At 37.2% G+C, this 57,671-nt stretch carries 54 protein-coding genes and 1 pseudogene (1 of these 55 running past the window's edge); 24 read left to right on the plus strand and 31 right to left on the minus strand.

Annotated elements, in window-relative coordinates:
* Positions 1-154: 154 nt before the first annotated feature.
* From xerC to HMPREF2731_RS01140, 29 genes and pseudogenes are all read right to left on the minus strand, one after another.
* Positions 155-1,606, minus strand: coding sequence for a site-specific integrase (xerC, locus tag HMPREF2731_RS01010; protein ID WP_070872081.1), 1,452 nt, complete (start codon positions 1,604-1,606; stop codon positions 155-157).
* A gap of 26 nt (positions 1,607-1,632) precedes the next feature.
* Entirely contained in the window at positions 1,633-1,821 is a 189-nt protein-coding gene (locus HMPREF2731_RS01015; protein ID WP_070872083.1) for a helix-turn-helix domain-containing protein, read from the minus strand.
* A gap of 131 nt (positions 1,822-1,952) precedes the next feature.
* Positions 1,953-2,105: a DUF3789 domain-containing protein gene (locus HMPREF2731_RS13950; RefSeq protein WP_083325451.1), complete on the minus strand. Its 153-nt coding sequence runs from the start codon at positions 2,103-2,105 to the stop codon at positions 1,953-1,955.
* Positions 2,106-2,479: 374 nt separating this feature from the next.
* Positions 2,480-2,716 carry a helix-turn-helix domain-containing protein gene (locus HMPREF2731_RS01020; RefSeq protein WP_176747847.1) on the minus strand — a complete coding sequence of 79 codons (237 nt, stop codon included), beginning with the start codon at positions 2,714-2,716 and terminating at the stop codon, positions 2,480-2,482.
* A complete protein-coding gene (locus HMPREF2731_RS01025) occupies positions 2,703-3,134 on the minus strand; it encodes a sigma-70 family RNA polymerase sigma factor (RefSeq protein ID WP_070872085.1) in 432 nt (143 codons plus the stop codon). The genes HMPREF2731_RS01020 and HMPREF2731_RS01025 overlap by 14 nt, the downstream gene beginning before the upstream one ends.
* A gap of 272 nt (positions 3,135-3,406) precedes the next feature.
* Entirely contained in the window at positions 3,407-3,595 is a 189-nt protein-coding gene (locus tag HMPREF2731_RS13955) for a cysteine-rich KTR domain-containing protein (RefSeq protein WP_083325453.1), read from the minus strand.
* A 66-nt stretch (positions 3,596-3,661) separates the two neighbouring features.
* Positions 3,662-4,879 (minus strand): FprA family A-type flavoprotein, encoded by a 1,218-nt coding sequence (locus HMPREF2731_RS01035; RefSeq protein ID WP_141762850.1) that lies wholly within the window; start codon positions 4,877-4,879, stop codon positions 3,662-3,664.
* Positions 4,880-5,006: 127 nt separating this feature from the next.
* A complete protein-coding gene (locus HMPREF2731_RS01040; RefSeq protein ID WP_070872091.1) occupies positions 5,007-5,465 on the minus strand; it encodes a YdhK family protein in 459 nt (152 codons plus the stop codon).
* A 64-nt stretch (positions 5,466-5,529) separates the two neighbouring features.
* A complete protein-coding gene (locus tag HMPREF2731_RS01045; protein ID WP_083325455.1) occupies positions 5,530-5,856 on the minus strand; it encodes an ArsR/SmtB family transcription factor in 327 nt (108 codons plus the stop codon).
* Between the two features lie 25 nt (positions 5,857-5,881).
* Positions 5,882-7,831, minus strand: coding sequence for a heavy metal translocating P-type ATPase (locus HMPREF2731_RS01050; RefSeq protein WP_070872093.1), 1,950 nt, complete (start codon positions 7,829-7,831; stop codon positions 5,882-5,884).
* A 236-nt stretch (positions 7,832-8,067) separates the two neighbouring features.
* Positions 8,068-8,262 carry a heavy-metal-associated domain-containing protein gene (locus HMPREF2731_RS01055; RefSeq protein ID WP_070872095.1) on the minus strand — a complete coding sequence of 65 codons (195 nt, stop codon included), beginning with the start codon at positions 8,260-8,262 and terminating at the stop codon, positions 8,068-8,070.
* 46 nt (positions 8,263-8,308) lie between these two features.
* Positions 8,309-10,773: pseudogene (locus HMPREF2731_RS01060) on the minus strand (heavy metal translocating P-type ATPase).
* A 25-nt stretch (positions 10,774-10,798) separates the two neighbouring features.
* Positions 10,799-11,200, minus strand: coding sequence for a BlaI/MecI/CopY family transcriptional regulator (locus tag HMPREF2731_RS01065; protein WP_070872097.1), 402 nt, complete (start codon positions 11,198-11,200; stop codon positions 10,799-10,801).
* A gap of 93 nt (positions 11,201-11,293) precedes the next feature.
* Complete coding sequence (locus HMPREF2731_RS15450) at positions 11,294-11,599, minus strand: glutaredoxin domain-containing protein (protein ID WP_371113393.1); 306 nt, start codon at positions 11,597-11,599, stop codon at positions 11,294-11,296.
* 95 nt (positions 11,600-11,694) lie between these two features.
* Positions 11,695-12,120, minus strand: coding sequence for a CopY/TcrY family copper transport repressor (locus HMPREF2731_RS01070; RefSeq protein WP_141762853.1), 426 nt, complete (start codon positions 12,118-12,120; stop codon positions 11,695-11,697).
* Positions 12,121-12,451: 331 nt separating this feature from the next.
* Positions 12,452-13,354, minus strand: coding sequence for a conjugal transfer protein (locus HMPREF2731_RS01075; protein ID WP_070872101.1), 903 nt, complete (start codon positions 13,352-13,354; stop codon positions 12,452-12,454).
* A 20-nt stretch (positions 13,355-13,374) separates the two neighbouring features.
* Positions 13,375-14,376 (minus strand): bifunctional lytic transglycosylase/C40 family peptidase, encoded by a 1,002-nt coding sequence (locus HMPREF2731_RS01080; RefSeq protein WP_070872103.1) that lies wholly within the window; start codon positions 14,374-14,376, stop codon positions 13,375-13,377.
* Complete coding sequence (locus HMPREF2731_RS01085; protein ID WP_331708945.1) at positions 14,373-16,565, minus strand: CD3337/EF1877 family mobilome membrane protein; 2,193 nt, start codon at positions 16,563-16,565, stop codon at positions 14,373-14,375. The genes HMPREF2731_RS01080 and HMPREF2731_RS01085 overlap by 4 nt, the downstream gene beginning before the upstream one ends.
* A complete protein-coding gene (locus HMPREF2731_RS01090) occupies positions 16,566-19,013 on the minus strand; it encodes a conjugal transfer ATPase TcpF (protein ID WP_070872105.1) in 2,448 nt (815 codons plus the stop codon).
* Complete coding sequence (locus HMPREF2731_RS01095) at positions 18,997-19,392, minus strand: conjugal transfer protein (RefSeq protein WP_070872107.1); 396 nt, start codon at positions 19,390-19,392, stop codon at positions 18,997-18,999. Before HMPREF2731_RS01095 ends, HMPREF2731_RS01090 begins: the two co-directional genes overlap by 17 nt.
* Before the next feature lie 84 nt (positions 19,393-19,476).
* Positions 19,477-19,977 carry an antirestriction protein ArdA gene (locus HMPREF2731_RS01100; protein ID WP_070872109.1) on the minus strand — a complete coding sequence of 167 codons (501 nt, stop codon included), beginning with the start codon at positions 19,975-19,977 and terminating at the stop codon, positions 19,477-19,479.
* A gap of 11 nt (positions 19,978-19,988) precedes the next feature.
* Positions 19,989-20,210: a hypothetical protein gene (locus HMPREF2731_RS01105; protein WP_068996104.1), complete on the minus strand. Its 222-nt coding sequence runs from the start codon at positions 20,208-20,210 to the stop codon at positions 19,989-19,991.
* Between the two features lies 1 nt (position 20,211).
* On the minus strand, positions 20,212-20,499 hold the full coding sequence (locus HMPREF2731_RS01110; protein WP_070872111.1) for a hypothetical protein: 288 nt from the start codon (positions 20,497-20,499) through the stop codon (positions 20,212-20,214).
* On the minus strand, positions 20,496-21,680 hold the full coding sequence (gene mobT / locus HMPREF2731_RS01115; RefSeq protein WP_070872114.1) for a MobT family relaxase: 1,185 nt from the start codon (positions 21,678-21,680) through the stop codon (positions 20,496-20,498). The genes HMPREF2731_RS01110 and mobT overlap by 4 nt, the downstream gene beginning before the upstream one ends.
* 189 nt (positions 21,681-21,869) lie before the next feature.
* A complete protein-coding gene (locus HMPREF2731_RS01120) occupies positions 21,870-23,294 on the minus strand; it encodes an FtsK/SpoIIIE domain-containing protein (protein WP_070872115.1) in 1,425 nt (474 codons plus the stop codon).
* Between the two features lie 9 nt (positions 23,295-23,303).
* Positions 23,304-24,098 carry a TIR domain-containing protein gene (locus HMPREF2731_RS14960; protein WP_070872117.1) on the minus strand — a complete coding sequence of 265 codons (795 nt, stop codon included), beginning with the start codon at positions 24,096-24,098 and terminating at the stop codon, positions 23,304-23,306.
* 54 nt (positions 24,099-24,152) lie between these two features.
* Positions 24,153-24,527, minus strand: a complete 375-nt coding sequence (locus tag HMPREF2731_RS01130; protein WP_070872119.1) for a YdcP family protein — start codon at positions 24,525-24,527, stop codon at positions 24,153-24,155.
* 18 nt (positions 24,528-24,545) lie between these two features.
* Complete coding sequence (locus HMPREF2731_RS01135) at positions 24,546-24,860, minus strand: YdcP family protein (RefSeq protein ID WP_070872121.1); 315 nt, start codon at positions 24,858-24,860, stop codon at positions 24,546-24,548.
* A 137-nt stretch (positions 24,861-24,997) separates the two neighbouring features.
* The gene (locus tag HMPREF2731_RS01140) at positions 24,998-28,843 is read right to left on the minus strand and encodes a SpaA isopeptide-forming pilin-related protein (RefSeq protein ID WP_070872123.1); all 3,846 of its coding nucleotides are present in this window, start codon (positions 28,841-28,843) and stop codon (positions 24,998-25,000) included.
* A gap of 970 nt (positions 28,844-29,813) precedes the next feature.
* Between HMPREF2731_RS01140 and HMPREF2731_RS01145 the strand changes: the two genes are divergently transcribed.
* Positions 29,814-30,368 (plus strand): hypothetical protein, encoded by a 555-nt coding sequence (locus HMPREF2731_RS01145; RefSeq protein WP_002329031.1) that lies wholly within the window; start codon positions 29,814-29,816, stop codon positions 30,366-30,368.
* A 145-nt stretch (positions 30,369-30,513) separates the two neighbouring features.
* On the opposite strand, the gene HMPREF2731_RS01150 is transcribed toward HMPREF2731_RS01145, so the two are convergent.
* Positions 30,514-31,746, minus strand: a complete 1,233-nt coding sequence (locus tag HMPREF2731_RS01150) for an aminopeptidase (protein ID WP_070872125.1) — start codon at positions 31,744-31,746, stop codon at positions 30,514-30,516.
* A 254-nt stretch (positions 31,747-32,000) separates the two neighbouring features.
* Between HMPREF2731_RS01150 and HMPREF2731_RS01155 the strand changes: the two genes are divergently transcribed.
* Positions 32,001-32,570: a TetR/AcrR family transcriptional regulator gene (locus HMPREF2731_RS01155; RefSeq protein ID WP_070872127.1), complete on the plus strand. Its 570-nt coding sequence runs from the start codon at positions 32,001-32,003 to the stop codon at positions 32,568-32,570.
* Positions 32,571-32,745: 175 nt separating this feature from the next.
* Here HMPREF2731_RS01155 and HMPREF2731_RS01160 read toward each other — a convergent pair whose 3' ends face one another.
* The gene (locus tag HMPREF2731_RS01160; RefSeq protein ID WP_002292892.1) at positions 32,746-33,186 is read right to left on the minus strand and encodes a flavodoxin; all 441 of its coding nucleotides are present in this window, start codon (positions 33,184-33,186) and stop codon (positions 32,746-32,748) included.
* A 157-nt stretch (positions 33,187-33,343) separates the two neighbouring features.
* Here HMPREF2731_RS01160 and map point away from each other — a divergent pair, with 157 nt between their 5' ends.
* The 22 genes from map to HMPREF2731_RS01270 all read left to right on the plus strand — a co-directional run.
* Positions 33,344-34,108, plus strand: a complete 765-nt coding sequence (gene map / locus HMPREF2731_RS01165) for a type I methionyl aminopeptidase (protein WP_002292891.1) — start codon at positions 33,344-33,346, stop codon at positions 34,106-34,108.
* Between the two features lie 31 nt (positions 34,109-34,139).
* Positions 34,140-35,063 carry a YihY/virulence factor BrkB family protein gene (locus tag HMPREF2731_RS01170; protein WP_002292890.1) on the plus strand — a complete coding sequence of 308 codons (924 nt, stop codon included), beginning with the start codon at positions 34,140-34,142 and terminating at the stop codon, positions 35,061-35,063.
* Positions 35,064-35,138: 75 nt separating this feature from the next.
* Positions 35,139-36,278, plus strand: a complete 1,140-nt coding sequence (locus HMPREF2731_RS01175) for an MraY family glycosyltransferase (RefSeq protein WP_002329034.1) — start codon at positions 35,139-35,141, stop codon at positions 36,276-36,278.
* Positions 36,271-37,071: a glycosyltransferase gene (locus HMPREF2731_RS01180; RefSeq protein WP_070872129.1), complete on the plus strand. Its 801-nt coding sequence runs from the start codon at positions 36,271-36,273 to the stop codon at positions 37,069-37,071. The genes HMPREF2731_RS01175 and HMPREF2731_RS01180 overlap by 8 nt, the downstream gene beginning before the upstream one ends.
* Positions 37,071-37,898, plus strand: coding sequence for a glycosyltransferase (locus HMPREF2731_RS01185; protein ID WP_070872131.1), 828 nt, complete (start codon positions 37,071-37,073; stop codon positions 37,896-37,898). Before HMPREF2731_RS01180 ends, HMPREF2731_RS01185 begins: the two co-directional genes overlap by 1 nt.
* A 4-nt stretch (positions 37,899-37,902) precedes the next feature.
* Positions 37,903-38,610 carry a glycosyltransferase family 2 protein gene (locus HMPREF2731_RS01190; protein ID WP_002292885.1) on the plus strand — a complete coding sequence of 236 codons (708 nt, stop codon included), beginning with the start codon at positions 37,903-37,905 and terminating at the stop codon, positions 38,608-38,610.
* A gap of 99 nt (positions 38,611-38,709) precedes the next feature.
* Entirely contained in the window at positions 38,710-39,576 is an 867-nt protein-coding gene (gene rfbA / locus HMPREF2731_RS01195) for a glucose-1-phosphate thymidylyltransferase RfbA (RefSeq protein ID WP_002292884.1), read from the plus strand.
* A 13-nt stretch (positions 39,577-39,589) separates the two neighbouring features.
* Entirely contained in the window at positions 39,590-40,162 is a 573-nt protein-coding gene (gene rfbC / locus HMPREF2731_RS01200) for a dTDP-4-dehydrorhamnose 3,5-epimerase (RefSeq protein ID WP_002292883.1), read from the plus strand.
* A gap of 21 nt (positions 40,163-40,183) precedes the next feature.
* Positions 40,184-41,212, plus strand: coding sequence for a dTDP-glucose 4,6-dehydratase (rfbB, locus tag HMPREF2731_RS01205; RefSeq protein WP_070872133.1), 1,029 nt, complete (start codon positions 40,184-40,186; stop codon positions 41,210-41,212).
* 97 nt (positions 41,213-41,309) lie between these two features.
* Complete coding sequence (gene rfbD / locus HMPREF2731_RS01210; RefSeq protein ID WP_002315336.1) at positions 41,310-42,161, plus strand: dTDP-4-dehydrorhamnose reductase; 852 nt, start codon at positions 41,310-41,312, stop codon at positions 42,159-42,161.
* A 34-nt stretch (positions 42,162-42,195) separates the two neighbouring features.
* Positions 42,196-44,229 (plus strand): DUF7657 domain-containing protein, encoded by a 2,034-nt coding sequence (locus HMPREF2731_RS01215; protein WP_070872135.1) that lies wholly within the window; start codon positions 42,196-42,198, stop codon positions 44,227-44,229.
* A gap of 43 nt (positions 44,230-44,272) precedes the next feature.
* Positions 44,273-45,553: an EpaQ family protein gene (locus tag HMPREF2731_RS01220; RefSeq protein ID WP_070872137.1), complete on the plus strand. Its 1,281-nt coding sequence runs from the start codon at positions 44,273-44,275 to the stop codon at positions 45,551-45,553.
* Between the two features lie 208 nt (positions 45,554-45,761).
* Entirely contained in the window at positions 45,762-46,568 is an 807-nt protein-coding gene (locus HMPREF2731_RS01225) for an ABC transporter permease (protein ID WP_002289081.1), read from the plus strand.
* An 11-nt stretch (positions 46,569-46,579) separates the two neighbouring features.
* Positions 46,580-47,800, plus strand: coding sequence for an ABC transporter ATP-binding protein (locus tag HMPREF2731_RS01230; protein ID WP_002289079.1), 1,221 nt, complete (start codon positions 46,580-46,582; stop codon positions 47,798-47,800).
* Positions 47,790-49,376, plus strand: a complete 1,587-nt coding sequence (locus HMPREF2731_RS01235) for a class I SAM-dependent methyltransferase (protein WP_070872139.1) — start codon at positions 47,790-47,792, stop codon at positions 49,374-49,376. The genes HMPREF2731_RS01230 and HMPREF2731_RS01235 overlap by 11 nt, the downstream gene beginning before the upstream one ends.
* 38 nt (positions 49,377-49,414) lie before the next feature.
* Complete coding sequence (locus HMPREF2731_RS01240) at positions 49,415-51,553, plus strand: glycosyltransferase family 2 protein (protein WP_070872141.1); 2,139 nt, start codon at positions 49,415-49,417, stop codon at positions 51,551-51,553.
* A gap of 202 nt (positions 51,554-51,755) precedes the next feature.
* Positions 51,756-53,147 carry a sugar transferase gene (locus HMPREF2731_RS01245; protein ID WP_070872143.1) on the plus strand — a complete coding sequence of 464 codons (1,392 nt, stop codon included), beginning with the start codon at positions 51,756-51,758 and terminating at the stop codon, positions 53,145-53,147.
* 19 nt (positions 53,148-53,166) lie between these two features.
* Positions 53,167-54,207 carry a glycosyltransferase family 2 protein gene (locus tag HMPREF2731_RS01250; protein ID WP_070872145.1) on the plus strand — a complete coding sequence of 347 codons (1,041 nt, stop codon included), beginning with the start codon at positions 53,167-53,169 and terminating at the stop codon, positions 54,205-54,207.
* A gap of 44 nt (positions 54,208-54,251) precedes the next feature.
* Positions 54,252-54,968: an IspD/TarI family cytidylyltransferase gene (locus tag HMPREF2731_RS01255; RefSeq protein ID WP_002322619.1), complete on the plus strand. Its 717-nt coding sequence runs from the start codon at positions 54,252-54,254 to the stop codon at positions 54,966-54,968.
* Between the two features lie 14 nt (positions 54,969-54,982).
* The gene (locus tag HMPREF2731_RS01260; protein ID WP_002322618.1) at positions 54,983-56,041 is read left to right on the plus strand and encodes an NAD-dependent epimerase/dehydratase family protein; all 1,059 of its coding nucleotides are present in this window, start codon (positions 54,983-54,985) and stop codon (positions 56,039-56,041) included.
* Positions 56,042-56,106: 65 nt separating this feature from the next.
* Positions 56,107-57,198, plus strand: a complete 1,092-nt coding sequence (locus HMPREF2731_RS01265; RefSeq protein WP_033606462.1) for a glycosyltransferase family 1 protein — start codon at positions 56,107-56,109, stop codon at positions 57,196-57,198.
* A gap of 3 nt (positions 57,199-57,201) precedes the next feature.
* On the plus strand, positions 57,202-57,671 hold the 5' portion of the coding sequence (locus tag HMPREF2731_RS01270) for a LicD family protein (RefSeq protein WP_002322616.1). Its footprint extends 334 nt past the window's final position; only the first 470 of its 804 coding nucleotides appear in the window; the start codon lies at positions 57,202-57,204; its stop codon lies beyond the right edge, outside the window.

Consider the following 57,671-nt stretch of genomic DNA (forward strand, 5'->3'; position numbering starts at 1 on the left):
TTTACTTTTACACAATTATAAGGACTTTATCTGATTTTTTCATTTTTAATTTTGTGTTAGCGAAAGTTTTGCTAACAACCATTTTTTCAAATTAAAAATTTTAGCTTTTTTACGGAATTTGCTAACACTTTTTGTTAGCAAGAATCACAATCGCTTAATTGTTAGCAAGGTTAAGCATTTGTTGAAGCTGCTCTCTATTTTTTTCATCAGCCATAAATTCCATCAAGTTAGCTACGAAATTATCTTTTTCTGTTGAGCTAGTTTGTTTAACTGTCTCGTCAGATTCATTCAATGAATGATAAAATTTTTCGTCTAATTTTTTAGCATTTAAGCGCCTATCTTCATCAATGACTCTCGAATAAACATCCATTACCATTTCAGCTTCTGCGTGACCAGTGTCGCCTTGAACAGACTTAACGTCACCATTAGTCATTTTTAGTTTATAACCCGTGCTAAGGTGGCGTAAGCTATGAAATACGACCATTTCGAGATCATTTACTTCACATAGTGCTTGGAACCTATCACGAACGATACGGCTTTCAACAGGGTTTCCGTTATCTAAGGCAATTACTAAATCAAAGTTATTATAAGCCGTTCCTAAAAATTCCTTTAGTTCAGTTTGTTCATCTTTATAATTACGGAGCAAAAGAGAAACTGTTTTAGGAAGCCAAACCACTCGATTACTTGTTTCAGTTTTTGGTGTCTTCAATACTAATCGAGTAGTTGCATGGGGCTTTTGAGTAGGGAACACTTTGATAATATCTTTTTCTTTTAGCTTTTGCATAGCTTCTAAGGGTACTCTGCTGAGTTCCTTATTGATGATAACCCTAGCATTACCATCCTCAATGGCTTGGTCATCAATAATAATATCATCCCATGTCAGTCCAGTGATCTCACCGATTCTCATGGAGCAAGAGAAGGCTAAGTGCATACAGATAAGCAACAAATCATCATCGGCTACTGAAATAGCTTTTTTAAAAGTATCAATTGTCCAAACAGCACGTCTTTTTTTAGGCATCTTTGGCAATATAGCTAATGAAGCAGGGTTTCGCATCTTAGTATCTAAATATTCCCATAAGATAGCTTGATTTAATGCACAACGAATGATGTCATGAATCTTTTTAATGTTGGCTGGTTGAACGCATCTTCCTGTTGCTTTTCGATTAGACCGAGGTACCTCTGGAACACTTAATAAATCATTGTAATACTTAGAGAGATTTTTAGTTGTGATGTCACTTAACTTCCAGTTACCGATAATGGGCTTGATATAGTTGCTGATTGAAGATTTTTTGCTGCTAAAGGTATTTGCAGACCATTTTGAAACACCATAAATATTCACAAAAATATCGAGAAATTCGCTCAGAGTAATATCAGAATCAGGAGTGTCTAATTCCTTTTTAGCATCCTCAAGTTCCTTTTTGTATTGTTCGCTCAATGGAACGAGCGTGAGCCCATTTGTCTGCTGATAAAACTCGATAAAAGCTTTCCTAGCTTTCGCTTCCTTTTTTGTGTTGCAAGTTTCCCATTTTTGTTTTCTAATGTCATTGCCGTCTAAGTACCAGTAGACTATTGCAAATTTAGATTTTCGTTTTGTTATTGAAGCCATAATTTTCTCTCCTTAAATGTTTAAATTCATTGATTTAACCATCTATCGAAAGATTCTTTAGATACTCGTATGGCTCTTCCAGCTCTCACATAATGGAAAGCTCCAGACTTTGCTAACGCATATGCTGATTTCATGCTAATATCAAGCTGTTTGGCGATTTCATCTATTGTATAGGTCTTTTTTTGTTGCTCCTTGCTTATAGTCGCTTCTACCATAAATATTATAGACTCCTTTCGTGACAGGTAGAACAAAAGTAGACTTATTAACCTAACAATCTGATTATACTATAATCACGGAATGTGGGTAACAAGTCGGGTGTATTTTGCTCTGTAATACTCGCATTTTTTTAGTCTTTTTTACTATTCACAGATGATTTTTGTTTTTGAGTTGTTTGAAATTCTCGATCGGTTTGAGCAGCGATTTGGACAATACACATAATTGCTACACCAAATACACCACCAAGTAGAAAAAATAAAAAATTTGATAATAGACCAACCATTTTTTCACTCCTATCTTTTGTTCGTTATACATTTTTGATCTGCTTTTGGCAAAGCACACAGGCATTTCACCTCTCCCTGTAGTTAGCAGCAAGACACTTTTTCGAGTGTGAGTATCATTATGTTCCATTATTGTCATGGCACCTTAATTGTCGAAAATAAGGCTAGCATCAGATTTTTACCGCTCAATGCGAATCTGTGCGGCAGCTCGAATAATGGGGAAGGTTAATCAAAAATGTGTTATTCAGTTGTCAAAGATCAATGGCAATTACTTGCCTAATAAAATCCATAATTATTTATGAACTATGATAGAAAAGTAATTACTCAAATATTTAATTTCACCATGTACCACAATCACAGATACATGGTGACTTGGTTAATCCAACTTAAACCTCAAAATTGCAAGAACTAGTTTGGTTTCTAATTGTTTTTCTATCTCAGGATCAATTTGGCTACGAGAGTTTCCGTACTCATCAAATGTCTTCTTTTGAGAAAGTTTCCTCATGTATGGTCTAAAATGTTCAATTACTTGATTAATGGATTCCACATCTCCTTCTTTTGCATCAGCAAGAAGATGAAATGGGATCAGTTTGTATTTTCTAGTCTTCAACATCTTCATGTTCCTCCAGATAAATTCTTAGTTCATTCAACGCATTTACTTTGTGATAATGAATGGTGCTTTCAGATAAGCCCATTAAATCTGCGATTGCTACATTGGTTAAGTGAAGAAAGTAGGAAAGTAAAACAATATCTTGCTTTTGTTTAGATAGTGAAGTAATTGCTTGAGCAATCAGGAAATCCTTTATAAGAACATCATTTTCGATTGTAGGAAAATGAAAATAATCAGAACTATATTCATCAGAAATGCTAAACCTCGCTAGCTGTTCGTCAGTAAGAGTGTCTAATGAAACAAATAAGCTATTATGGAACTTCTCAGAAGTATAGATATCTCGGGCAAAATTTCTTAGAACTGTTTTACAATAACTATCAAATTGATGCTCTATATTTTTTTCGTGATTCAAAGATTTCATTTGAGATTCACCTCCTTTCCAAACGTAAAGGGCAGTCCTAAATCCCTTTCACTCCTATCACGATTGGTAGAAGGTGAATCTTCGATAAAATCGAAAAAAAAATAAAAAAAGCACAATTTTATCCGAAGACAAAAATGTGCTAAGAGCAATGTGATTAAATTGAGTGATAAAGTAATTAAATTAGTCATGATCGAACCTCTTGAAGCTGATGCCTAACTAATGAAATAAAAAACCGAAAAAAGCCGATAACTTAAAGGATATGCTCCTTCTTGTTATCGGCTCTGCGTCTTGGCGTCTGGCTCATTAATGATTGTTATTTTGTATGAATCAACATTTATAATTTTCTCTTGTTTACATTTTGGGCAATATAAAGGGAAATACACTAATGTTGTTTTCTTTAATATTTTAGTTCTAGTCTTAGATTCACAAATTGGACATAGAATCCATATAGATTCTGTCAATAATTTTTCCTCCAATACTTATTCCTTTAACAAATGAGCAATAAAATATGCTGTAAGTTATTCAACCTATCTTTCCTCTCCTAAAGAATCCATGATACTATGTGCAAGTTCGTCTAGTTTTTTTACATCTGCTTCTTTCACTGATGAATTAATCTCAACGGGTGCTCCCACTATTGTAAAGTTTTCTTCATTACCAAAGTAATCTAGCATAATTTCTAAAGCTGATCCACCCCAACTGAAATTCCGAATAAAAGATAGCTTACGATTCTTGATATCGAGCTTAAGAGCTTCTCTAATGACGTTGTCCATCTTTAGAAACAGGCTCGTATTGTAATTAGGTGAAGCAAAAACAATATTAGAATACCTAAACATATCAGCCATGATATAGGAAGGATCAATTCTTGAAATATCATGAGTTTTGATATTTTTTACACCTTTTTCGGAAAGTTTCCCAGCTAAAATATCCACTGCATTTTCCGTATTACCATACATTGAACCAAAGAGAACTAGGACACTTTTTTCTTCAGGTTCATAGCTTGCCCACTTGGAATAAGCAGCCATAATTTTATGAATAGTCGTATCTGAATTATAGAGAGGTCCATGAAGAGGTAAAATCATCTGAATTTCTAAATCTTTCAGCTTTTTAAGTGCCATTAAGACATTTGCACCAAACCGTCCAACAATGTTTACATAATAGCGGCGGGCTTCCTCAAAAATTCTCCCTTCAAAATCCAAATCGTTAGTGAATAAATTGCCATCAATCGAAGCAAATGTTCCAAAAGCATCGGCTGAAAAAAGCAGTTTATTGGTTTGTTCGTAAGACATCATCACCTCTGGCCAATGAACACCCGGTGTCATCACAAAAGACAAGTTATGTGTACCTAGATTTAACTCATCACCTTCTTTAACAAACAAGTAATTATCCTGTGCCTGAATAGGATAAAATTGTTCAAGCAACCGGAAGGTCATCTCGTTTCCAACTAGTTTAACTTTCGGATACCGTCTCACGATTTCTTCCATATTCGCGCAATGATCAGGTTCCATATGATGAATAACTAAATAATCCAGCTCTCTCCCTTGTAGTGCTGCTTCAATATTTTGTAAAAATATTGCTGAGACTGATGAATCGACAGTATCCATCAATGCTGTCTTTTCATCTAAAATCACATATGAATTATAGGATACCCCATTTGTGACAGGGAACAGATTTTCAAAAAGTGCTAACCGCCTATCTGAGGAACCAACCCAATAAATATTCTCTATTACTTTTCTACTATTTTCCAATTCTTTTTCTCCTTTATTACTGGCTAATCCAACTTGCATTTGAAGTATTTACTGGAATGAAATCTAGAAATTTACTTTAAAAAAATTTCATTCCAGATCACTTCTCCATTGAATCTTTAGAGTATTTTCAAACGGTGCCTCTGATTTCACTCTCGCTGACCCATTTATGATTTTCAATTACTTCTCCTGTTTCGGTCGAAATATAATCCACCATATAGATAGGTTCATCTATAACTTCGTCAACAGTAGCAGTTGCACCGTCCATTCCTGACATATGATCTGTCTGAATCACTATGGTATCCCCAACTTGAATAGCAGGACTATTTTCTTTTGTTTCTTCTTGAATGACCCATCTGTGATTTTCCATTACCATTCCAGAATCAGTATCTATGTAGGTAACCGCATAGGAGTGTGTATCAAACACACCAACTACTGTGGCCTCTGCACCAATCATATCTTGCATATGATCTGAATCTAAAATCACTTTTGTACCTAAAGGATATTTAGGATGCTGCGCTGTTTTGATTCCTTCTGGTAATTTCCCGCTTGTATCGTGAGTCATTTGATGATTTTTATGATGTTCCATAAGTAAAGACCTCCGTATTTTTTTATATTTCAATTTTTCTAATTGTAGACCATGCAATAATTTTTTATTTTTCACAATTTTCTTTGCCATGAGCAATGGCTAAATCAATAATTGATTCGATATGTTTATCATAAATAGAATACAGTTGATTCCGTCCTATTTTCTTTGAACAGACAAATTTCATTTCCTTTAGTATTGCTAATTGATGTGAAACTGCGGATTGAGATTCCGCAATTTCATTCTCTAATTCCTTTACAGTTCGTTTTCGAATCGTCAATAACAATAATATTTTTAGCCGAATCTTGTTCTTTAGCACATGGAATAGGGCAATTCCGCGATCAATGGCTTCTTCCGTTGGATATAGTTTTACGTCAACAGTTATGGCGTCCATTCCAAATCACTCTCCTAACTTTCTACTATAAAAATTTCTTAGGAGTCCGCAACATTCTTAAAGCATTTAAGATAACTACGATTGTACTACCTTCATGCATGATTACACCGAAGGTAATATCCATTTTGCCTAGGAAATTCAAGCTAACTAATGACACCACAACAAACATGGAGAAGAAAATATTTTGCCAAGTAACTTTATCCATTTTTTTACTTAATTTATGGGCATAAACCAATTTGGATAAATCATTTTTCATTAGAACTAAATCCGCTACGTCCATCGCAACATCGGTCCCATCACCCATAGCAACACCTACATCCGCTGTCACAAGTGCTGGTGCATCATTGATTCCATCGCCTAACATTCCTGTTGAACCATATTTACGTTGTTGTTCTTGAACAATGCTTGCTTTATCCTCAGGCATTACATTTGCAGCCACTTCATTAACGCCGATTTGTCTGCCAACAGCTTCACCAGTTAATTTTGCATCACCAGTAATCATTGTTGTATGAAGACCAGCACCTTTGAAATAGGAAATAGCATTTTTCGCATATTGATTCGGAACATCCATCAAAGCAATCAATCCAATCACGTGTTCGTCCTTACCAACATACACAACGGTTTTACCTTCAGAGGACAATTCTTTTTCTTGATTTCTGTAGACAAAGGACACATTTTTAAAGGAAGAAGGCTTCCCAATACGGTAAGTATTTCCTTGATAAATTGTTGACAAGCCACGTCCAACTTCATTTTCCACAGCTATTTCAACTGTTCTGCGATCAGGAAATTTATTGATAATTGCTGTTGCCAATGGATGATTCGATTGTTTTTCCATGGCGACAACTAAATCAACTAATGCTGCTTCATCTAAACTTTTTTCAAAGGAATAATCTGTGACAACTGGTTTACCATTTGTCAGCGTTCCAGTTTTATCAAATGAGATGGCTTTTAAGTCTTGTAGTTTAGAGAGGTAGGCACCGCCTTTAACTAGCACACCTTTTTTAGATAAATTGGAGATTGTCGCTAAAGTCGTTGGCACCGCACTGGCTGCTAAAGCACAAGGAGAAACTGAAATCAGATAGACCATACTTCTATAAAGGCTTAACTCCCAAGACCAACCAAAGATATATGGGCCAGCTAGTAATACTAATGGGAATAACGCTAAAACAATCGTGACATATTTTGGTTCCAAGCGTTGAATCAAGGTCGCTGTTTTCGTTAAACTTTTTTGTGATTGGTTGACCATTTGCAAGATTTTTGAAAAGACTGTTTCTGAACTATCTTTCGTGACTTCCATGGTGAAGGTACCAGCTCCATTAATCGTACTGCCAAATACTTCATCACCAATTGTTTTTTCTTTTGGAATACTTTCGCCATTAATTGAAGATTCATCAATGGCAGTAGTACCACTCAACACAACACCATCTGTGGGAACTTGGGCACCGTTTAAAACTTGTAACGTGTCACCAACTTTGACTTGATCAACAGGCACCACTTTCGTTGTACCATCAGGATATAGAATTCGTGCTTCTGTTGGATTCATGTTTAATAGATTTGTAATTTCTCGTTTGCTCTTGCCATCAACATATTCTTCAAGGAAATGGGCTCCTGCAAAAATGACAATCAACATAGCCGCTTCTTCAAAGTTACCAATCGCAATGGCACCAGCTGTGGCTAAAGCCATTAGGAAATGGACGTTAGGTTGGAATTTTTTAGCTGCAATAGAATTTCTAAAAGTATCACCAATGCCTTCCAAAATGATATGATAGCCCGCTGTGACAACAGAGATCAAAAAGGCAATGGCTGCGTATAGTTCATTATTTCCTTCAAGAAGAAATCCCGCAATAAAAGCTGCGACTCCTACAAAGAACATAATTGTTGTAAATTTGCCGCTATGACTGTGATCGTGGTTATGTTCCTCATGCTCGTGATCATGTCCGTCGTGTGCGTGAACATCTAAGTTTGTTTTTTCCATCTTAAAACTTCCTTTCTGGTTTAGAAGATATCACATGAATATATATTCATATGTACAAGAAGAATTATATATGAAAGTTCATTCATATGTCAACAATTTTTATTTATTTTTTTAAAATGGAAAAAACATTGGCTTAAAAGAGTTTTACACATTGTAAGATAGAGGAAAACAAAAAAGAGTGGATCGCTCCACTCTTAATTTGCAAGATATTCGATTTTTCAAAATTCATGTTCAGACTATTTTATAGCGTATTTGGTTTCCTTTAAAGAATCTGTCAGTTCTTGTTCATTGAAATTTCCACTAACTGTAGCCGTCTTTGTGTCGACATCCACTTCAACAGATTCAACTCCAGCAACTTTTCCAAATTGTTCTTTTATAGTATTTGCGCATCCTTGGCATTTTAATCCTTCGATTTCATAACTTTTGTTCATCTTGATCGCTTCTTTCTTTATTTTTTAATTTTATTACCAAATTAAATTATGCTTTAGCTTTTGATGGTTTAAATCTCTTCAAGCGTAAAGCGTTTAGGAGCACGGAAACGGAACTAAAACTCATTGCAGCCCCAGCTAACATTGGGTTCAATAGTGGCCCACCAAATAAGTGTAATATTCCCATAGCCACTGGAATACCTAGAACATTATAAGCAAAGGCCCAGAACAAATTTTCTTTAATATTTTTGATGGTTGCTCGACTTAATTCAATAGCCGTTGGCACATCCATTAAATCACTGCGCATTAACACAATATCAGCAGATTCAATGGCAACGTCAGTTCCTGAACCGATAGCAATGCCGACATTGGCTTGAGCAAGGGCAGGGGCATCATTGATACCATCACCAACCATAGCGACTTTCAAACCTTCCGCTTGTAAATTAGACACTTCATTGGCTTTATCTTCTGGTAACACTTCGCTGAAGACTCGATCAATACCGACCTGTTTAGCAATCGCTTCGGCAGTCCGCTTGTTGTCGCCAGTAATCATGGCAACTTGAATCCCCATTTGATGTAATTTTTCAATTGCTGCAACACTATTTTCTTTAATTGTATCTGCTACTGCAACAACTCCAATTAGTTTACCGTCTGAGGCAATAAACATGGGTGTCTTTCCTTCAGAAGCTAATCTATCTGATGCAACGACAGCATCAAAGAGTTCAATGTTTTGTTCACTCATCAATTTTTGATTGCCTAGAAGGGCAGTTTTCCTATCAATTGTTACTTCAATCCCATGACCCGGAATTGCTTTAAAATTAGTGTACTCTTTCAGTGTGTAACCTTTTTCTTTCGCTCCTTCGACAATTGCTTCTCCTAATGGATGTTCAGAGCCCATTTCTCCAGAAGCAGCAATCGTCAATACAGCTTCATCATCATAGCCATTGTAAGCAAGAATATCTGTCACAACGGGTTTTCCCTCAGTGATTGTGCCTGTTTTATCAAAGACAATGGTTTGAATTTTATGTGCTGATTCCAATGCGTCACCGCCTTTTATGAGCACACCATTTTCAGCGCCTTTACCAGTTCCCACCATAATAGCTGTAGGGGTTGCTAACCCAAGAGCACAAGGGCAGGCAATGACTAAGACAGAAATCGTAATTGTTAAGGCAAAAATCCAAGATTCTTGACCTAAAAAGAACCAAGCCAGTCCTGCTAAAATCGCCAGACCAATCACTATGGGTACAAACACACCAGAAACTTTATCGGCCATTTTTGCAATTGGGGCTTTAGAACCTTGCGCATCTTCCACTAACTTGATAATTTGTGATAGAGTTGTATCTTTTCCTACTTTAGTGGCTTTAAAACGAAACGTCCCGTTTTTATTGATACTGGCTCCAATAACTGAATCTCCTATGTGTTTTTCAATTGGTAAACTTTCACCAGTAATCATCGATTCATCAATTGCTGAACTGCCTTCAATAACAATACCGTCAACTGGGATTTTTTCACCAGGGCGTACTACGACAATATCTTCTGTGACAACATTCTCTAAACCAACTTTAACTTCTTCGCCGTTACGAATAACTCGAGCCGTTTTGGGAGCCAAACCCATCAACTTTTTGATTGCTTCCGAAGTTTTTCCTTTAGACACTGCTTCAAAATATTTTCCTAATGTAATTAGAGTTAAGATAACGGCCGCACTCTCATAATACAAATTCATGGCAAAGTGAGTGTTCCCTTGATAAATCAGAGCGGTACCATATAAACTATAAGCAACTGCTGCACTTGTACCTAAAGCAACTAAAGAATCCATATTTGGATGGCCTTTGAACAAGGCTTTAAAACCAACTTGGAAGAATGAACGACCTAAACTGGCAACGTTAAAACTAACTGAACTGTCGCAAAGGCTTCTGGATGCATCATTGGATTGATGATTTCTGGTATAGGCAAACCAATCATTTCTCCCATGGCAATATATAAAACAGGAATCGTAAATACAGCAGAAATCCAGAAACGGCGCCACATATTTTTGATATGAGCTTGTTTTTTTGCAGCTTGATCTTCTGTAGCATCGGAAGAGTCAATACTGACCTTAGCATCGTAACCAGCGTCTTGAACAGCACGAATAATGTCATCGGTGTTAAGTGAACTTGTATCAAAATGGACACTCATCTTTTCTGAAGCCAGATTAACACTAGCACTTTGGACGGCATCTAGTTTATTTACAGATTTTTCGATGGTTTGAGCACAAGAGGCACAAGTCATACCTTCGATATCAAAGGTCACACCTGAGTCTTCTTTGATTGTTTTCGCTTTGTAACCTGTGTGATCAACAGCATTCTCGATATCTTTTTCAGAAATCGTTGCCCCATCAAAGGCTACTAGCATTTTTTCTGTCGCCAAATTGACGGATACTGACTGAACGCCTTTCATTTTTTGGACGGCACCTTCAATCGTCTGCGCACAAGAAGCACAAGTCATACCGTCTATTAAAAAAGTTTCATTCATCATCTTTCGTTTCCCCCTAGAATCGTTTTTATAAGCAGTTACAAGTGATCTCGATTTCTGCTGACTGCTTTTTTTCTTTTAAGCAATGTTCTAACTCTTCAATATTTTTGTTGCTCAACTTAGTTCTTTCAATGAGTTGTAAAATAGCCTTTGGTAGTTGTAGAGCACAAATCCCCTCAGAAAATTCGTTTGTGATTCCACCTAAAGCTTCCTCTTCGGAAATAGTTGGATAGTAGAAGTAGGTTCTTCCTCGAACTACTACATACAAAATTTTCTTATTCAACAACCTAGAAAGTAATGTTTTTACTGTCGTTTTTTTCCAAGTCAACTTTTTGTCGTTGGAAATATAATCAAAAATTTGATTACTGGATAACCCCGGCGTTGACCAGAGAATCCTCATAACTTGCCATTCCGATTTTGCAATGTTCATATTTCCACCTCTTCGTTTACAATTGTAAACATTGATTACAAGAAGCACTTTACTATTTCCGTTTACAATTGTCAACGGGAAAGTTTAAAAAAATTAACTCGTCTGTTTAACGAGTTGTTCAATCTTATTTCGGTTTGCGTCAAATCCAATCAAAACTTTTCTATTTTGAAATAGACTGCGTTTCTTAAAAACCAATCCAGGTACAATTTTACTACCTGTGACAGCTACCATGTTTTTTTCATCCTCAGGAGTCTTTACTTCAAATAATTGGTGAGGGATGTGATAGTTGCTTAAATATTTTTTCAAATTTTGGCAATCTGAACACAAGGGACGTGTGTAAATAGTTAACCGATAAGTAGACATTTTATTCAACCTCAATTCATTTACATTTGTAACCATGAATATAATGTATCACTATCGTTTACATTTGTAAACGATAAAACCTAAAAAAACTACTGTTAAGAAATTTCTCAACAGTAGTTTTCTATTTTTGTTTAACAATTACATTGGTCTGGCAGGCAATTACATTGAATAATTGTAGCAGGTGATTTTTCTGTTAATTGTTGTTGAATCAAATCAATATCTTCTTGCGTCAACTCATATTGTTGAACGATATCAGCAATTGTAGTACCAACTTTCTTGGCACAAATCTTTGAAAATAGGTCTTCTGTTACGACATCAATCGTATGCTCTTCAGATATTAGAGGTGTGTAAATGAATTTTTTCCCATTTTTTCTAGTTTCCAATGCTTGTTTATCGACCAAGCGACGTAGCAGGGTTTTCACTGTGGCAGTCTTCCAATCCATAGCATTTCCTAGAGCATTTAAAATGTCTTGTGCTGTTGCACTTCCCAATGTCCAGATGACTCGCATCACTTCCCATTCAGAATCACTAATCCGTATTTTATTTTCGTAAGTCATTTCCAAGTGGAACACTTCTTTCATTTTTATTTACCTAAAGTTTACAACAGTAGACAAAAAACAGATAGCTAGGTGCTCAACTTTTTTAATAGTGGAGCTGCTGGTTATTCATTTAAGGATTGAAAAGGTGTTTACATGGTTAAAAATAGAAATACTAATCAAAAAAGTGCTACTAAAAAGATTTGACACCAAGTTCAGTCTATTCATTTCAAATTATTAGGGTAAAAATAATTATCAGAACATTAAAAGAGCTATTGTTAAGTTTCTATTTGGTAGTTTATCCAATGCTTAATCCCCCATAAATAAATAGTTCTTGGTGGTTATAATGTTATTATTTTATGATTTTCCAGTTATCATCTTTTTTTAGCGATAGATAATACTGTGCAAATTGGTTCATTTTCGTAGTTTGATCCAGATAATTCACAGTAAGAGTTGCAGTTATTTGATCTCCTTTTTTAGAATAAATAGAATCAGTTAGCTCCACGAATACATAGTCTTTATTGATAACAGGAAGCGCATCATCACTGACATAATAGGCCAGTTCACTTTCAGTTGCTTTTGGATATAGGGTGAAGAAGGTTTCTAAAAACTCGGTGATTTCTTCGGTTGTTGCGGCATCCACCGTCCCATCACTTTCAACTTTTTTAGGCGCATAATTAGATTTTGAGGAAGTCGCATCCATCGTTGGATTTTGGATGATGACCAGTTGATTTTGCTTGTCCGTATGAACGACTACATGATAACTAGATTTAACAGTCGATTGTTCTTCACCTTCTTTAATCTGTTGTTCAACTGAAAAGGTTACTTTTGTATCGTTGGTGTCAGGAACTTGATCCAGATGCCAAATTTGAACTTTTGTAACCTTGGAAGTTGTGGGACTATCTGAGCGAATCGCATCTGCATTTAATTGCTGCAAGTCTTCGGTGAAATAATTTTCTAGTTGTTTGGTACGCTGGTCAATGGCTTCTTGAGCAGGCGCCCAAGAGAAATAAACAGCCGCAAAATTTTCAACATAGCGCTCAATGGCATTGTTATCCACGATTTTTTGCTCAATAATTTCTTTTTCATGAACTGTGTGTTGATCAATCGCCGTAAAATTTTTATAAATTCCAAAACTCATACTGCCAATCAGCAATAGCCATAAGGCGAGGGTGAGCTTTTTATGTGTCCCAACTTTGATGGTTGGGATTTTTTTCTGTTTAGGTACTTTTTCTGTGGTCTTTTTAAAGAACATAGTAGGTAAATTCCTTTCCGTTAGTTGGTTACACGACCAGCGCCAATCAAATGAGCTTGCCAATAGCTATTCGATAAATCGGCATAACCGATAGGTGATCCTGCATGAAACATTTTATTGTTGCCTAAATAGATGCCAACGTGTGTGACATAATCGCTAGTACTGTAGGTTGAGTGGAAAAAGACAAGATCACCAGCTTTGGCATCAGCTAGAGATAGATGGCTGGAAGCATTGTATTGTGCTTGCGCAGTTCTTGGTAATGAAAGTCCAGCTTTACCAAAGCACCATTGAGTAAAGCCAGAACAATCAAAGGAAGTGGCAGGTGTTGAACCACCATACACATAGGGAAACCCTTCATATTTCAAAGCTTCATCCATGATGGCTTGGACTGTAGCATCATCAAATTGTGTGGGTGTTAAATATTGGGCAACCAAAAGATAATAAAATTGATTGCCGTAGTTATAGCGCCAACCGCCGTTGATTGGCACAGCAATTGGATTCGTGTAGGTGACTTTTACCCCTCCAGCTTTATCTTTAGAGAAGCTTTCTGCTAGTTCATAACTATATTTTTTTCCACGAGTTGCGACATAGTTTAAAAAACCGCCACCATAATTGTAAGATTGCACCACACTGTTGATATCACAACCTAATTGATTGGCAGAAGCCACAAGTTGGCTAAAATATTTGCAGCCTTGTTTAATGGATGCGTCAGTGGATAAACTATTTGGTGGCAACCCAAGAGATTCCGAGCTTTGCATCACATCTTCTGCGGTGCCACCAGACTCAACCTGAATGATTGCCAAAATATAATTGACATAGTCTTCAATACCAAATTCTTTACAGTATTTTTCAACTGTCGGCTTATGTTTCAAGACTTCGGCAGATACAGCTAAACCGCCAAGATCGGCAGTATTCTGATTGCTGCTGTCGTCTTCATCCGCAAAAACCACCACCATAAATAAGAGAAAGCCAAAAAAGAGGGAGAAAAGCAGGCTAGAAATTGCGAGAGATTTTAATTTCATTTTTTCTTCCTCCCTGTTTTAGCTGAATGAGTTATGGCTTTTTTTACAGTGGTTTTAGTAGTTCCTTGCTTTGCTTTTTTAGCGGCTACATTTTGTTGTAATGGTCTGCTTTGTTCACTCTTAGTCACAGGAGGTGATGGTTTCGTCTGTGCTACACGCTGATCTTTTATTGAATGATTGACAGGTTGTTTGGATTGATGCGGCAGTTTTTCTAAAGAGTCTTTATTGGTTGTTGCTGCAATGTTTTGCCGATTTTTGTTTGCAGTTCTAGAAACTGGTGAAACCGTTGGTTGGGGACGATTACTAGAAACTGGTGCATTTTTACGTTCTTTTTTCTCACTTGCTGGCACACTGCTTGGTGAGCGTGGATATTTTTTCTGTGGTTTTCTTTGTTGATCTTGTGCTAAACGCTGCTGGGCAATCGTTTGTCGCCGTTGTCTTGCAGGATGTATACGATCACGCTGAGATGTTTTATTCTCAACTTGGGCATCGGATTGTTGGCTATCCTTATTGGCTGTGACTAATTGCCGCTTACTTTTCAGTGTTGTATCTTTCTTTTGTGCTGCTGCACTATCTTTTTGTTGTAGTTGTTGATTTTCAGCTTCTTTTTTAGGCGTGGTGGAAGTTGGCTTTTGCGGCACACTAGAAGCTGGTTTCAATTGCCGTTTTTGTTCATTTTTTGGCGCTTGATTTTTCGGCGTGGTTTTCTTTTCTTCCTGTTTTTTCGTTTCTTGTTGTTTCGGTGCTGGTGTCGGCGTTTTCCGAGGATTCTTTGTGGGAGAATTTTTCCCTAACTGGCGTAAATTTCGTTGGAGTTTACGAGATTGTCGGTTCATAAACATTCGAGGTTTACGGAAGAAACGCCGTCCCATTGTTTGTGAGTCATTGCTCTGTAAGGCAAATAAGCTCATAATATCGCCTAATTTAAAATAGATACCGCCAAAGGTAACAATCTGTAAAAACATCGTCATGAAAAATGGCGTGGTGGCAGATAATGAGTACAACATGGTAGAAATACTAAAAGCTACCGTGATGATTAAAGTAATGCCAGCTCGTGCCATGATCGTATTGAACAATTTAGTGATGGCACGCTTGCCCATTCCATCAAAGCTTGGAATCATACTGAGTAAAAAACTGACTGGCAGAAACATGGCAAAAATGATAAATAAGACTTGTGAGAATATCATGATCCCTGTTAATAAAAAGACAAAAATGGAAATGCCGATATTAAAGAGAAATAAAAAGAACACCGTCCCTAAACGAGAAATGGTGTTGGTGATGGTCAAATTGGTATTGTCTTGGTCTTCGATTTCTTCAATGACTATCGTCTCTCGATCTTCGCCATTGTTCGTGGTTGGGCTAGTAGACAATAGATTCTCTATCCGATCTGCGCCTAAACTATCTACATCCGTGCTACCGTATTGCAACAATAACCACGGCTGCTTGACTTGAATCGAAAATAGACTATCACGGATCATATCAACACTATCTTTGCCTTTGGTTTCTGAATCAGGCATGACAATATTGGTGCCTACTTCCAAGCTGGCATTGCTGACATCCTTAGAAAAATCATTTATCCTGCCAATATAATCAGGCGCATAAGCAATAAAAGAAGCTGATAAAATAAAGACCACTACAAAATTCAAAATGGCACGAACCGCTTTTGTCGTTTCTCGTTTCAAAATTCCTGTATAGGCAACATAAATCCCTAGAATTAAAATCAAAATCAGTAAAAAGCCAACATAAAAGCCAGAGGAAGAAAATCCGCTGGGAGAAATGCCTGCGATTGTTTGAATGTTTTTACCAATGGCATCGGAGGTTTGGCTTATAAAATCTAAACTGTAGGCTTCTTGAATTAGATAGCCTGTGGCATTGGATAAATAAAGAGAAATCGTCCAAATAAAATTGGTAATGGCATATAAGCCATACATGACGGATTTTCCTAACCCATCTGTCCAGTTCCACGGCAGCCAATCCCATGAGTTATCCACATAGAAATCCAATTGATAATGTTCGAGTCCATACATCGAATATTCATTGTTGGCATTAATTGTTTCATCCACTAAGCCAGCAGCTTGAGCAATGGTACCGACACTTGCTAGGAATAAAATCAGTCCGACAATAATCAGAAAAATGAGAAACAGTCGTTTGATCCATTTGTGTGAAAAAAGGGCAGGGCGAGTCCTCATCTACTCCACCTCAATTCTCGGTGGACGTGTATCAAAGGCGTGAAGCAAGTCCTCAAAAATCGGATGAAATTGCATGACACCTACACGACCATAGAGATCAGAAATCAAACATTGCCCATTTTCTAAGTCACGCAATCGTTTTTGATTGGCTTCGTCTTCCTTGTCTACACCAAAAAATTCGAGTGTTTTCTTGATTTCCACCATATCAGTAGAGCGAAAAGCAAATTTCAATCCAATATTATTTTTCATTTTTTCATCCAGAAGGTCATCGGCATTTTGGGTAACGAAATAAACACCAGCGTTCATGGCACGACCAGCACGAACTAACTTCATAGATAAGGTTTTTCCTTGTGCCACTTGTAAGAAACTCCATGCTTCATCTAAATCTACGATTTTAAATATCGAGCGATCCGAATGGATAAAATCTAATGCAAAGGTACTAATGACAATTAACATTGCCACGCTCAATAATTCCATTGTGGTGTATTCTTCAAAAGAAGTATCAGAATCAGGCAATACCAAATCAGCAACTTGAATGATATTCAATTGTTTTTCTAAGCTAATGGACTGTTTGATGGTACCGTCACTAAATAATAAATGGGCAAAATCATAATCTACAAAACTCTCGATGTGATCGGCAATGCTTTGACTAATCGTGGTATTTTCTTTCCGTAGTTCATCAATGACCAGCAACAATCCTCGCTGCTCACTTTGTGTGACATTCCGAATGGCTTTTCGCAGCACAGGGAATCGTTCACTATCTCGACTAGAAATACCAGTGAGGAAGGTAAGAATATCAATGGCTAAACTCTCTGAATCCTTTTTGCGGTTTAAAATGACATAAGGATCAAGCAAGCCTTTATTTTCTGGTTCACTGGTTAGATTGACGATATTAATTTCATGGGCAATCTCTGGCAAGGTATCTTTCCAGCCGCCACGTTCTGCTTTTGGATCAACAATCACGGCTTGTCCACCAAATAGCACAGCGTAATAGACCAACATATTATTTGAAAAAGATTTTCCGCCACCAAGTGAGCCAATAAAAGCCGAAGCCAAGGCATTGGTTACAGAGCCTTTAACCCCTTGACTGGCAAGGCTTGGTTTTAAGTACACATTTCTTCCTGTATCAAGGTTGTAGCCTACATAGATGCCCTCGTGTTCACCGAGCATTTGGGTAGCGCCAAAACCAAGTCCAGCCAAAAAATCCGAAGTCACATATTGAATATAATCATTGATATACCGCTGACTCGCTGGTAAAAATTCATGATGTAGCCCCATCATATCGCCAAAAGGACGAACTAACTTAATTGAAAGATCATCGTAAAAATCTTTGACTTCATCACAACGGCGTTTGAGTTCTTCCTTGTCTTTAGCCGACACACGCACCACATAGCTGAGTTTATACATAGATTCTTTACTTTGGTCTAAGGTACTTTCTAATTCATTGACAGAATCCAAGGCATCTACCACATTGGTGCTGGTTTCATTGTCACTTTCCCAAGCATGACTATCTAAATCTTTCAATTCTTTTTTCTTATTTCGCACAGTGGTGAGGGCTTTTTTGTTGGCAACAATTTCTACATTCATGCTGGTATCAATTGGGAAGGTGAATTGTTGTTGCTGGTAATAAAAGATTTCACTGCTGGGAAAGTCCAATTCGCCAATAATAGAATTGATCGTAAAATAAGCCACATAGGTTGAGCTGTCTTCATGTTGGATATGCAGGAAGCGCTGATTTTCTTCAATCAAGCAGCGACTTGGTTTGAGTAAATCATATTTTTTCACAAGCACTTCTTTTTCTTTGTATCGCTTAGGTAAGTGGTATTCATATTCTTCATAGGCAATACCAGTCTGCCCATAAATATGTTCAATGATGTAGCCAAAATCATTTTTATCTAAGGCACGGACTTTAAACCGTCTGGAAATTTTATTTTCCAGCAAGTGTTCCATCTTAGAAAAACGATCAATTTCATCTTTTGGCATGGACACAAAATCCCCCATGAGTTTATGGTTCACACCATAGAAAAATTCTTGGATGGCTTTTTTGATCTCAGCGCCCATGTTTTTGACAGAGATTTCTTGTTCATTCAGTAAGAGTTTGAAGCCAATAAAAAAGCGATAGTCAACTTGATTGTCACCAATCATGGAAACTAACGCTTCGGTTTGTTCATCTATTTTGTTGTAAGCCACTTCTTTCAAACGACCTGTAACTTCTTTTTTGGATCGTTCTTGTGTGGCTCGAATACTGGATTCTGTAGCAAGCTGTAGCGCATGAATTTTGCCATCTCTATTTTGGGCAATCAGTTGACGAAAATTATCATGAACTTGATACTTTTCATCGGGACTCAAAAAACTGTAATTATAGGGAATCAATTCATAATACGCAAAACATTCCCCATCGTGGTTGAAGACTAAATTATCTTCAATGTATTTAATAGGATACGCCATAATGTCTTTCACTCCTTACAATCGTGATGGCTTCACGAACTCGTTTTTTGTGTAGCTTAACTTTTTTTCCTGCATAGGTCAGCTTAGTGCGCAGGGCATAAGTGATAACGGATTTTAAAAATCCATAAGGCTTCTTGCCATCAAAAGTTTTTTGACTCATAAACCATGTGAGTCCAACTGGTAGTCCAATATATTTGAGTAATGCCCCATCAACCAGTGACAACGGTGGAACATTACTAAAGAGGATCACGACAAATAGTGACACGATAAACCATGTCATTTGCGTAAAAGTAATTGGAAAGGGAAGTTGTAAGTCGTTAATGGCATAAATGACCTTTTCCACTGACCAAATGCTGGTGTAGCTTCTGATTTTTTTCATTGGATCATTCCTTTTTTAGATAATGAAAAAGGCAATCTACTTATAAAAATAAATCGCCTTATCTTCTTTTTTCATAAAGGTAAACTAATTAGTATATTCAAAAACACCATGAGAAGTCACTAAAAAATTTCCTTCAATTTCCATATCACGACCAAGTGATTGGTAGTCAATATAGTTTTGTAAGTTGGCTGGCACTTCACCAAGTTGTCCAGATTCTTCGATTAAATATCGGGCGACATCCTCCATCGAGTCACAATCGGAATAAGAGATAATATCATCTTTATTGTCTATCAGCTCATCGAAGCTGCTAAACCACATCGACTTGATTTCTTTTAACTCCTCATAGATTGCAGTGCCTTCTAACTCTGAGATACCTTCACAAAGGCGATTAATCTCTGCAATAGGTGTGTATTCATCTACATCAAAAGGCAGCTCATAGTCATGGATGGCATATTCTTCATATTCATTATTCAATCCAATTTTTTCCGCTAGATCATCAAAATCAATAGGTGGGGTAAACCAAGCTCCCACCAGTTCACCTTCATTGTATTTGCCTAAGTTGGCAACATAAACTTGCATTTCCAAATGAATCCCTCCTATGCGCCGATAATTCTGTTGAATAGGTTCAGTAACACATCTTTCACTCCGCCTGCATTGAAGACAAGACCTACGGCAATCAAAGCGATAATTAAAAAACCAATCAATTTTGAAAATTCTCGTTTAAATCCTAAAAATAAACCAATCACAACAATAGCAAGTAGCACTAAGGATTGGGCGTTGCTTAAAAACCAGTTATAAAGATTTTGTCCAAAGTTCATATTATTTCGTTCTCCTTTTGTCTGTATATTTTTTTCGGTTGGTAAAATAGCGCTCCACTCGTTGTAAAAGCTGAGCAGGGGTGAGCTTTTCGCCATAAACAGTGATCTTGTTTTGACGGAAGGGATAAAAAGTTTGTTTGTAAAAATCATAAAGATAAGGGTAGCGCCCTTGTTGTTTAGTGCCCTCTATAATCAAGGAAGTAAAGTGTCCTGTATCTAATACATAAACCTCCAACTCAATACCACAGAAAAAGCCATATTTCTTTAACGATTCCGTCAATTGGCTCATAGCGTCACATCCTCAATCAAGGCAGATAATTGTTCAATCAGCTTTTCATGTTTCTCAGTGAGTTCGGCGTCTTGGATCAAACTATTCAGAATAGTTGTCCCTTTTAAATGATCCAATGTTTGAACCACTTTTAAATTTGGTGCAACTTGATGCTGTAGCCAGTTAAAAGTTCGCTCATAAGTATATGGCTCAGGTTTTGTGGTTAAGCGCAAAGCGCCACGATCTTCTCCTAGAAACCATGCCCAATCTTTGGAAGTTTCCCAATGGCTTCGCCGTTTAGTTTCGTCTTTGTCAACAAAACGCATATAGCGATTAATAATTTCAAACGCCGTTTTCTCAGCGTTACAGAATTGGATTAGGTCTTTGATGGCATGAGCCGCTCTTTCATTTTTCAAACGAATTTCAAAGCGATTTTTTACTTCGGCATCTTCAATTGGAATATTGTTTTTAACGTATTGCTCATAGTCTTTTTCATACAAACAGAAATAGACTTCACTTTTTAAGGAACCAATGTATAAAGTATTTCCCATGCCCATTTTTTCTTCACGTTGTACCAGCTCACCACTTCGATAATTTTTAAAACTACGAAAAATAGAAACACACTCTTCGTTATCACATTTTTGGGCGAGGGCAGGGATATTTAAGATGCCCACCTTGTCATTGATGGCAAGATCAATTCGCTTGAATACGGCATTTTCATTGGTGCTAGATCGAAAAAAATCAAACCAGCTCCGATGTTGTGCCAGCAAAAAATTCTCAAATTGCCGACAGCCTTTGCCTTTCAATTCTAAGAGAGTCCCTTTCGTAGCATCATGAGAAGTCATAAGAATAATATCGCCAAAACGATACTGCTCTGTGTAAGAATAAAAAGCATAATCTTCATGGAGCATATAATCCATATTGATACGTAATAGTTCATGGCAAATAGCTGCCACATCGTTTGTGGGAAAACGAATCCGAACATAGTCAAACAATAATTCCAGTGGATAATCTGGATTGTAACGATCTAAAGTGTCTTGAATTTTTTGTTTAATGTGTAAGCTCGGCTGGATTTTTCCAGTTTCAATTTCACTCAAGTACGGACGGCTGATACCAGTGGCAACAGCTAATTTATTTTGTGATATGCCATAGGCTAGGCGAGTTCGTTGTATTTCTTGATGCCATAAGGTTTTATGGGTCATTTGCATTCCTCCAATCAAAAAAGCCAATGTAAACTTTTACGTGCGAGTTTACATTGGCTATTATTTATTGAATCCCTTGCAGGGATTGGGTTTCGTTGTCTTTGATGCTAGTTTTTTGATGTTTTTGTGCCCCCCTGTTAGATAGGGGGGGCGAATCGCTTGGCGTGGCTGGCGCCACACCAATGGAAGCTAGTCTGCCCCAGCGTCTATGACTTCGTCCAACGCTGTGTCAGCCTGCTTCTTGGTGGTCAAGTGTTCAATTTTTTCTAAGAAATCATATCCTTTTGGTACAAGAGGTGTATAAAATTCACTGATCACATTTTTTCCTGTATCTACATACCCACGCCCTTTAATGGGTTTCAAAAAGAATTGCTTGTTGGTATCTGATCCAAACATCATGCCGTAACCTAACTCACTCATCCGACCCAAAGCGACACGAAAGTTAAAATTATCTCGAATTCCCTCACCAAAATATTTGGCATCGGGACGTTGGCAGGCAAGGATTAAAAAGAATCCCGATTGTCTACCTAGCATGACAATTTGTTTTAGCTTACTCAATACTTCGGCATTTTCACGACCCAACATATCCATAAATGCCACGTACTCATCAAAGATTAAAAAGTTTGCAGGTAAACCTAGATAGGCATAGTTTTCACCAGTCTTGTAATTTGGCAAGTGCTTCATTTCGGTATTCCGCTGCATCATCTCGTCATAAAATTGCTGGATGCAAGCCAACATATCTTCCTTTTTCGAGTACACATTAGGCATAACCGTTTCTAAATCGGCTAAATCCGCATTTTTCGGATCAAGGATAAACAAATTGGCATTAGTGTGCAGCAAAGACTCAATCAAGGTTAAAAGGAAATAGGTTTTCCCTCCACCAGTCCCACCAGCGATTAGCATATGGGGCAAGGCATCAAATTCCCAATATACGCCCTCCATTAGCTTCATTTGCCCATCTTTTGCGGTAACTTGATCAATTGAAATACGGTTGCCGATGGTGTCATAAAGCAAAATGTACTCAACGTAGGACTCTATGAGATTTTTCTCCACCAACTCACAAAACAACCCTGACTCTAACTTTTTCTCAAGCTGTAAAAGCTGATCTTGATATTTTCCCATCGTGATCTCCACTTGGATATGGATAAAGCCATCTTTTAACCGATAAAACATCTTAGGGAAATGACTGATTTTTTCTTTTGTCTTAGAACTGGATAAATCCTTAAAAAAGCCATCATTTGTAATTTCTTTGGTTTCATACCAACCATTTTCTAGAATCATGCGAGCTAGTTTTTGGCGGTGCTGGAGTTGTTTTAGAGTGTCAGAACAAAAGTGTCTGAAAAGTAGTGTGGCATTTAGGCATAAAAAAAGAGCAGTGATTAGGCTGCTCAGAAAACATGGCGATTGAATAAATTGTAAGCCATCTTTTAGTTGAATTGTTTGCCAATTCATCTTGAGAAGTAAGGGAAGGTGGAAAAAAAATGAAGTAAAAAGAAAGATGATTGTAAAAGAATGTAACGCAAAATGATAGACTAAGTGCTTATCAGAACCTCTAACTCTCTTTCCCTTATGTTGAAAAATTGGTCTTCCTCCTTTCAAGAAATATTTAGTCATATTTCATTTTTATTGAAAAATTTTATTGAAATCAATTTTATAACCAGCAGCATTCAATTCTTTCGCTATATCCGTTTTCCAACTATCTCCCATTAAATAGTTAATGTAGACTACTCCAGATATATCGTTGGGTTTTTCTACGTCCCCTTTTACGAGAGCTGCAACGTTTTTTCTCCCCAACTTTCCAATAAGATAGCCATGTTCAAAAACAACATTTTGTCTGGCTCGTGGATTTAGACTGGTTTGATTCTCTATTGAATTACCAACATCACAAGGAGTGTACAACACTACACCAAATCCAACGTTAGAATATCTTTCAATTTTTTCAATGATAGTGTCACCTGAATTAGCTTGTTCATGTAGAATTACTGGCTTTAAACTAAGCTTCTCAAAAAAACGTGCGACTTCGTTTTTCAATCCGTCATCATGACCATGAACAATGAAAATCTCATTCTCACTAATGTTCGGATTTTCTTTTTTTATTCGAGGAGATACTAGCATTTCTTCATATTCCTTTTTATTATGACCAATATCATCTACAATTTCTTGAATCAAAGAAATGTTTTTAATGTGACTATCAAGATTATGAACATAGTCATTCGTTCTAATGGCACCAATATTTTCAGGATACCACGAAGCAATAGTTTTACAGTAATACTCAAATAAATCAAAAGATAAATTACCGTTTTGTATGCCTTCAATAAGTTTTTCACAAGGTATTCTAATACTAGCTTCACCTGTGTATTCGAGTATATTTTCTATAATTGCTTCTAATTGAATTTTTGTGATATTAAAATTTTTCATATTCTATCCTCCCATCAGCCATTATATCATGGGCATAATGACTTAGAAAAGATACTATATTTTTGTTTTAGATTTTTCATTTTTGATATTATGCTCAATCTGTTTATTCCTTAACACAATATCATCCGCTTTAATATACCAATCCACATCCGCTCCTTGGAAAGTAGCGGTGGCTACGGTATCGGCAACTGGATTGATTAATTCTACTTCGGCGTTATAATCGAAGTTTTTTTCGCCTGCGGTTGCTGGAATGCTGACTTGGATCATGCGCCCTTGACCTTTAGATTTTAAATCATAAGTCCGCTCTTTGATTTGCTCGGTGACGGTGCCTTCTTCATCGGTAATGCGAACTTCACGGCGTAGAGCGGAGAATTTCAACGTACCAAATGTTTTTTCTTTTTCAATGACAATTCCTTCTGCTAATCTCATACTATCTTCCTTTCTTTTTTAAGCCTTTACGATATTGTCGGCATGTAACAGGTAATTGGTGAAGCCACGAGTGCCAATCTTATAACCTTCTGCGGTAATTCGAGGATTGACCAACTTCACTTTTTCTTCTACTTCAAATTGCTTTTCACCAACTTCGGCAGGCAAAATAACGATAATATCATCGGCTCTTTGGATCGTGGAGTACAAATTGTATCTGCGAGAAATAATTGTTTGTCTGCCATTCATACGGCGCTGCTCGATTTTTCCTTCTCCTGCAAATTCAAGTTGTCCAAAAGTTTTTTCCATATTGGGAATAATGTGTTTGAGTTCCATAAAATAATCTCCATTTCTTTTTAATAGTTTTTATTGGTATTACAAATAGTCGGAGAACGAATAAGTCCCATGTATGATCTCCTTCAAAGCAGACAAGAAACACAGAAGCTGCGCTTCTTGTCTGTTGTTTTATTTAATTAGTTCGCTTTGCGGCGTCTAAAATAATACAATCCAGCAGTAGCACTTAATAACCCGACTCCAAGAATAGAGAGAAGTAGGGTAGAAGTTTCACCAGTTTGAGGTAATTTTGCTGGAGACTCAATTTTTTGATTGGTCATGTTACATTTCACGATTTCACCATCTTCCTTAATTTCAAATGCAATCGGTGTTTCATCTAATTGATAGCCTTCTGGTGCGTCAAACTCTTGGAAAGAATAGGTGCCTTTTGGCAAGTTCTCAAAAGTAAATTTACCGTCACTATCTGTGCGACCTTCAATCAAAACCTTTTGGTCTTGATCTAAGATACGAATGCCAGTATCAGGTAAAGCATCACCCGTGCTAACATCGGTTTTTGTTAATTCTGCCGTTCCTTTCATCAAATAATTTTTCAGTTCAAATAAAATAGTTACGTCTTCGGTGAATTGCTCTCCTAACAAGGCATTATTCTTGTCAAAGGCTTGGATGCCATCTTTCGTGGACTCAATGCGAATTGTTTCTTCTGATAAGCGATAATTGTCAGAGGTTGCCGCTTTTTCTTTCAAGAAGAATGTGCCCACTGGAATACTGTCAAAAACGGCAAGTCCATCTTTGTCCACGGTCACTTCTTGAATAATCGTGCCTGTTTCATCTTCTAAAGTGAAGACTGCACCAGTTCCTAAGTTTGTATAATCAAAAGAAATACCAGCAGTAGGATCAAACGTTACAGATTCGTTAACTTTTTTCATAGTAAAATGATTAAAATGCAAGCGATTGACCAAAGGATTGCGAGCAATCTTTTGTAAGGTTTCTTTCCCATACGCCACCTTATCTTGATAAATATGGATAGGGAAGGTTTTTTGATTTGTTTCTGCTGTGAAAGAAAAATCATATTCTGTTTCATCGGCAATATGCGTTTCACCAGCATCCAGTTCCTTCAAATAGTAGTTTCCTTGTGGCAGCTTCGTTTCAAACGTAGCAACACCATCTTTTACAGTTTGATAGCCTACTAAAACATCTGCTGGAATGGTTAATTTGTCAGATAAGACTTGTGCATCACGAGTAAAGATACCAAAGACTTTTTGATTGCCTGCGACTTCCTCAAGAATAGGCTGATTATTCTTCCAACCAGAAATTTGTTCTTCCTGTTTAAACAAACGAATATCCAGTGATTGAAAATCATTTGTTGCAGTCAAAGAAGTAGAAGCTAGTTCCACTAACTGACCTGCATACTTTAATTCAAATTCGATAGGTGTCGGATCAAGAACATACCCTTCTGGAGCAGCTACTTCTATTGCTTGGTAATGCCCTAAATACAATTCAGGTGTTTGCCATTGACCGTTTTCATCTGTGGTAAGTGTCGCAACTGTCTGTCCTTTTTCTACTCGAACAGTGCCATCGTTGGTGGTAATATCCTCAGTGGCTTCTATCCGATAGGTAACGCCAGCCAATGGTTGGTAGTCATAGACAAACTCATACAAGCTACCATAATCCGATTCAGAGATCGTCACATCTTTAGGTGTTTGTCCTGTTTTGGTAAAATCAGCCACGCCTTTTTGTGACATATCTTTAAAGCGAATTTCAATTTCTCCATCATGGGAACCATCTACCGTGAATGATGCAGGCTCTTTGGCTAATAAATAGCCTTCTGGTGCTTGAACTTCGATTAATTCATAGTCGCCATAAGGAAGGGATTCAGGCAAAATCAAATAGCCTTCACTATTAGTGTAAAAAGTATCGGTTTCACCGTCTTCATTGAATTTTGGCAAGGTCACGAGGGTGTCAGAAGCAACATGGCGAATTTGAAAAGCGGCATCGCTACGAGGAATCGTCTTTTCTGTTTCGGCATCTACTTTGACCACTTTTAACGTTTCTTCAATGACTTTGTTTTCAACAGCATAATGGTGGGTTTCATTTTGTTCTTTGATTGTCACTTTAAAATCTTTTGCAGCGGTGTAGCCTTCGGGTGTTTTGGTTTCTTTGACTGTGTAAGTATCATAAGGTAATTCCTTGAAGCTCAAATAGCCTTCCTTGTCGGTCAAACCTTTTTGTACCAACTTGCCAGTAGTATCACTAAATACTGAAAACTCGACATTTTCTAATGGCTTCGGTTCTGATTTATCAAACAAATTGGCAAGGAAATTTGTCCAATCATAGTTACCATATTTCACGAGATCAAAACCACCAGTAATAACCGTTTCTTTGACTGTGGTGGAAGTTGTTGCCGTTTCAACTGTCTGACCAGCATAAGCAAGTTGGAAAGGATGCTTTTCTTCATCCAGCAAATAACCTTCGGGTGCTTTGGTTTCTATCCAATAATAATCATCTAAATAAAGATCAGTGACACTTGCTTTCCCATTTTTGATGGTGACAGTGTCCACCACTTCATCATTGGATGCACGGCGTAGCTCATAGACAGCCCCATCTAGAGAAGCAGCTCCTTGAGGAATCGAACCAGTTTTTGCATCTTCTTTGATTAATGTGGCGTTGCCTGTTTGTTCTTCATCGGTATGTTGAACAGCAGTAGTGGTGAGTTCAACATTTTGCCCAGCATAAGTTAAATCAAATTGAATTTTCTCATCATTCAAAAGATAGCCTGCTGGCGCTTTTTCTTCTTGGGCATAATAGGAGCCAAGTTTTAAGTTTCCTAGCTTCGCTGTACCATCGGCATTTGTCGTCATCGTACCGACTTTTTGACCGTCAGCAGAATACACGCCGTAGATTGCACCATTTAAGGAATAATATTGATTAAACATTGAGGTACCAAACTCACGCCCGATTTTTGATAACGTGACTTCGCCTAGTTGTTCCTTATTATTTAAAATAACTTCAATCGTTTTGTTTGGTTCAATGGTTGCGACTTTGATTTCACCTTTATTGACATAGCCGTTAGGGGCTTCTACTTCGGTGATGGTCACTTTTGTGCCTGCTTTAATATCATTGATTTGTGCTAAACCGCTGGCATCGGTTAATAATTCTTTGGTTTGCCCATTGTATTCAAATTTTAATTTAGCATTGGGTAGTGCCAAACCAGTTTCTTCGTCAATTTTTTTCGCAGCAACATTCCCATTCAAATTGACTTTGATATTTAAACCAAAGTTGCCGCCATTGGCTAACTTGAAGGTAGCGACTTTTTGTTGCCCAGTTTTTTCGTAGACAAAACTTTGTCCAATATTCTCATTACCAGCAATGTTGTACTCCAATTTTCCTGTTTCGTTAGAGTTGGCAGTAGCAGTAAGTGTCAGCGTATTACCATTTTTCGTCACAGAAAGATTGGCAGTGTTAGAAACTAAGTGTTGATACTTACTTAATACACCAGCCGTGTCAGTTAAAGTAATTGAGTCACCAACATTTAGTTCAATCGTTTGGTTATTAAAACTTGGCTTTGCGCTATGTTGGGAAACTTGCGCTAAAATTTCACCACGGCGAGCATTGAAGTTCGGCAAGTTCGTGGTTAAGAGGGTGTCGCCTAATTCTTGCCACATCACAGCTTGCGTGATGCCATAATTCTCAGGAGTTGGGTTTAACTGATACCCATAGTAGGCGATCAATGCCAAACGATCCTTTTGGCTGATACTTAATTCAGATGGAGTAAAGCCTGATCCTCCTGAAAGAGAAACACCGTGTTCGATACAAAAGGCAGGTTGTCCATCCGCCCGTTTCATTGAAACATCACTATCCGTCCAATGGATGCCAGAAGAATGGGTTAGATACCAAGTTGAGACGTAATTAGCAATTGTTTCATTAGAAACTGTGGCGGCGAGTGCTGAAATCGGAGAGATAAAAATAGCAACTACCATCGTTAGTAAACTAACCCAAGTAGCTGTTTTGTACTTTATTGTGTTCATATCCTGTTCTCCTTAGTAAATTTTTGAGCAATAAAAAAGAGCTGAATATTTTTTGAATACTCAGCTCTCTGGTTGGTGAATATTTAGTTTTTTTAATTAAAATACGAGTATCTTTTCATTTTCGGTAGATGATTTAAAAGCTACAGGCGAAAGGTTCTTTGCTAACCACTGCTAACACTTTTTAGAATAGTAGAGGATAGTGTGGTATATTAGAATCCACTTGAAACAGACGCTTTACAGCTTTATAATTACGTTAGGTGCTACTACAGACCATTTAGTTCCTTTAGAATCAATCCTTGATAGAGAACTCCTAAGCGATAGGTCGCTGGTTCAATTCCAGTCAGGAACGTACAAATAACCCCTGTATCCTTTGTGATACAGGTTTTTTTATTTTAAAACAACGAAAATTAAATATTTTATAATTAAAAAAACTTCATTTTTTATTGATATAAGGGTATAATTTTTATTGAAGGAAGGTGATAAAAAAACATTTTCATTAAAACGGAAAGTAAAAAATAAAAATAAAAATGAAAGAGGGAGAAAAATTAAAAAAATGGATTCTTAGCGCTACATTGATTATTTTACTTAGGGCTTTCGCAGATGTAAGGGTAATAGAACAAAGTGGTTTTACTGGTAGGCGCGTAGCTTTTCCAATGCTATGAAGCTAGAGCCTTTCTAGTGGGCATAAGTATGTTTGACTTCTTATGCTAATCTGGACACATAATGTACAGGCGCACTACATAGAGAATCACGAAAGTGGGATAGTACTAAGTATAGTTGATACAAACAGCACTTCACAGCTAGAATAATTGGAAAGTCAGAAGTTTTTTGTTCGATTTGAAATACCTAGTTAGTTTGAATAAGTACATAAAGAATCTTCTTATTTAGCACTTAATAAAAAATATAAAAAACATTTAAAAGAGAAATCAAAGGTTTTCTCAATCTTTGATAAAAAAGGAGGAAGTAGAAAATGAAAAAAGCAAAATTGATACTTAGCACAATCGTCTTGACATCTTTAAGTAGTGGGTTTTTAGGGAGTGGGACGGTGGATGCCAGTGCATATAATAATAAAGTTGTTTCGCTTCGTGCTGCTAGTGACACAACGCTTACTGTGTCACGCATACCTTATAATCCTATTCTATATTTTGAAATTGGAATGGAAAATTATAATCAATCTGACTCAACCCAACGTTGGGTAATGGAGTACAATGCAAATGCCGGTGGTTATTATATCCGGGAGCAGATTCCGGGAGGTATGAATTCTAGTCCGAATTATATTTGGAGGGATAGCAGGGGAGGAGGCTTTGTGGACTTCTCGAGTAACAGAGAGAATGTAGGGACTCTGTGGAAGTTACATTCAGCCGGACAGAACTCGTTGGGAAATATATTTTTTATAGAAAATATGTCAAGCGGGACCTATTTGAATTGGAGCAGAGGAGGTCATACTGATCTGGGGGTGTTTTCTACTGCATTTGATTGGAATCGTGAGCAAAGATTCATTGTGCAAGTTGAAGGAGAAGTTTAAAAGATAAAATGGAAGTACACTAATACATTCAATCTTTTTGACTTATATCTAGAGAGTGGGGCAATAATCAGATTTTTTTCTGACTATTGTCCCACTCTCTTTTTTATATGTTTTTTTTATTTTATTTGTGCTAACAAGATTTTGCTCAAGCCCAATCTCCATTACGGAAAATCGGTACTGTAGAACCGTCTTCGCGGATTCCATCGATATCCATCTTGTCAGATCCTACCATGAAATCTACGTGGGTTTGACTTCTATTCAAACCAGCTTCTGCTAATTCCTCGTCGGACATTTCTGTACCGCCTTTCACACTGAAGGCATAAGCAGACCCTAAGGCTAAATGGTTCGATGCGTTTTCATCAAATAATGTATTGAAGAAAATGATACCAGATTGAGAAATAGGGGAAGGGTCGGGAACAAGTGCCACTTCTCCTAGACGACGCGCACCTTCATCGGTATCAAGCAATTTTGCTAAGACATCTTCGCCTTGTTCGGCAGAAAAGTCAACTACTTTTCCATCTTTGAAAGTAAATTTCATACCAGAGATGATCGTACCAGCATAACTTAGCGGTTTTGTGCTTGAAATATACCCATCTATTCGATGACAGTCAGGTGCGGTGAACACTTCTTCTGTTGGCATATTTGCCATGAATTTTTTTCCTCGAGCATTGTAGCTTCCAGCACCTTCCCAAAGATGGTTTTTAGGCAATCCAATGATGATATCCGTACCAGGAGCAGTGTAGTGCAGGGCAGAAAATTGTTCTTGATTCAATTCTTCTGCTTTTTTTGCTAATTTCTCATCGTGTTTTTTCCATGCTAAAACAGGGTCTTCTTCGTAGACACGAGTTGTTTTGAAAATTTGATCCCATAATGCATCAACTTGTTCTTCTTCTGGCAGATCTGGAAAAACTTTTGCTGCCCATTGTTTACCAGCAGCAGCTACAACAGTCCAACTGACTTTATTTGCCTGAGTTGCCTTGCGCAAATTCATTAGTGCTTTACCGGCAGCTGCTTGATAAGATGCTACTCGTTGGCTGTCTACACCGGCAAACGCATCAGGGTCGGCAGAAACGACACTGATCCTGCTTGCTCCTTTTTCAAGCCATTCATCCGCTTGATAGATTTTAGATTGTGGTACATTCTCAATACGATCTGTTGCTGCATGTAAAAGAAATTCTCTTTGAATCTGATCATCCGTCCATTGAACGATGACTTCAGCAGCTCCTAATTTGTAAGCTTCTTGTGTGATCAAGCGAGCAAGGGGTGCTTGGTCCACACTGATCTGTAAAACGACTGTGTGACCTTTTTCTGTGGCCACGCCAGTTTCTGCAATTAAGCGTGCATATTTTTTTAGAAGTTCATTAAAATCGGATAACATAATAAAAATTCCTCCTCACCATTTTTTCTGGTAACTATTAGCATGATACCATTTAATCATGATTCAAACAATGTAGCTTTAAATAAAAAAAGGAGGTTATTTTTTTATGGTTGCGTTTCACATTCTATGACACGACTTGCTATTTTAGCTTGTGAAGAAAATCGAAAACTAATTTTGCATATCAAAAAAACATGTTACAATAAAATTAATCAATGGTGGAAGCGTTATAAAAAAATTGAGGAGATTAAAAAAATATGGCAAGAAAAAAGACGATTACTAAAGAACAGATTTTGGCAGCTGCTTATGAAGTAGCTGCCACCGAGGGATTTACACGATTTACTGCGAGAAACATCGCGAACAAAATGAATTGTTCCACGCAGCCGATCTATCTTGAGTTCAAAAATATGGATGATTTGAGACAAGCACTTTTTGAACAAATCTATGATTATTTGCAATACGAAGTGTTTCCAGTTGAGCATACAGGGAATACGATTATCGATCTTGCTTTTAATTATATCCATTTTGCAAGAAGAGAGAAGAAGTTGTATCGTTCACTGTACTTAGAAGAATATGGTGGAGGAAAAGAGATGCAAAATTTCTCTTATACTTACTTTGTGAATACAGTGAAACGGGACCCAACCTATGCGGATCTTTCAGAAGAGCAGATCGAATCCTTGCATAACGGTACATGGATCATAGCTACCGGGATTGCAGCTTTGATGTCTTCAAGCATTATCCATCCAACTAATGAGCAGATTGAAAAAATGATCCAAGACAGCATTGATGCAATCTTGAATCTCAAAGAACCAAACGAAATCGATTGAATATACTCAAGAGTTTCACAAATCAGTAGATAACAAGAGATGTGTCAACATAAGGAAAATTTCGTTTTTCTTACAGCGTATACATTTTTAACTCCCGAAGAACTCTTCCATAAATACAATAAAAGAGCCGTCTAGATTGATTCAATCTGGACGGCTCTTTTATATCTCAAGCCTATTAAAGTTTTGCGACTAATTCTTTAGCGAAAGCTTCTAGATTCTCGATATCTTCTTCCTCAGCATTTAAGTCTACTTTTACATTTTCTGCGCCTTTTGATGCGCCTGTTTTTCCAAAAGCAGCATCGAAGTCATCCACTGATTTACAGAATTCATCGTAAAAAGTATCACCAGATCCGCAGACGCCGTAGATTTTTCCTGATAGATCCAACTCTTGCAAGTCTTCATAAAAATCTACAATCTCATCAGGAAGATCGCCATCATCGTATGTATAAGTAGCTACGACGCAAATATCTGCCTCCTCGAATTCATCTGCATCTACTTGGGTACATTCGTTGATTTCGACTTCGATATCCATATTTTCAAATGCTTCTGCAACAATATCGGCGATTTCTTCAGTATTTCCTGTCATGCTAGCATATACGATTTTTGCTAAAGCCATGATGTGCCTCCTTGTTTAAAATTATTTAACAATTATGAATTATACCAAAACATCGTTGAAAAGAAAATAAAACCTAGAGACACATGGGAAATGTCATTTGGCTAAATGTATGCCGCTATGTTAAAATGAGAGAGATTTGTAAAAAGGAGACGAAAATATGATTACTTTAAAATCAGCACGTGAAATTGAAATGATGGCAGAATCTGGCGCTTTATTGGCAGATGTACATAAAAATCTGCGTGATTTTATCAAACCAGGCATAACAAGTTGGGATATTGAGGTATTTGTCAGAAACTATATCGAGAGTCATGGAGGAATCGCTGCGCAAATTGGCTTCGAAGGGTATGAATATGCGACTTGTATCAGTATCAATGACGAAATTTGTCATGGATTTCCTCGGAAAAAACCTTTGAAAAGCGGCGATTTGGTAAAAGTCGATATGTGTATCGATTTGAAAGGCGGCATTTCCGATTCTTGTTGGGCTTATGTAGTGGGAGAATCTACACCTGAGATCGACCGATTGATGGAAGTAACGAAGAAAGCATTGTACATCGGTATTGAGCAAGCACAAGTAGGAAATCGAATCGGCGACATCGGTCATGCTATCCAAACGTATGTAGAAGGTGAAAATCTAGCAATCGTCCGTGATTTTATTGGTCATGGCGTTGGTCCTACGATCCATGAAGAACCAGCCGTTCCTCATTACGGAGAAGCTGGAAAAGGTTTGCGATTAAAAGAAGGTATGGTCATCACGATCGAGCCTATGGTCAATACCGGAACTTGGAAAATGAAAATGGATCCTAATGGCTGGACTGCTTATACAAGAGACGGCGGACTATCTTGCCAATATGAACATACATTGGCTATTACTAAAGATGGCCCTAGAATCTTGACATCACAAGGAGAAGAAGGTACCTATTGATCCAGCCAATCAATAGGTACGGGAGAGGTACATGAAAGTTTGGAACAAAATAAAACAAAATGAAAATCTGATGCGCTTTATCGAGACGACTCAAAAGCGCATCACTGATTCAGAAATGAGTACGACCTCGGTTGTCGTTGCTTATTATTTACTCTTGTCTTTATTTCCATTGATTATTGCTTTTGGTAATATTTTGCCGTTTCTCCACATCGATCAAGAGACTGTACTGACCTATTTACGAGAAGTGATTCCTGAGACCGTTTACCAGTTTATTGGTCCTGCAATCAAGGACCTTTTGACACAAAGTTCAGGCGGTTTGTTATCCGTTTCTGCTTTGGCGGCCTTGTGGTCTGCCAGTCAAAGTATCAACGCTTTACAAATTGCGATGAATAAAGCGTATGGCGTAGAAAATAGAAAAAATTTTTTGATCGTTCGCTTCTTCTCGCTGATCGTAATCGTCTTGTTCATGATTGCCATTAGTGGAGTAACTATCGTTCTTGGTTTAGGACAGCTGATTTTAGATGCGATTCAACCGATTGTACAAATACCTGTGAACTTTATTGATCAGTTCCAAACGTTGAAATGGCCAATCACATTGGTGGCTTTATTTGTCATCATGTTCTTGATTTATTTAATTGTCCCTAATGCTCAATTGAAGTTGAAGACGATTATTCCAGGGACGATCTTCGCTACTGTCGGCTGGATGCTGTTATCACAAGTGTTTAGTATCTATGCCAGATATTTTGCAACGAGGATCAGCGGTTATCAGATCATAGGAAGTTTTATTGTCCTCATGCTTTGGCTTAATTTTGCTGCTACGATCATCATTTTGGGCGGAATCATCAATGCAGTTGTTCAAGAATACGTGACGGGACATCAAATCAAAAAACGTCGAGATCCAAGCCGAAAATGGTTCAATAAATTGAAAGCTAAATTTTCTCATAAAAAAAAGTAGAAACAAGAGTTCTTATTGTAAATTTATATCAGTAATTTATAATAATTGTGACTCTTAATTAAAGTAGGTGCCCATATGCTTGTTTCTTTTAGTATGGTTATAAGATTTTTTCTGACAATTTTATTATCACTGATATTAACACCTGTATTTAAAATCATTTCAGTACAAACGGGTATGGTCGACAAACCAAATGAAAGAAGGATAAACAAAGTTCCAATGCCTTCCGCAGGCGGACTGCCCATTTTTATTTCATTTGTTATATCGACTTTATTCTTATTTCGTAAAATCATTCCACAATCGTATATTGTGCCCATCTTGCTCGCTTCTTTGGTGATCATCGTTACAGGAGTACTCGATGACAAATTTGAGCTGACGCCTAAACAAAAGAGTGTAGGGATTTTGCTTGCCTCTCTTATTATTTATTTTGTAGCAGATATACGTATTGATTCCTTTACGCTTCCTTTTATTGGCTATATCCAATTAGGATGGCTTAGTTTCCCTGTAACGATTTTTTGGATCTTCGGTATCACGAACGCAATCAATCTGATTGACGGTTTAGATGGGCTAGCGGCAGGGATTTCATTGATTGGTTTAATCACGATAGGAATCATTGGGTATTTTTTCCTTCATGCTTCCACAGTGTACATCCCGGTCGTTATTTTCTGTCTTGTAGCAAGCATTATCGGATTTTTCCCGTACAATTTTTATCCGGCAAAGATTTATTTAGGCGATACAGGAGCGTTATTCTTAGGGTTCATGATGGCCGTCCTTTCACTACAAGGGCTGAAGAACGTAACTTTTGTTTCGTCAATTTCTCTACTGATCGTCATGGGCGTTCCGGTAACAGATACGTTTTTTGCTATCATTAGAAGAAAAGCAAACCGTGTTTCTTTTTCTACAGCAGATAAAAAACATCTTCATCACCGACTAATCAGTTTAGGATTTACTCATAAAGGTGCCGTCCTGACGATTTATGCGATGGCTTTGATGTTTTCTTTCACAGCTATGGTCATGAATTATACTGGAAGAATCGGAACGATTGTATTGATTATTGCTATGCTATTTGCTGCAATTTTATTATTTGAATTGATTGGTCTGATTAACGAGAAACATCAGTTTATTTTAAAAACATTGCGATTTTTAGGGAATAAAGAGTATCGTACGCAAGTAAAACAGAAATATTTGAAGAAATGGAACCGTCATATAGATGAATAACAAATTAAACCAGCCAATTCTTATTAGTATTGTAACGGCGAACAGTGATAAGATTTTTCGGACACTAGATAATTTTATTCCAACTGTAAAAGATGAAACAGCGATAAAAATTCGGATTTTTGACAACAACTCCCTTCCGGAATATAAAAGCAGACTAAAAGAATATGTGACATATCCGTATATCGAAATCTATTTTCATGATGAAAATTCCGGATTCGGTTATGGACATAATCACAATCTGCTGAACAGCGATTGCCACTATGGCATTATTTGTAATCCAGATATTTTAGTGGATGAAGAAACAGTTACAGCATTGGTGTTGTTACTGAAAGAACATCCCGAATGCGCGATGTTAGCACCTAAGATTCTTAATGAAGATGGGACCACTCAGCACCTCATCCGTGAGCGGCTGGCTGTTTTTGATTATGTTTTGCGCTTTGTGCCTTTCAAATGGGTCAAAAAAAGGTTTGATAAACGGCTGGCTGTCTTTGAATGCCGTGGCTTGCCCACTGATGTTGATAGTTATGTGCGAATGATCTCGGGCAGTTTTATGGTAGCTGATATTGATAAATTTAAAGAGATAAGGGGATTTGATGAGCGTTTCTTCATGTACTTTGAAGATAATGACTTGTGTTTGAGTTTTGAAAAAGCAGGTTACAAATTATTGTACACACCCTTTTATGCAGTCGTCCATTTCTATGGAAAGGGTGCACATCGAAATGCAAAACTTTTTCGTGTGTTTTTGACTTCTATGATGAAATTTTTCAATAAGTGGGGGTGGCGTTTTTTCTGATGAAACCAGAAATAGTAGTAGTAGTCGTGCTCTATCAGCAACTATTCAGCCAATCTCCAACTTATGGACCATTAAGCAAAGCACTTAGCGAAAAGCATATTCAGCTTATTATTTACGATAATAGTCCTCAAAGACAGCAAAATGAGCTGTTTGAAAAAGAAAACACCATTTACTATCATGATCCGCAAAACCCTGGATTAGCGGCGGCTTATAATTATGCGTTGTCTCAAGCAAATGAAAGAACACGTTGTATCGTTACATTGGATCAGGATACGAGGCTAGTCGACGACTATTTTGGAATCTTGCGTAAAGTAGCTTTTACAGATGAATGTGTTGCTGCAGTTCCGATGATTTTTTCTGGGGAACGGCAAGTTTCTCCCGTCTATTCGAATCATTATATCAATCGTACAGCACATGCAGTAGAAGTAGACGGTACGACAGCTGAAAGAATCATGGCAATCAATTCAGGTGTGGCATGGTCTGTCAAATTTCTAAAAAAGATTGGTGGGTTTAATCCTGCTTTTTCTTTAGATTTTTTGGACCATTGGCTGTTTTGGAAAGTGAATCAGTTGGAAAAAACGGTGGAGATACTACCAGTACGACTGGAACATGATCTTTCGGTATTAGACTATGAAAAAGTTTCAAGCAATAGATACCGTTCTATTTTACAAGCAGAAAATCGATTTTATCATGAATATGATCAAAGACATTTATCCAGTCACCGACAACAATTATTGTTAAGAACAGTTAAACAGTTTTTGACCGTCAAAAACCGGCATATCTGGCGGATGACTTTGCGCTCATATGTTAAGAATTGGAAGGTGTGAATTCGTGCGTTCGGTTTGTATAGCTACCTTTAATGGGGGCAGATATTTAAGAGAGCAGTTGGATAGTATTTTATCTCAGCTTTCAGCAGAAGATGAAGTGATCATTTCAGATGATGGGTCAGTAGATGATACATGGGATATATTGACTGAATACGCAGAAAAAGATAGACGGATAAAGCTTTTTTCAGGACCTCGTCAAGGGTTGATCGCTAATTTTGGCTATGCGATCCAGCAGACGAAAGGAGAGCTAATCTTTTTGGCAGATCAAGATGATGTTTGGTTAGAGACAAAAGTGAAAAAAATCACTGACTATTTTGAACAGCATCCGGATCAGTTAGTAGTCGTTTCAGATTTGATCATTGTGAACAGTAAGCTGCAAGAGATCCATGCTTCCTATTTTTCATTCCGAAATTCCAAAGAAGGATGGGTCAATAATGTGATACGAAGTCATTATATTGGTGCAGGTATGGCTTTTCGCTCTTCGTTGAAATCCGACATTTTGCCGATTCCCTCAGAAGTGCCTATGCATGACATGTGGATCGGTTTGTTGGGAGGAAGGAAGACTGGGTTTCTGAGAGAACCTTTGACACTGTATCGAAGACATGATTTAAATGCGAGTGAGATTGAAACGCATTCTAAATTACGCCAAAAAATTTCCTGGCGTGTTCATCTGATTACGGCGTTGATCAAACGAAAATGGTTTAAACGTTGATAAAAGATGTTTAAATCCTTAATATTTCCATGACAAATATAACGATTGATGAGATAATAGCAAAGTGAAATTTGAAATCAAAAAGGAGAGCATATATCCATGAAGGGAATCATTCTTGCTGGGGGCAGCGGAACACGTCTGTACCCTTTAACAAAGGCAACATCGAAACAATTGATGCCGATTTATGACAAACCAATGATTTATTATCCAATGTCTACTCTGATGTTGGCGGGAATCAAAGAAATTCTGATTATTTCAACGCCACAAGATACACCACGTTTCAAGGAATTATTTGGAAACGGAAATGATTTAGGACTGCAGATCGAATATGCAGTACAAGAAAGTCCAGATGGATTGGCACAAGCGTTTATCATTGGAGAAGAATTTATTGGAGATGATAGTGTCTGCTTGGTATTAGGGGACAATATTTACTATGGTGGCGGTCTGTCTAAAATGTTGCAACGAGCAGCTTCAAAAGATGCAGGCGCGACAGTATTTGGCTATCATGTCAATGATCCAGAACGCTTTGGTGTAGTAGAATTTGATGAGAATATGCAAGCTTTGTCGATTGAAGAAAAGCCTGCTCAGCCAAAATCAAATTACGCAGTAACTGGCCTTTATTTTTATGACAATGAGGTGATTTCTATTGCTAAAGGAATCAAACCGTCAGAACGTGGAGAACTAGAAATCACAGATGTCAATAAAGCATATTTGGATAAAGGAAAATTATCTGTAGAACTTATGGGACGCGGATTTGCTTGGCTTGATACAGGAACACATGAATCATTGCTTGAAGCATCTACCTTTATCGAAACGATTGAAAAACGTCAGAATTTAAAAGTGGCTTGTTTGGAAGAAATTGCTTACCGTATGGGCTACATTGATAAAGAACAACTGCTAGCCCTTGCACAGCCTTTGAAAAAAAATCAATACGGTCAATATTTATTGAATTTGGCCGCTGAATAAGGAGTTCCTACAGATGAAAGTAACAGATACAAAATTAACAGATGTAAAAATCGTGGAAATGGATGTCTTTGGCGACCATCGCGGTTTTTTTACAGAAAGCTATTCAAAAGCAAAATTTGCAGAACATGGATTAGATTATGACTTTGTTCAAGACAATCATTCGTTATCTGCTGAAGCTGGTGTTCTTCGCGGGCTTCATTTCCAAAAAGGAGAAGCTGCACAGACAAAATTGATTCGTGTGGTTACTGGAGCAGTTTTAGACGTAGTAGTGGACATCCGCAAAGGCAGCCCGACTTATGGTCAATGGGACGGATTTATCTTATCTGAACATAATCATCGTCAGTTGCTTGTACCTAAAGGATATGCACATGGATTCGTTACTTTAACACCAAACGTGAACTTCCTTTACAAGTGTGATAATTACTATAATGCAGAAGCAGATGGAGGCATCGCATTTGATGATCCAGATTTAGCGATTGATTGGCCAATTGATCCATCAAGAGCGATTATGTCGGAAAAAGATCACCGTCATCCGACATTAAAAGAATTTGAAGCAGAAAATCCATTTGTTTACGGAGAAATCTAAGAATTAAGGAGAAATTTTCTTATGAAAAACATCATTGTTACCGGAGGTGCCGGATTCATCGGCTCTAATTTCGTTCATTACGTGGTAAACAATCATCCAGAAGTGCATGTCACTGTTTTGGATAAACTGACTTATGCAGGAAACAAAGAGAACTTGGCTGGACTTCCTAGCGATCGCGTAGAATTGGTCGTAGGAGATGTTGCAGATGCAGAATTAGTGGACCGTCTAGTAAAAGAAGCGGACGCAGTTGTTCATTACGCGGCAGAATCCCATAACGATAATTCATTAAAAGATCCTTTCCCATTTGTACAAACGAATATCATTGGTACGTATACACTTTTAGAAGCTTGCCGCAAGTATGATGTACGCTATCATCACGTATCTACTGACGAGGTTTACGGAGATCTTCCATTACGTGAAGACCTACCGGGACATGGAGAAGGCGAAGGAGAAAAATTCACTGCCGAAACACCATATAATCCTTCAAGCCCATATTCTTCTACAAAAGCTGGTTCAGATCTGTTAGTAAAAGCGTGGGTACGCTCTTTTGGCTTACGTGCAACTATTTCAAATTGTTCAAACAACTATGGTCCTTACCAGCATATTGAAAAATTTATACCTCGCCAAGTAACGAATATTTTAAGCGGTATTCGTCCAAAATTATATGGTGAAGGGAAAAATGTTCGTGACTGGATCCATACAAATGATCATTCTTCAGCAGTGTGGTTGATTTTGACAAAAGGCAGAATTGGCGAAACCTACCTGATCGGTGCGGACGGCGAAGAAGATAATAAGACCGTGATGGAATTGATCTTAGAAATGATGGGTCAACCAAAAGACGCATACGACCATGTAAAAGACCGTGCAGGGCACGATTTGCGTTATGCAATCGATTCGACAAAATTGCGAGAAGAGCTAGGTTGGCAGCCTGAGTTTACGAACTTCCGTGATGGGTTGGCTGACACGATCAAATGGTACGAAGAACATGAAGACTGGTGGAAAAAAGAAAAAGAGGCCGTTGAAGCAGCATATGCCAAAAATGGACAATAATACAGAGAAAATTTCACTGTATTAATGGAAAAACACATGTGAGGCAGGCGCTCGCCTGTCTCTTTTTTAAAATAAAAATCAAGGAGCGGATAACCATATGTTTTTATTAACTGGAGGAAATGGACAATTAGGTACAGAATTGCGCCATTTATTAGATGAAAAAAATCTGCCATATGTTTCAACAGATGCAAAAGACTTGGATATCACAGATGCTGAGAAAACAATGGCTTATATTACAGAATTAAAACCGGATGTTATTTTCCATTGCGCAGCTTACACAGCAGTAGATAAAGCAGAAGAAGAAGCAAAAGAATTAGATGAGAAAATCAATGTCGATGGCACAAGAAATGTAGCACTTGCAGCAAAAGCTGTGAATGCTCAATTCGTCTATATCAGTACAGACTATGTCTTCGATGGAAAAAACAAAAATGTAGAGTACGAAGTAGATGACCAAACGAATCCACTAAATGAATATGGTCGTACGAAATTATTAGGTGAAAAAGCAGTAGAAGAGATTTTAGAAGACTATTATATCATACGAACTTCTTGGGTTTTCGGGATTTATGGACACAATTTCGTCTTCACGATGCAACGCCTAGCGGAAACCCGCGACAAACTGACTGTAGTAAATGACCAGTTCGGGCGACCAACTTGGACACGTACTTTGGCAGAATTTATGGTATATGTTATCGAAGAAAAAGCACCATTCGGTATTTATCATTTGTCGAACGAAAATAGCTGTTCTTGGTATGAATTTGCCAAAGAAATATTGAAAGATACAGATGTGGAAGTAGCGCCTGTTACATCGGAAGAATTTCCACAAAAAGCAACGCGTCCGCAGTATTCAGTCATGAGCCTGAAAAAGACAGAAGCGTTAGGATTTGCCATACCAACTTGGCAAGAAGCACTTGCGCAAATGCTGGAAGCTGCAAAAAAAATGAATAAGTAATTTCCTTTTTATCAAATAGAATTTGGAGCATGATATGGAAAAACAAACAAGAAGTGCGCGACGAAAAGAAAAACCAAAAGCGAATCAGGCAGATTCGAATTTGGTGCTTGACCTGTTTCTAAAACTCCGATACCTTATTGGTGTTTTAGTCATCGTGGTCATTGTTACTTTTAATTTAAACGGAAGTTCACTTGGTGTTTGGGATAAATATGTGTCGCAAAGAGACGATGGGAAAAAAACTGATGTGATTTTTGGACAGAATCGGGAAGTGCGGTCAGATGAATGGCTGGTGCAGACACCTTTTTACCTCTCACAAGCTGAAGAGGACTTTCCATTGGTGAACGAAGATTATTCATTGAACGGACAAAACATGATCATTGCGTATAATTCTCCTGTAAAGGATATTACGGTTATCGGAAAACCATTCAACTGGGGATTCTTTTTCCTCGGAAGAGATCGAGGCCTTTCCTTTTATTGGGCGATGAAATTAGTCGTCATGGTCTTGCTTGGATTCGAAGTACTGATGATATTAACGAAGAGAAAAAAAGCATTATCGCTGATTGGCGCATTTGCGCTGACATTTTCTCCCGCAGTCCAGTGGTGGTTCATGCAGCATGTGGGCGATTTGATTTTCTTTACTTTAGGATTGATGACTGCTTTTTATCATTATTTCTACAATCATGATAAAAAATGGCTGCGAACGTTGATGATGCTTTTGGTGGTTATTTTCGGTATTGGGTTTATTTTAGTGATTTACCCAGCCCATCAAGTGATGCTGGCGTACTTGCTGATTTTTTATTTTATTGGATTGCTTATTTACTACAGCAAGAAAATTTCTTGGGATCTGTTGGATGTAGTGTTGATTGGAGGGGCAGTTTTATTTATTGGCGGAGTCATGGTTCATTTCTGGCTGACGTCAAAAGACGCATTGTTAGCTTCTTTGAATACCTTATATCCAGGAAAACGAGTCAGTACCGGTGGAAAGTGGACGATTGGCGAATTTTTTTCTTTCCTGACAAACTGGAAAATTCCTTTTGAAGACATCAACTATTCGAATAACTCTGAAGTGGCTTTGTTCTACCACTTCTTTCCAACTGTATTCCTAGCCAGTCCATTTGTGTTATTTGGCAAAAAAGATAATGAACAAAAGTTATTGGGACGTATTTTGATGATTTTTTGTCTGTTTTCTATCTTTTGGATTACCGTTGGATTGCCAAAATGGCTAGCAGAAATTACTCTGCTGTCTTATGTTCCTCCTTTAAGAGCCATCCTTACTTTTAGTTTTGCGGCTTGCCTATTATCAATTTGGTTCATCGCTTATATTTGGAGAGAAGATGTTATTCCTATTTGGTATAAATTCATTTTACTGGCAGTAAACGCATGGTCTTATTTCTATGCAATTACTCATTCGAAGATGGATAATTATTTTTCAGATTTCGAAACCATCGCAGTTGCTGTGTTGGGAACAGTGATTTTAGCTTTTGCATTATTTAGCTGGAGACGCTTGTTTTATCTTGCTTTTGCCGCCGTGATCATCGCATCTGGTTTCTTTGTCAATCCAGTCGTAGAAGGTACTGGAGCGATTTTTGAAAAAACACTGGCAAAAGAAATCCGAAAAATCGATCAACAAGACCCTGGCAAAGTCTGGTTGACTGAAGATGAACTGTATAACTTCACCCCAACTTTGGGTGTGAAATCTTTCAATACAGTCCGCTTTTATCCAGATATGGCTGCATGGAAGAAAATCGATCCAAAAGAAGAATATGAGAAGTATTATAATCGGTATGCTCACACAAGAGCTTTTATCGCTAAGGAAGATACAAAGTTCATTTTAGATCGTCCAGATATGTTCTCGGTCACGTTGAATTTTGAAGACGCAGAAAAATTAGGGATCAACTATGTAATCAGTAAGCGACCGTTAACTGATTACAATCAGTTATATGAAGCTCAATTCACACAACTATATGGACCGGATAAAGATGGTTATATGATTTTTAAAGTAGAATATCCGGATTATCCAGATGTATCACAAACACAAACTCAGGAAAATCAGCTAGTCTTACAGTAATGGGCTAGCTGAGAATAACCCTGAAGTATTATTAGAAAGGAGAGTGGAGATAATTCAAGCAATCGTACAAAAATTTGTCAACAAAATGAGTGCTGGTTTCTTGCTTTTGCTGCTGACGCTGGTCTTTTCTGTTTGGACAGCAGGATTAAGCTTCCCAGCCACTTTGTTTATATATAACAACAGTTCGCTACTTATCACTTTTAGTGTGGCTATTTTGCTCATTTTAAATGTTTATAAAGCAAAAGGCGTCGATTTTCTTTATCTAGGTGTTGCGCTTGCACTTTTCATTTTCTTTTCTTACTTTCGGGAATTAAGAAATGAGTCTTTATTTGGAGATTTACTGTTTCCTTTGATTATTTTATTTTGTTTAGTAATTAAATGGATTGAGTGGACAAAATGGGATCGCGGGATTTATCTGCTTGTCTTTACGTTCTTCCTCGGAATCACGTTATATCGTGTATTTACAGAGATCCAAGTACCAGAAGGACAAAGCATCTGGGCTCCAGGAAATTCGCTTTCTGATATTTGGATCAATACGAATACAATCGGAAGTTCTTTGATGACTCTTGCTTTATTGATCAGCGGATTTGCCAGTTCTTTTGAACGGTGGTATGTTCGTATCATCGGTGGGATAGCAGTCGTTGCAGCCTTTTTAGGTATTTGGGTCTGCCAATCAAGAGGCGCATTAGTTGCATTGATTGTTTTTGCGATATTGGATCTTTTACCTAAATCATTGATGCGTGTCATTCGTGCACCGTTTATTGCCTATACGGCTACGATTCTTTTGGCTTTACCGATTTCTTATCTAGCCGCTGTTTCCGAAAAAGTCAATTTGTTTACCGGTCGAGAAGATATTTGGCATAAATTCTATCAGACGCTAGGAGAAAAATCTGAGCAAGTTTTACTAGGGATGAAAACATTCATCTTCCAACGAGGAAACCAATTTTTAGGAAACCACAATAGTTATAATTCTATTTTGAATATCTATGGGTTAATAGGGTTTGGAATTGCTGCTTTGCTGCTTATCCTTTTTATTGGTCGCTTAACGTTGAAAGCAGATTTATCCAACGGGCAGATGACTTTTATCTGGGCTTTTTTTGCGGTGATGATGCAGTCATTTATGGAGGATACATTGACTTCATATCCATGGGTTCCGATTATTTATATCCTGTTGGCTATGTCGGTTCATCGCTATGACGAAACGAAAGTTATGGAAGAATACTATGACATAGAAGAGCCATATGACGACATGAATGCTGGAGATCCAAGTTATGAGGAACAACCAGATAGCGCTCATTCTTCCAGGATCCAACGCTATCATTGATAGGCGCAAAATACGAGAGAGGCTGTGACAACCGTCGCAGCCTTTTTTGGTTTATTGCAATTGTCTAGCATCTTCTGTAAAATAGAAACGTTAGAGAAAATCTTGTATCATAGAAAATTAAGAAATAAATAAGAACGCAGCTCGGTACCAAAAATATGGTAAAATGGCACTTGACTGTAATTCACTGAAATCGCTTGGAGGAACACAAATGTTTAAAGATTTGTATTTATTTATGAAGGACATTTATCAGAACAGAAAATTACTGCTACAGTTTTCGATCAATGACTTCAAATCAAGATATGCAGGGTCGTTTTTAGGGATCTTATGGGCGTTTATCAATCCGTTATTTACTGTATTGATTTATTGGCTGGTATTTGGCGTTGGATTGAAAGCACAAATGATCGATGCAAAATACCCATTTATCGTATATTTAGTTACCGGGATGATTCCTTGGTTCTTCTTCTCTGATGCCTTTGCATCAACTACGGTTGTTTTTCGGGAATATACTTATTTAGTAAAGAAAGTCGTATTCAATATTCGTATCTTGCCCACGACGAAAATCCTATCCAATTTGTACACCCATTTATTTTTCATTCTGATTGGCATAGCTGTTGCGCTTATAAATGGTATATATCCTTCAGCCATGTCTTTACAGCTGATTTACTATCTATTTTGCATGTGTGCTTTCTTGACAGGATTGACTTGGCTGACAGCATCCATCCAACCATTTTTACCAGACATCATGCAATTGATTACGATCGTCTTGCAGTTGATCATGTGGACGTTGCCGATATTATGGAGCCCGAACCAGTTTGACTCAGGTCTTGTAAGCATATTGAAATTAAATCCGCTGTACTATGTTGTTCAAGGCTATCGTGAGTCGTTTTTAAGTGAAGCTTGGTTCTGGGAGCATGGAACATATACTTTGTATTTCTGGGTGTTCACATTAGTAATGTTCGTAATCGGCTCTGCAGTGTTCCGTAGATTGAAACCACATTTTTCAGATGTGCTGTAAGGAGAATAGCTATGACAGAATATGCAATTAGACTAAAAGATATCACAAAATCTTATAATATGTACGCAAAACCGTCGGATCGATTTCGTGAAGCTCTTAATCCTTTTAAGAAATCCTATCATGATGTGTTTTATGCGTTGAAAAACGTGAATGTAGAAATAAAAAAAGGTGAGATGATCGGTTTCGTTGGAGAAAACGGATCCGGAAAATCTACGATGTTGAAAATCATTACAGGGGTACTGACACCAACATCCGGTACGATGGAAATCGAAGGGAAAATCTCTGCTTTGCTAGAACTAGGTTCAGGATTTAATCCTGAGTATTCTGGCTATGAAAATATCTATTTAAATGGGATGGTACTAGGCTTTTCAAGAGAAGAAGTCGATGAAATGGTCGATGATATCATTGAATTTGCTGACATCGGCGACCATATTTATCAACCTGTGAAAACTTATTCAAGTGGGATGTTCGTTCGTCTAGCTTTTGCTGTAGCAATCAATGTGAATCCTGATATTTTGATTGTAGATGAAGCATTGGCAGTAGGAGACCTTGAATTTCAACTAAAATGTATGGAAAAATTTACAGAAATCAAGAACTCGGGAAAGACGATTTTATTCGTTTCTCATGATATCAGTTCGATTCGCCGTTTTTGTGATCGTTCCTATTGGTTGAAAAACGGAGAAGTCGTCGAATATGGCGATACGATGGAAGTAACGACGAATTATGAAAACTTTTTAAAGAAAAAATCAGTTAAAACAGTGGATCGGAATAAAAACCAAGTAGAACGGTTCGCCGCTCCAGATATCGTCGACGTGACGAAAGCGGAATTGTTGGATAAAGACAAAAATCCGGTGGATATGCTGGAACAAGGAGAAAAACTATACGTTAAAGTAACTTATGAAGTAAAAGATGATACAATCAAAAATCCGGTTTTAGGAATTGCGCTACGAACAGTCGACAATTTTTATGTGTGCGGACTCAATACTCTACTAGATGGTATCAAGATTCCTTGGAAAAAAGGAGAGAATATCTTTTATCTGGAGTATGAAAAGTTAGGTTTGTTAGCTGGTGAATATTATTTTGACGTTGCGGTCTTTGAAGAAAATGCAACGGTTCCTTTGGTATATAAGACAAAGTACATGAATTTGTTTGTCAGCGGTTCTTATATCGGAGAAGGCATCGTGGTCTTAGACCATAAATGGGAAGAAGGGACTCATAGCAATGAAATATGATTTTGAAATGGACCTAGATGAACAAAGCAGTGTGGGAAAAATTGCCGCACAGATCAAACCAGGAAGTAAAGTTTTAGAGTTTGGTCCCGGAAACGGCCGATTAACGAAACATTTAATCGGTGCAAAACAATGTGAAGTGAGCATTGTTGAGTTAGATAAGGAATTGTTCGATTTTGTCAGCGAATTTGCTCAAGATGGATTTTATGGTGATATCGAAAGTTTTGAGTGGGCAAACTATTATGCTGGACAGACATTTGATTACGTCTTGTTTGCGGATGTTTTAGAACATTTGGTAGATCCTGGAAAAACATTGAAGAAAGTCAGAGAATTTTTGAATGAAGAAGGAGAGATCCTGATTACATTCCCTAACTTGGCGCATAATTCTGTCATGATCGATTTGTTCAATAACCAATTGCCGTGGGCTTCTTATGGTCTCCTAGATGAAACCCATAATTCTTTTTATACTCATGATGGCTTCCAAAAAGTTTTTGAAAAAGCGGGATTATTCATTAATATTGAAGATTATTTGTACTTAGCTGTAGGTGATACAGAATTAAAATCAACTTATGAAGAATTGCCGGAAGCTGTACGCTATGATTTCAAAATGCGACCATTTGGTGAAGTCTACCAATACTTTTTCTCATTGATGAAACATCCAGTAGCACAAAGTTCCATTGCAGAGCCACAAAATTCTAATTATGTAAAAGTGTTAGAAGTAACCCAGCAAACGAAACAAGATGAAACAATCCAACAAATACCATTCAATAATTTCACAGGGGAAAATGAGACACTAAGTTTCCCCGTATCAGAAACAATAGAAAGAATGGTGTTTCGCTTCGCGCAACAACCTAGCTTTATCGAATTCAGCGCAGAAGCTGCCGGAGAAAAACTCACATTTATCGATTCGAATGCTGTAGTCAAAACAGTAAATGATTGTTATTTGTTTGATGGGAAAGAATTACCAGAGTTCGTTCTAACGGATATTTCTGCGAAAGAAGTGACTATCCATTGTCACTATCGCTTTATCGGGGAATTGACACCAACAATGAAAGAATTGTTGGAAACGATTCGTCCCATGGCTGAAGTCACAAAGCAGCTTTCTGAGAAAAATGATGAATTAGAAAGAGAAAATCATCATCTTCTTGAGGAAAATACAAGACTAGTCCATACGTTAAAAACAACCACAAATCGCTATTGCACATTGTTGGAAAGTGATGAATGGACAATCAAACATAGATTAGGGCGACGTAAGAAAGAAACATCGAAAAAAATCCAAGAAAAAGAGCTTTCTCTATGTATTGACGAAAAAATCTGGGATGCAGAAACAAAGATATTAAAAATCATCGGATGGGGAATCGCTAATTCGGATCGCCAACCATTGTCCTATAAGTTATCAGCTGACCAATCACCATTTTTTGAAGCAATTCCTGTTTTACGAGAAGAAGTCAATCAAGCAAAACAGCTAGCTGAAGGAGCAAAAGCAGGATTTGAACTGCGGATCCTTTGCGAGAAGGAACGTTCATTCTTAGTGGAAGCAGTGGCTCAAAATGGTCAATCATGGATCATTGAAATGTAAATAATGATTAACTTATAAAGATAAGGAGTAAACGAATCGTGCAAAAAAAAGAAATTGCCGTATTTATCGATCAAATCACTCGTGAACGGGCCACTGGCGATTTGCTTATTGTGGGCTGGGCAATTGATGAAGTGACCAAAGAAATCCCTGCGATAAAGGTAGAAAAAGAAAATGTGATTGCTGAAGCAACACATGTCGTAAGATTGGATATCAATCATTTATATAATCTTGATGTTAAGACCCAAAGCGGTTTTAAGGTACGTTTATCAGGGAAAATGAGAGGAAAAGCAATCTTAGACTTCCAAACAGCAAGACATCAAAATGGCATAGCTGTGAAATTAAACGGTAAATATCCTTATGATGACGGCATTGAATCTTCATGGGAAAGAAAAAAAAGATTACTGAAAAAAGGGATAAATTATGCAAGGACTCATGGCGTAAAAAAAGCAATCCGCCGGGTCAAACTGGAATTGAAACCAGGATCGATCGACTATGCAGAGTGGATCAGTCGTCATGAGAAACCTGATCTGAAAGAGCAAAGGAAAGAAGTACAAGGATTTGCCTACCGCCCATTGATTTCCATACTTATGCCTGTCTATAACGTTGAAATCAAATGGCTCGAAAAATGCATTAATTCGGTACTTGATCAAACGTATGATCACTGGGAACTATGTATCAGTGATGATGCTTCTACTGATCCAGCTATCCGAAAGTGTCTGGAATCCTATCAAGCAAAAGATGATAGAATCAAAGTCGTTTTCCGACAAGAAAATGGACATATCAGTCTGGCAACTAATTCTGCATTGGAAATGGCAGAAGGAGAGTTTATAGCGCTCTTAGATAATGATGACGAATTACCCCCATTTGCATTATATGAAGTGGCAAAAGTGCTAAACGTACATCCAGAACTGGATTTGATCTACAGTGACGAAGATAAAATCGATGCAGATGGGAATCGCTTTGACCCGCACTTCAAAGCAGACTGGTCTCCCGATACATTGATGGGAAATAATTATATCTCTCACTTAGGCGTATATCGGACAAGGATTGTTAAAGAACTTGGCGGTTTCCGTAAAGGATATGAAGGGTCTCAAGATTATGATTTGGTCCTTCGTGTGACAGAACAAATCCCTGCAGATCATATTTACCACATTGACCGAGTCTTGTATCATTGGCGGACGATCCCAGGGTCAACTGCAAGTAATGGTGAAGCCAAAAGTTATATCTATGATTCCGGAGTGAAAGCATTGACAGATGCCCTGTTTAGAAGGAACATCAAAGGAAGCGTACGTCCTGGCAGAATTTCTGGATTTTATGAGATTACTTATGACGTCTTGCAAGAGGATTTGGTCAGTGTGATCATTCCAACGAAGAATGGCTATGAAGATCTAAAAACTTGTGTGGATTCGATCATCGAAAAAACGTCTTATTCAAATTATGAAATCATTATTGCGGATAATGGAAGTACAGATCCAAAAATGCAAGAATTATTTGCGGAATACAAGCATCAGCTGAAAGACCGCTTTATCGTAGAATTGATTGACATTCCATTCAATTATTCTCGAATCAACAATTTAGCAGCAAAAAAAGCAAACGGCAAATACTTTTTATTCTTGAATAACGATACAGAAGTGATTGAGCCAGATTGGATGACGGCGATGGTTTCTTATGCACAGTTTGATCGAATCGGCTGTGTAGGAGCAAAACTGTTTTATCCAGATGATACAACGCAGCATGCAGGAGTATTATTAGGAATCGGTGGTGTTGCAGGGCATGCATTGAATAACTATGATCGAACACATTGTGGTTATTTCGGCCGATTGGTCATTGATGTCAATTACTTAGCTGTCACTGCAGCTTGTATGATGGTCAAGGCAGCTGACTTCAATGCTGTCAATGGATTTGATGAAACATTAGAAGTAGCATTCAACGATGTTGACTTGTGCTTGAAAGTTTATGAATTGGGTCGTTACAATGTCTATGCACATCAAGCAGAATTGTACCATTTCGAATCTAAATCAAGAGGTTATGAAGATACACCAGAAAAACAAAGACGTTTTGCTGGGGAAATCAAAAAAATGCAAGATAAGTGGCCTTCTTATATTGCTCATGACCCATTTTATAACGATAATCTAACTAAAGAAGGAATCGGCGATTTTTCGTTGAGACCTGACTAAAAATAAAAAACTGTTTCGTCATCTAAATAGATGGTGAAATAGTTTTTTACTTATGCAATATTGTATAGGTATCTACAACAATTCTTATTAAAAGACAAGAATTTTTCTTTTAATTTATTTTACAATTTGGTTATTCACTAGGTTTTTAAACTTTGCTATGGTAAGATGATAGAGGCATTATTTTATGGTTAGGAGTGTATATATGAATAAAAATGGGGAGTGGAATGCGGCACGCAGGATATTCATTATCATCATGGATGTACTTGTATTGAATGTGTCGATCTATCTTAGCTTTTTGCTGAAGTTCCAAGGAGAAGTCCCAGCAAGAAACTTAGAGACCTTTCAGCATTCAGCAGTTTTTATTTCCATTATCTTTATTGCGTTGAATATTTTGTTAGGAGCTTATGTATTCTATAACCGAATGATCAGTGATATCGTCTTCATTACTGTTATTGGACAGGTGCTGATAGCATTGGGGATCATGGTGGTTACTTTTGCTGGACGTTGGTTTGCATTTCCGCGTGGCGTCATCGTGCTCTCGTTTATACTTGGCACGATATTACTTAGCGTTTATCGGATAGTCGTTTATAAACTATACTTAAGAGTCAGTCGTGATAAGAAAGTACTTATCGTAGGTTTGGAGAAAGATGTCGCACCAGCGATCCAAAACTTTCAATCTAAGAAAAACAACAAACATAAGGTTGAAGCAGTAGTGATCGACAATTATTATGAAAACACAAAAAAATTGATTGATGACATCGATATTGTCTACTTGGCTTCAAAAATCCCAGAAGATGAAAAAATCAATATTTATCAATTAGTGACTAAAAAAGAGAAGAAGCTGTTTTTAAATACAAATTTTGAAAATTTAACGATGATCAATCCGAACATCATGAATTTCGAAGATGAAAGTATCATTGAAGCTTCCGGTTTCAAAATTCAGCCGGAATATGAATTATTCAAACGTCTCTTTGATATCATCGTTTCGCTTATTTTATTGATCCTCGCTTCACCTTTTATGCTAATCACAGCGATTTTGGTAAAAACAACTTCACCTGGACCAATTATTTATAAACAAGTACGTATTACGAAAAATCAAAAGGAATTTTCAATCTATAAATTTCGTTCCATGAGTGCAACAGCTGAAGCAAAATCAGGACCAGTCTTGGCAAAGAGCAATGATGCACGTGTGACACCAGTAGGCAAATTTATCCGTGCCGTACGTTTTGACGAATTACCTCAAATCTTTAATGTATTGAAAGGCGATATGTCGATTGTCGGACCACGTCCAGAAAGACCATTTTTCGTTGATCAGTTCAATGAAGAAAATCCTTATTATTATTTAAGACACAATGTACGTGCAGGGATTACCGGATATGCACAAGTATACGGAAAATATGTATCAGATTATAATAGTAAACTACGTTTTGATTTGTTGTATATCAAAAAGTATTCCTTACTATTAGATTTGAAGATTTTACTTCAAACAATCAAAATCTTATTTGATAAGATGTCCTCACAAGGACTAGATGAAGATGAAAATATCAGTTCATTAGCAGAAATCGACTTTTCACAAGAGAAAATTTATCGCTAAGCTGGAGGAAAGAAATGAAATGAGCCATCCGATATTTAGTATAATTGTTCCAGTTTATAATGCCGAAGACACGATCGTTCATACAATAGAAGTTTTAAAAAATCTGGCATTTGAAGAATATGAAGTGATTTTGGTCAATGATGGGTCAACTGACAAAACAGAGCAGCTGATTCAGTCAGCTATCCAAGGAGATAGTCATTTTCAACTTTTTACAACCGAAAATCAAGGACCTGGACTTGCTCGAAATGAAGGCATCAAGCAATCTACAGGAAAATATGTATTATTTTTCGATGCAGATGATGAGCCAGTCAAAGAAATTTTAGCAGATTATCGGCAGTTATTTGAACAGTATCCTGAAGCAGATCTGCTTATCAGTTCTTTTATATTCCGTACGCTAAGCAGGGGGAAAATCATTTCGGAAAAGGACTATCTTGTTCCAGAATATCAATATACAAATCATGAACAATTCATGGATGATATGTATCAGCTGATGAATCAGCAGCTGATGTATGTGGTTTGGAACAAATGCTACAAGAGAGAACTCTTGATGGAAAAACAGATTCTATTCAAAAATTACAGTAGTTGTGAAGACCGTATCTTTAATCTTAATTATTATGAACACTGCCAACAAGTAATCTTAAACCCTAAAATCGAATATATATACGATTTTGAAGGGGGAAAAGGAATAACGAACAAATATAATCCAAATAAATTCAAAACATTTGAGGAGTTTTATTTGTTAGCCAATGAAGTGACAAAAAACGCCAATAAATCAGGGATGGCTTCGCTTTTATTAAAAGGAGTTACATCAGTCATTTTGTCTATCGTAGAAACAAATCAGTTATCTAATCGTGAAAAGAAACGTGCAATAAAGAATATTCTTAACAATCCAGTGATCAGAGAGGCAAGTTCAATTGCCTGTACTGATTCAGTTATAAAAAAGCTGACTAAACTTTATTTTAATTTACCAACATCGCTTGCCTATTTATCTATTATTTTAGCCAATAAATTACAACATATTAGTCCTAAACTAATCACTTTATTGAAAAGAAAATATTAAAGTCTTATTAATAATTAAGATCAAGAAAAGGAGTAAATCATTTTATGAACATTGCCTTATTAACTGCGTCAGGTACAGGTACTAGGACAGGTCAAGACATACCCAAACAATTTATCCATGTGAATAACATTCCGATACTGGTTTATACACTGAAAGCTTTTGAAGAGCATCCGGAAATAGACGAAATTTGTGTAGTTATTTTAAAAGGGTGGGAAGAAATGCTGACTGCTTATGCAAAACAGTTCAATATCACGAAACTAAAGTATATCGTAGAAGGTGGAAACTCTGGACAAGAATCGATCTATAATGGTTTAAAAGAAATATATAAAAAACGTGATAGGAACGATGTCGTGTTGATTCATGATGGCAATCGTCCAATGGTAAGCAAAAAAATCATCAGTGAAAGCATTGAAGTCTATAAAAAAAATGGAAATGCTGTTGCTGTGATTCCTTGTACAGAAGTCGTCTTCACTTTAGCAGAAAAAGGAGAGACGAGTTCTGTGGATTCTTTGAATCGTGATCTACTTGTTCGTACACAGACCCCGCATACGTATCAATTAGGCGAAATAATAGATACGTATCAACTAGCAGAAGAAAAAGGAATCATTAATATGGCAGCTTCATGTCAATTGATGCAAGTTTTAGGGAAAAAATCTTATTTTTCACCTGGCTCAGAAAAGAACTTAAAAATTACTACGTTAGATGATTTAGAGATTTTCAAAGCATTATTGAATTCGACGAATGATGACTGGATCAAGTAAGGCAGGCAAAACAAATGAATTTATTAGAAAATAAAACCTATCTTTCAAATCTAAAAAAGTGTATCCAAGAGACATCTGGTATCTTGCAAGGATTTAAAGAAAAAAATATCATGGTCACTGGGGCAAATGGTCTGATCTGTTCTGCAGTCGTCGATTTATTGGTAATGGCTAATCAAGAATTAGATCTGAATATAACAATCTATGCCCTGGGGAGAAGTGTAGAAAGGTTAGAAGAACGCTTTTCTACTGCTTCAGCTGAAATGTGTGTTGTACCTGTACTGTATGACGCAACGAAAGAGTTCTCGTTCGATAAAAACGTTGATTATATTATCCATGGAGCTAGTCATGCAAGTCCGGATTTATATACGGAAAAACCAGTAGAAACAATGCAAGGAAATATTTATGGCTTGACTACTCTCTTAGAATTTTCCAAAGACAAACAAGTTGAACGATTGCTATACGTATCATCAAGCGAAGTCTATGGGGATTTTAGCACAGATAAGCCATTATTAGAAACTAATTACGGCTATGTCGATATTTTGAATCCTCGCTCTTCTTATCCCATGGGGAAACGAGCAGCTGAGACACTATGCGTTAGTTATCTCAAAGAGTATGGAGTTGAAAGTATCATTGTTCGCCCAGGACATATTTACGGACCTTCAGCAAAACGAGAAGATAAACGTGTTTCTTCGGCGTTTGTTCTAAATGCGTTAAAAGGAGAAAAAATCATCATGAAAAGTACGGGCAGTCAAATCAGATCCTATACTTATAGTTTAGATTGTGCTACTGCAATATTGCAGGCATTGCTCAAAGGAAATCCGGGAGAAGCATATAATATCTCAAATCCTAGATCAATCATTAGTATTGCAGAAATGGCAAAGATGATAGCTGAGATTGGAAACGTAGAGTTAGAGTTTGATTTACCTACTGAAGTCGAAGCAAAACTATTCAACCCCATGAATAACTCTAGTCTGAATAGTGAAAAGCTTTGTTCTTTAGGTTGGAAAGCAATTTTTGATGCAAAAGATGGTTTTAAATATACGATGGATATTTTAGCAGAAACCATACAATAAAAAAAGATTCGTTCTAAGCGATATTTGGTAATAAATTTAGAAAAACAGGTGATTAAGTGAGTAAAGTGAAAAGAGTGTTGCACTTCCAAGGAAGAATGGGAAAAGGTGGAGCCGAATCTTTCATGATGAATCTCTATCGAAAAGTCGATCGTCGTAAGCTACAGTTTGATTTTTTGATCTACGATGATTTTGCTAATGTAACGGATTATCATGAAGAAATAGAAAAAATGGGCGGAAGAATATTCGTAGTGACAAATCCTAAAAAAAATATTGTGAAATATTGGTTTGAAGTAAAAAGACTTTTAGCAGAACAACAATTCGATATTGTGCATAATGAAGTATACTTTGGTGGTGGGATCAACCTATTGTTAGCTAGAAAACAAGGAGTAACCCAACGAATCGCACATAGCCATGCAACAAGCGATGGCAAACCGTCTAATTTTTTTATGAACCTACTAAGGAAATATTTGCACTATTTACTTATTAAAGAGGCGACTGATTTTTTAGCTGTTAGTAAAGAAGCTGGTGATAGTTTGTTCCAAGGTCATCCTTATGAGATTATCCATAATGGTATTGATTTATCTTTATATGAAACAGATGAACAAACACGAGAAATGAAAAGAGAGGAACTAGGCATTTCTTTAAACGACTTTGTAGTAGGTAACATTGGTAGACTTGAAAAACAAAAGAACCAAGCTTATCTTATCGATGTTTTCAGTGAATTAATCCAAAAGAGACCTGATGCTAAATTATTAATTGTAGGTGCTGGTTCCCTTCAACACAATTTAGAAAAAAAAATAGATGATATGGGTCTATCAAAAAATGTATTTTTACTAGGAGAAAGAGATGACATACCAGCATTGTTCCAAGTGATGGATGTTTTTTGTATGACATCTTTATACGAAGGCTTACCAATGGTGGGGCTAGAAGCGCAAGCAAGTAGAAAAAAAGTTGTCTTATCTAATACTATTTCCTCAGATACGAAATTAACACCAAACGTGACATTCGTTGAATTAGATGAAACAAAGGAAAGATGGAGTAACGTTATATTGAGTCAGCCTTGGGTTAATGAAGTAACAACCGAGCTATTAGAATATGATGTTAGCCATACATTACAACAGATGTTAAAGGTATATAAGATTTATCAGGGGGAGTAAAGTATGTCTGAGTATTTGAGTACAAAAGAGATCCATGATGGTTTATTAGATTTGTTAAAATTTTTCGATCAGTTTTGTCAAAAGCATAATTTGACGTATTTTTTAGCTGGTGGGACTTTATTAGGAGCTATTAGACATAAAGGGTTTATTCCATGGGATGATGATGCTGATATTATTATGCCGCGAGAAGACTATAATAAACTTATCAGCTTATCACTCGAGCTGCCAGCTTATCTTGAATTGAAAGCATTAGAGATTGACAACAAGTGGGAGTATGCTTTTGCAAAAATTAATGATACTCGGACATATATTGATGATGACTACAGAGTAGCGCAACATGGATTATTCTTAGATATTTTTCCAATCGATTCTGCTCCAGAAAATAAATATACGCAAAAATATTTAGTTAAAAGAATGAAAATGTTAGACGTGTTTAGAGGAGCACAGAGTAAAAAGAAGTTCAAACCTGAAGA

Source organism: Enterococcus sp. HMSC072F02 (assembly GCF_001837725.1).
GTDB classification, from domain to species: Bacteria; Bacillota; Bacilli; order Lactobacillales; family Enterococcaceae; genus Enterococcus_B; species Enterococcus_B lactis.

Excerpts from the sequence above, each read along its gene's own strand:
- HMPREF2731_RS01025 (WP_070872085.1), bottom strand. The coding sequence starts at position 3,134 with ATGAAATCTTTGAATCACGAAAAAAATATAGAGCATCAATTTGATAGT.
- HMPREF2731_RS01045 (WP_083325455.1), bottom strand. The coding sequence starts at position 5,856 with ATGGACGCCATAACTGTTGACGTAAAACTATATCCAACGGAAGAAGCC.
- HMPREF2731_RS01055 (WP_070872095.1), bottom strand. The coding sequence starts at position 8,262 with ATGAACAAAAGTTATGAAATCGAAGGATTAAAATGCCAAGGATGCGCA.
- HMPREF2731_RS01090 (WP_070872105.1), bottom strand. The coding sequence starts at position 19,013 with ATGGCGTATCCTATTAAATACATTGAAGATAATTTAGTCTTCAACCAC.
- HMPREF2731_RS01120 (WP_070872115.1), bottom strand. The coding sequence starts at position 23,294 with ATGACTAAATATTTCTTGAAAGGAGGAAGACCAATTTTTCAACATAAG.
- HMPREF2731_RS01160 (WP_002292892.1), bottom strand. The coding sequence starts at position 33,186 with ATGGCTTTAGCAAAAATCGTATATGCTAGCATGACAGGAAATACTGAA.
- xerC (WP_070872081.1), bottom strand. The coding sequence starts at position 1,606 with ATGGCTTCAATAACAAAACGAAAATCTAAATTTGCAATAGTCTACTGG.
- HMPREF2731_RS01110 (WP_070872111.1), bottom strand. The coding sequence starts at position 20,499 with ATGAGCCAATTGACGGAATCGTTAAAGAAATATGGCTTTTTCTGTGGT.
- mobT (WP_070872114.1), bottom strand. The coding sequence starts at position 21,680 with ATGACCCATAAAACCTTATGGCATCAAGAAATACAACGAACTCGCCTA.
- HMPREF2731_RS01105 (WP_068996104.1), bottom strand. The coding sequence starts at position 20,210 with ATGAACTTTGGACAAAATCTTTATAACTGGTTTTTAAGCAACGCCCAA.
- HMPREF2731_RS01175 (WP_002329034.1), top strand. The coding sequence starts at position 35,139 with ATGCTTGTTTCTTTTAGTATGGTTATAAGATTTTTTCTGACAATTTTA.
- rfbB (WP_070872133.1), top strand. The coding sequence starts at position 40,184 with ATGAAAAACATCATTGTTACCGGAGGTGCCGGATTCATCGGCTCTAAT.
- HMPREF2731_RS01255 (WP_002322619.1), top strand. The coding sequence starts at position 54,252 with ATGAACATTGCCTTATTAACTGCGTCAGGTACAGGTACTAGGACAGGT.
- HMPREF2731_RS01080 (WP_070872103.1), bottom strand. The coding sequence starts at position 14,376 with ATGAAATTAAAATCTCTCGCAATTTCTAGCCTGCTTTTCTCCCTCTTT.
- HMPREF2731_RS01185 (WP_070872131.1), top strand. The coding sequence starts at position 37,071 with ATGAAACCAGAAATAGTAGTAGTAGTCGTGCTCTATCAGCAACTATTC.
- HMPREF2731_RS01075 (WP_070872101.1), bottom strand. The coding sequence starts at position 13,354 with ATGTTCTTTAAAAAGACCACAGAAAAAGTACCTAAACAGAAAAAAATC.
- rfbA (WP_002292884.1), top strand. The coding sequence starts at position 38,710 with ATGAAGGGAATCATTCTTGCTGGGGGCAGCGGAACACGTCTGTACCCT.
- HMPREF2731_RS01230 (WP_002289079.1), top strand. The coding sequence starts at position 46,580 with ATGACAGAATATGCAATTAGACTAAAAGATATCACAAAATCTTATAAT.
- HMPREF2731_RS01225 (WP_002289081.1), top strand. The coding sequence starts at position 45,762 with ATGTTTAAAGATTTGTATTTATTTATGAAGGACATTTATCAGAACAGA.
- HMPREF2731_RS01040 (WP_070872091.1), bottom strand. The coding sequence starts at position 5,465 with ATGGAACATCATAAAAATCATCAAATGACTCACGATACAAGCGGGAAA.
- rfbD (WP_002315336.1), top strand. The coding sequence starts at position 41,310 with ATGTTTTTATTAACTGGAGGAAATGGACAATTAGGTACAGAATTGCGC.
- HMPREF2731_RS13950 (WP_083325451.1), bottom strand. The coding sequence starts at position 2,105 with ATGGTTGGTCTATTATCAAATTTTTTATTTTTTCTACTTGGTGGTGTA.
- HMPREF2731_RS01245 (WP_070872143.1), top strand. The coding sequence starts at position 51,756 with ATGAATAAAAATGGGGAGTGGAATGCGGCACGCAGGATATTCATTATC.
- HMPREF2731_RS01250 (WP_070872145.1), top strand. The coding sequence starts at position 53,167 with ATGAGCCATCCGATATTTAGTATAATTGTTCCAGTTTATAATGCCGAA.
- HMPREF2731_RS01180 (WP_070872129.1), top strand. The coding sequence starts at position 36,271 with ATGAATAACAAATTAAACCAGCCAATTCTTATTAGTATTGTAACGGCG.
- HMPREF2731_RS01050 (WP_070872093.1), bottom strand. The coding sequence starts at position 7,831 with ATGGAAAAAACAAACTTAGATGTTCACGCACACGACGGACATGATCAC.
- HMPREF2731_RS15450 (WP_371113393.1), bottom strand. The coding sequence starts at position 11,599 with ATGGTTACAAATGTAAATGAATTGAGGTTGAATAAAATGTCTACTTAT.
- HMPREF2731_RS01215 (WP_070872135.1), top strand. The coding sequence starts at position 42,196 with ATGGAAAAACAAACAAGAAGTGCGCGACGAAAAGAAAAACCAAAAGCG.
- HMPREF2731_RS01065 (WP_070872097.1), bottom strand. The coding sequence starts at position 11,200 with ATGAACATTGCAAAATCGGAATGGCAAGTTATGAGGATTCTCTGGTCA.
- HMPREF2731_RS01155 (WP_070872127.1), top strand. The coding sequence starts at position 32,001 with ATGGCAAGAAAAAAGACGATTACTAAAGAACAGATTTTGGCAGCTGCT.
- HMPREF2731_RS01130 (WP_070872119.1), bottom strand. The coding sequence starts at position 24,527 with ATGAGATTAGCAGAAGGAATTGTCATTGAAAAAGAAAAAACATTTGGT.
- HMPREF2731_RS01135 (WP_070872121.1), bottom strand. The coding sequence starts at position 24,860 with ATGGAACTCAAACACATTATTCCCAATATGGAAAAAACTTTTGGACAA.
- HMPREF2731_RS01140 (WP_070872123.1), bottom strand. The coding sequence starts at position 28,843 with ATGAACACAATAAAGTACAAAACAGCTACTTGGGTTAGTTTACTAACG.
- HMPREF2731_RS01260 (WP_002322618.1), top strand. The coding sequence starts at position 54,983 with ATGAATTTATTAGAAAATAAAACCTATCTTTCAAATCTAAAAAAGTGT.
- HMPREF2731_RS01235 (WP_070872139.1), top strand. The coding sequence starts at position 47,790 with ATGAAATATGATTTTGAAATGGACCTAGATGAACAAAGCAGTGTGGGA.
- HMPREF2731_RS01145 (WP_002329031.1), top strand. The coding sequence starts at position 29,814 with ATGAAAAAAGCAAAATTGATACTTAGCACAATCGTCTTGACATCTTTA.
- HMPREF2731_RS14960 (WP_070872117.1), bottom strand. The coding sequence starts at position 24,098 with ATGAAAAATTTTAATATCACAAAAATTCAATTAGAAGCAATTATAGAA.
- HMPREF2731_RS01070 (WP_141762853.1), bottom strand. The coding sequence starts at position 12,120 with ATGACTTACGAAAATAAAATACGGATTAGTGATTCTGAATGGGAAGTG.
- HMPREF2731_RS01085 (WP_331708945.1), bottom strand. The coding sequence starts at position 16,565 with ATGAGGACTCGCCCTGCCCTTTTTTCACACAAATGGATCAAACGACTG.
- HMPREF2731_RS01150 (WP_070872125.1), bottom strand. The coding sequence starts at position 31,746 with ATGTTATCCGATTTTAATGAACTTCTAAAAAAATATGCACGCTTAATT.
- HMPREF2731_RS01095 (WP_070872107.1), bottom strand. The coding sequence starts at position 19,392 with ATGAAAAAAATCAGAAGCTACACCAGCATTTGGTCAGTGGAAAAGGTC.
- HMPREF2731_RS01020 (WP_176747847.1), bottom strand. The coding sequence starts at position 2,716 with ATGTTGAAGACTAGAAAATACAAACTGATCCCATTTCATCTTCTTGCT.
- HMPREF2731_RS01015 (WP_070872083.1), bottom strand. The coding sequence starts at position 1,821 with ATGGTAGAAGCGACTATAAGCAAGGAGCAACAAAAAAAGACCTATACA.
- HMPREF2731_RS01170 (WP_002292890.1), top strand. The coding sequence starts at position 34,140 with ATGAAAGTTTGGAACAAAATAAAACAAAATGAAAATCTGATGCGCTTT.
- rfbC (WP_002292883.1), top strand. The coding sequence starts at position 39,590 with ATGAAAGTAACAGATACAAAATTAACAGATGTAAAAATCGTGGAAATG.
- map (WP_002292891.1), top strand. The coding sequence starts at position 33,344 with ATGATTACTTTAAAATCAGCACGTGAAATTGAAATGATGGCAGAATCT.